The organism is Candidatus Allofournierella merdipullorum (assembly GCF_048426865.1).
GTDB classification, from domain to species: Bacteria; Bacillota; Clostridia; order Oscillospirales; family Ruminococcaceae; genus Allofournierella_A; species Allofournierella_A merdipullorum.
Map to the genome: position 1 here is coordinate 1 of NZ_DBFNWJ010000012.1, position 44,630 is coordinate 44,630.

At 58.5% G+C, this 44,630-nt stretch carries 43 protein-coding genes, 2 tRNA genes and 1 pseudogene; 35 read left to right on the plus strand and 11 right to left on the minus strand.

Annotation, left to right across the window (positions count from 1 at the left end; genetic code table 11):
• Window positions 1-147 precede the first annotated feature (147 nt).
• Together ACMNAY_RS02325 and ACMNAY_RS02330 are read right to left on the minus strand one after the other, a co-directional pair.
• On the minus strand, window positions 148-1,176 hold the full coding sequence (locus ACMNAY_RS02325) for an aldose epimerase family protein (RefSeq protein ID WP_418718237.1): 1,029 nt from the start codon (window positions 1,174-1,176) through the stop codon (window positions 148-150).
• Window positions 1,177-1,197: 21 nt separating this feature from the next.
• Window positions 1,198-2,499 carry a galactokinase gene (locus ACMNAY_RS02330; RefSeq protein ID WP_418718238.1) on the minus strand — a complete coding sequence of 434 codons (1,302 nt, stop codon included), beginning with the start codon at window positions 2,497-2,499 and terminating at the stop codon, window positions 1,198-1,200.
• 143 nt (window positions 2,500-2,642) lie between these two features.
• On the opposite strand from ACMNAY_RS02330, the gene ACMNAY_RS02335 reads away from it, so the two are divergent.
• From ACMNAY_RS02335 to ACMNAY_RS02370, 8 genes are all read left to right on the plus strand, one after another.
• Complete coding sequence (locus ACMNAY_RS02335) at window positions 2,643-3,020, plus strand: PH domain-containing protein (protein WP_418718239.1); 378 nt, start codon at window positions 2,643-2,645, stop codon at window positions 3,018-3,020.
• 178 nt (window positions 3,021-3,198) lie between these two features.
• Entirely contained in the window at window positions 3,199-3,948 is a 750-nt protein-coding gene (gene larE, locus ACMNAY_RS02340; protein WP_418718240.1) for an ATP-dependent sacrificial sulfur transferase LarE, read from the plus strand.
• A gap of 3 nt (window positions 3,949-3,951) precedes the next feature.
• A complete protein-coding gene (gene larB, locus ACMNAY_RS02345; RefSeq protein ID WP_418718241.1) occupies window positions 3,952-4,713 on the plus strand; it encodes a nickel pincer cofactor biosynthesis protein LarB in 762 nt (253 codons plus the stop codon).
• 4 nt (window positions 4,714-4,717) lie between these two features.
• On the plus strand, window positions 4,718-6,037 hold the full coding sequence (larC, locus tag ACMNAY_RS02350) for a nickel pincer cofactor biosynthesis protein LarC (RefSeq protein ID WP_418718242.1): 1,320 nt from the start codon (window positions 4,718-4,720) through the stop codon (window positions 6,035-6,037).
• A gap of 351 nt (window positions 6,038-6,388) precedes the next feature.
• On the plus strand, window positions 6,389-7,429 hold the full coding sequence (potA, locus tag ACMNAY_RS02355; RefSeq protein WP_394968069.1) for a spermidine/putrescine ABC transporter ATP-binding protein: 1,041 nt from the start codon (window positions 6,389-6,391) through the stop codon (window positions 7,427-7,429).
• A gap of 3 nt (window positions 7,430-7,432) precedes the next feature.
• Window positions 7,433-8,248, plus strand: coding sequence for an ABC transporter permease (locus ACMNAY_RS02360; protein ID WP_177521610.1), 816 nt, complete (start codon window positions 7,433-7,435; stop codon window positions 8,246-8,248).
• Window positions 8,248-9,084, plus strand: coding sequence for an ABC transporter permease (locus tag ACMNAY_RS02365; RefSeq protein WP_394975111.1), 837 nt, complete (start codon window positions 8,248-8,250; stop codon window positions 9,082-9,084). Before ACMNAY_RS02360 ends, ACMNAY_RS02365 begins: the two co-directional genes overlap by 1 nt.
• 87 nt (window positions 9,085-9,171) lie before the next feature.
• Window positions 9,172-10,413, plus strand: coding sequence for an ABC transporter substrate-binding protein (locus ACMNAY_RS02370; protein WP_394975113.1), 1,242 nt, complete (start codon window positions 9,172-9,174; stop codon window positions 10,411-10,413).
• Window positions 10,414-10,492: 79 nt separating this feature from the next.
• On the opposite strand, the gene ACMNAY_RS02375 is transcribed toward ACMNAY_RS02370, so the two are convergent.
• Together ACMNAY_RS02375 and ACMNAY_RS02380 are read right to left on the minus strand one after the other, a co-directional pair.
• Window positions 10,493-10,882 (minus strand): BlaI/MecI/CopY family transcriptional regulator, encoded by a 390-nt coding sequence (locus ACMNAY_RS02375; RefSeq protein ID WP_418718243.1) that lies wholly within the window; start codon window positions 10,880-10,882, stop codon window positions 10,493-10,495.
• Complete coding sequence (locus tag ACMNAY_RS02380) at window positions 10,879-13,944, minus strand: M56 family metallopeptidase (protein WP_418718244.1); 3,066 nt, start codon at window positions 13,942-13,944, stop codon at window positions 10,879-10,881. Before ACMNAY_RS02380 ends, ACMNAY_RS02375 begins: the two co-directional genes overlap by 4 nt.
• Before the next feature lie 183 nt (window positions 13,945-14,127).
• Between ACMNAY_RS02380 and ACMNAY_RS02385 the strand changes: the two genes are divergently transcribed.
• Both ACMNAY_RS02385 and ACMNAY_RS02390 read left to right on the plus strand, forming a co-directional pair.
• Window positions 14,128-14,862: an acyl-[acyl-carrier-protein] thioesterase gene (locus ACMNAY_RS02385; RefSeq protein WP_418718245.1), complete on the plus strand. Its 735-nt coding sequence runs from the start codon at window positions 14,128-14,130 to the stop codon at window positions 14,860-14,862.
• 441 nt (window positions 14,863-15,303) lie between these two features.
• On the plus strand, window positions 15,304-16,806 hold the full coding sequence (locus ACMNAY_RS02390; RefSeq protein WP_418718246.1) for an IMP dehydrogenase: 1,503 nt from the start codon (window positions 15,304-15,306) through the stop codon (window positions 16,804-16,806).
• 94 nt (window positions 16,807-16,900) lie between these two features.
• On the opposite strand, the gene ACMNAY_RS02395 is transcribed toward ACMNAY_RS02390, so the two are convergent.
• Genes ACMNAY_RS02395 through ACMNAY_RS02405 form a run of 3 tightly spaced genes read right to left on the minus strand, consistent with a single transcriptional unit; the run spans window position 16,901 to window position 18,353 of the window.
• A complete protein-coding gene (locus ACMNAY_RS02395; RefSeq protein ID WP_418718247.1) occupies window positions 16,901-17,545 on the minus strand; it encodes a phosphatidic acid phosphatase in 645 nt (214 codons plus the stop codon).
• Window positions 17,542-17,988 carry an ImmA/IrrE family metallo-endopeptidase gene (locus ACMNAY_RS02400; protein ID WP_418718248.1) on the minus strand — a complete coding sequence of 149 codons (447 nt, stop codon included), beginning with the start codon at window positions 17,986-17,988 and terminating at the stop codon, window positions 17,542-17,544. The genes ACMNAY_RS02395 and ACMNAY_RS02400 overlap by 4 nt, the downstream gene beginning before the upstream one ends.
• A 29-nt stretch (window positions 17,989-18,017) precedes the next feature.
• Window positions 18,018-18,353, minus strand: coding sequence for a helix-turn-helix domain-containing protein (locus ACMNAY_RS02405; protein WP_418718249.1), 336 nt, complete (start codon window positions 18,351-18,353; stop codon window positions 18,018-18,020).
• A 591-nt stretch (window positions 18,354-18,944) separates the two neighbouring features.
• Here ACMNAY_RS02405 and ACMNAY_RS02410 point away from each other — a divergent pair.
• The 14 genes from ACMNAY_RS02410 (at window position 18,945) to ACMNAY_RS02475 (ending at window position 31,417) form a co-directional block, all read left to right on the plus strand.
• Window positions 18,945-19,322 (plus strand): hypothetical protein, encoded by a 378-nt coding sequence (locus ACMNAY_RS02410; RefSeq protein ID WP_394975126.1) that lies wholly within the window; start codon window positions 18,945-18,947, stop codon window positions 19,320-19,322.
• The gene (locus ACMNAY_RS02415) at window positions 19,303-20,808 is read left to right on the plus strand and encodes a hypothetical protein (protein WP_418718250.1); all 1,506 of its coding nucleotides are present in this window, start codon (window positions 19,303-19,305) and stop codon (window positions 20,806-20,808) included. Before ACMNAY_RS02410 ends, ACMNAY_RS02415 begins: the two co-directional genes overlap by 20 nt.
• 29 nt (window positions 20,809-20,837) lie before the next feature.
• Entirely contained in the window at window positions 20,838-21,002 is a 165-nt protein-coding gene (locus ACMNAY_RS02420) for a hypothetical protein (RefSeq protein ID WP_394968092.1), read from the plus strand.
• Complete coding sequence (locus ACMNAY_RS02425; RefSeq protein ID WP_394968094.1) at window positions 21,003-21,125, plus strand: hypothetical protein; 123 nt, start codon at window positions 21,003-21,005, stop codon at window positions 21,123-21,125.
• Between the two features lie 30 nt (window positions 21,126-21,155).
• A complete protein-coding gene (locus ACMNAY_RS02430; protein ID WP_418718251.1) occupies window positions 21,156-21,689 on the plus strand; it encodes a hypothetical protein in 534 nt (177 codons plus the stop codon).
• Between the two features lie 4 nt (window positions 21,690-21,693).
• Window positions 21,694-22,077: a hypothetical protein gene (locus ACMNAY_RS02435; RefSeq protein ID WP_418718252.1), complete on the plus strand. Its 384-nt coding sequence runs from the start codon at window positions 21,694-21,696 to the stop codon at window positions 22,075-22,077.
• 18 nt (window positions 22,078-22,095) lie between these two features.
• Entirely contained in the window at window positions 22,096-23,097 is a 1,002-nt protein-coding gene (locus ACMNAY_RS02440) for a Mu-like prophage major head subunit gpT family protein (protein WP_418718253.1), read from the plus strand.
• Between the two features lie 73 nt (window positions 23,098-23,170).
• Window positions 23,171-25,063 (plus strand): hypothetical protein, encoded by a 1,893-nt coding sequence (locus ACMNAY_RS02445; protein WP_418718254.1) that lies wholly within the window; start codon window positions 23,171-23,173, stop codon window positions 25,061-25,063.
• On the plus strand, window positions 25,060-25,668 hold the full coding sequence (locus ACMNAY_RS02450) for a hypothetical protein (RefSeq protein WP_418718255.1): 609 nt from the start codon (window positions 25,060-25,062) through the stop codon (window positions 25,666-25,668). The genes ACMNAY_RS02445 and ACMNAY_RS02450 overlap by 4 nt, the downstream gene beginning before the upstream one ends.
• 1 nt (window position 25,669) lies before the next feature.
• Complete coding sequence (locus ACMNAY_RS02455) at window positions 25,670-27,538, plus strand: hypothetical protein (RefSeq protein ID WP_418718256.1); 1,869 nt, start codon at window positions 25,670-25,672, stop codon at window positions 27,536-27,538.
• Between the two features lie 13 nt (window positions 27,539-27,551).
• Window positions 27,552-28,847, plus strand: coding sequence for a hypothetical protein (locus tag ACMNAY_RS02460; protein ID WP_418718257.1), 1,296 nt, complete (start codon window positions 27,552-27,554; stop codon window positions 28,845-28,847).
• Window positions 28,848-28,890: 43 nt separating this feature from the next.
• Window positions 28,891-29,934 carry a GH25 family lysozyme gene (locus ACMNAY_RS02465; RefSeq protein ID WP_418718258.1) on the plus strand — a complete coding sequence of 348 codons (1,044 nt, stop codon included), beginning with the start codon at window positions 28,891-28,893 and terminating at the stop codon, window positions 29,932-29,934.
• 14 nt (window positions 29,935-29,948) lie between these two features.
• Complete coding sequence (locus ACMNAY_RS02470; protein ID WP_418718259.1) at window positions 29,949-30,407, plus strand: phage holin family protein; 459 nt, start codon at window positions 29,949-29,951, stop codon at window positions 30,405-30,407.
• 20 nt (window positions 30,408-30,427) lie between these two features.
• Window positions 30,428-31,417 carry a hypothetical protein gene (locus tag ACMNAY_RS02475; protein ID WP_418718260.1) on the plus strand — a complete coding sequence of 330 codons (990 nt, stop codon included), beginning with the start codon at window positions 30,428-30,430 and terminating at the stop codon, window positions 31,415-31,417.
• An 88-nt stretch (window positions 31,418-31,505) separates the two neighbouring features.
• Here the strand turns inward: ACMNAY_RS02475 and ACMNAY_RS02480 are convergent.
• Window positions 31,506-31,581, minus strand: a tRNA-Thr gene (locus tag ACMNAY_RS02480).
• A gap of 3 nt (window positions 31,582-31,584) precedes the next feature.
• Window positions 31,585-31,661, minus strand: a tRNA-Asp gene (locus tag ACMNAY_RS02485).
• A gap of 1,167 nt (window positions 31,662-32,828) precedes the next feature.
• On the opposite strand from ACMNAY_RS02485, the gene ACMNAY_RS02490 reads away from it, so the two are divergent.
• From ACMNAY_RS02490 to ACMNAY_RS02535, 10 genes are all read left to right on the plus strand, one after another.
• Complete coding sequence (locus ACMNAY_RS02490) at window positions 32,829-33,026, plus strand: hypothetical protein (protein ID WP_418718261.1); 198 nt, start codon at window positions 32,829-32,831, stop codon at window positions 33,024-33,026.
• Window positions 33,007-33,225, plus strand: coding sequence for a hypothetical protein (locus ACMNAY_RS02495; RefSeq protein WP_418718262.1), 219 nt, complete (start codon window positions 33,007-33,009; stop codon window positions 33,223-33,225). The genes ACMNAY_RS02490 and ACMNAY_RS02495 overlap by 20 nt, the downstream gene beginning before the upstream one ends.
• Before the next feature lie 16 nt (window positions 33,226-33,241).
• Window positions 33,242-35,005, plus strand: coding sequence for a hypothetical protein (locus tag ACMNAY_RS02500; RefSeq protein ID WP_418718263.1), 1,764 nt, complete (start codon window positions 33,242-33,244; stop codon window positions 35,003-35,005).
• Window positions 35,006-35,007: 2 nt separating this feature from the next.
• Entirely contained in the window at window positions 35,008-35,511 is a 504-nt protein-coding gene (locus ACMNAY_RS02505; RefSeq protein ID WP_418718264.1) for a hypothetical protein, read from the plus strand.
• Window positions 35,495-36,070, plus strand: coding sequence for a hypothetical protein (locus ACMNAY_RS02510; protein ID WP_418718265.1), 576 nt, complete (start codon window positions 35,495-35,497; stop codon window positions 36,068-36,070). Before ACMNAY_RS02505 ends, ACMNAY_RS02510 begins: the two co-directional genes overlap by 17 nt.
• A 13-nt stretch (window positions 36,071-36,083) precedes the next feature.
• On the plus strand, window positions 36,084-36,413 hold the full coding sequence (locus tag ACMNAY_RS02515; RefSeq protein WP_418718266.1) for a hypothetical protein: 330 nt from the start codon (window positions 36,084-36,086) through the stop codon (window positions 36,411-36,413).
• A 26-nt stretch (window positions 36,414-36,439) separates the two neighbouring features.
• A complete protein-coding gene (locus ACMNAY_RS02520) occupies window positions 36,440-37,375 on the plus strand; it encodes a hypothetical protein (RefSeq protein WP_418718267.1) in 936 nt (311 codons plus the stop codon).
• Between the two features lie 104 nt (window positions 37,376-37,479).
• The gene (locus ACMNAY_RS02525) at window positions 37,480-37,806 is read left to right on the plus strand and encodes a DUF5055 domain-containing protein (protein WP_418718268.1); all 327 of its coding nucleotides are present in this window, start codon (window positions 37,480-37,482) and stop codon (window positions 37,804-37,806) included.
• 106 nt (window positions 37,807-37,912) lie between these two features.
• Entirely contained in the window at window positions 37,913-41,884 is a 3,972-nt protein-coding gene (locus tag ACMNAY_RS02530) for a hypothetical protein (protein ID WP_418718269.1), read from the plus strand.
• Between the two features lie 68 nt (window positions 41,885-41,952).
• Window positions 41,953-43,374 carry a phage portal protein gene (locus ACMNAY_RS02535; protein WP_418718270.1) on the plus strand — a complete coding sequence of 474 codons (1,422 nt, stop codon included), beginning with the start codon at window positions 41,953-41,955 and terminating at the stop codon, window positions 43,372-43,374.
• Window positions 43,375-43,444: 70 nt separating this feature from the next.
• On the opposite strand, the gene ACMNAY_RS02540 is transcribed toward ACMNAY_RS02535, so the two are convergent.
• On the minus strand, window positions 43,445-43,927 hold the full coding sequence (locus ACMNAY_RS02540; RefSeq protein ID WP_418718271.1) for a lipoprotein: 483 nt from the start codon (window positions 43,925-43,927) through the stop codon (window positions 43,445-43,447).
• Window positions 43,928-43,973: 46 nt separating this feature from the next.
• Window positions 43,974-44,189, minus strand: coding sequence for an LLM class flavin-dependent oxidoreductase (locus ACMNAY_RS02545; RefSeq protein ID WP_418718272.1), 216 nt, complete (start codon window positions 44,187-44,189; stop codon window positions 43,974-43,976).
• A 192-nt stretch (window positions 44,190-44,381) separates the two neighbouring features.
• On the opposite strand from ACMNAY_RS02545, the pseudogene ACMNAY_RS02550 reads away from it, so the two are divergent.
• Window positions 44,382-44,630 (plus strand): annotated as a pseudogene (locus ACMNAY_RS02550) (hypothetical protein); the annotation flags it as partial.

Genomic DNA, 44,630 nt, shown 5'->3' on the forward strand with positions numbered 1-44,630 from the left:
TAAAGCGCCCGTTTACGGGCGGCAAGTAACAGAACTTTCGCGGCTGGCAGACCGTACTTGCGCGACGTGACGCGCATGCTAGTATTCTAGGGCTATGCCCGCATGTGAAAAACCCCCGGCTTGGCCGGGGGTTATTTATTGCATTCTTTACAGGCTGAAACGCCAGCGGATGGCGTCGCGGCGGACCTGGCCGGGGCGCAGGATGACGTCCTGGCCGAAGGCGGGCTGGTTCACCGCGTCGGGGAAGGTCTGGGGCTCCAGACAGAAGCCGCTGCGCTTTGCGTGGCCCTGCATGAAGTTGCCCGAGTAGAACTGCACGCCGGGCAGGGTGGTCTCCACCGTCATGGTGATGCCGGTGGCGGGGCTCGTCACCTCGGCCAGCGGACGCAGACCGTCGGGGCCGGGGGCGGCGTCCAGCGCGAAGTTGTGGTCGTAGCCGCCGGCGATGGAAAGCTGGGGGCAATCCTGCCCGATGCGCTCGCCGATGGCGTGGGGCGCGGTGAAGTCGAAGGGGGTACCTTCCACCGCCGCCAGCTCGCCGGTGGGAATGAGAGTCTCGCCCACCGGAGTGTAGTGACCGGCAAAGAGGTGCAGACGGTGGCCTTCCATGGCTTCGGGGCCCGCGTCCTTGCCTGCCAGGTTCCAGTAGGCGTGGCAGGTGAAGGCGGCGGGAGTGGCCTTGTCCGACGAGGCTTCCCACTCCAGGGAGAAGCCGTCTTCCAGCAGCTTCCAGCGCACCGTAAGCTCCAGTTTGCCGGGATAGCCCTGGTCGCCGTCGGGACTGGTGAGGGCCAGTTCCAGCAGGTCGTCCTCCGCCCGGACAAGGCGGAACACCCGGCTGTTGAAGCCGTCCACGCCGCCGTGCAGATGGTTCTCACCGTTGTTGCAGGCCAGCTGATACTCCTTGCCGTCCAGGGTAAAATGCCCTTTGGCGATGCGGTTGGCCACCCGCCCCACAAAGGCGCCCAGATAGTCCGGGCAGGAGAGATAGGCGGCGGGGTCAGTGTAGTTCAGCAGCACTTCCACAGGCTCGCCTTCCGGGCCGGGCACAGCCACCCGCTGCAGGGTGGAACCCCGATCCAGCACCGAGAGGGAGACGCCGTCTTTTTCCAGGGTATAGCGGTGGACGGGGGTGCCGTCCGGCAGGGTGAGGAACAGTTCTTTCGTCACAGACATGGGTGCAGCCCTCCCGTTCGTTCAGTCGTTTTCGGTCAGGTGGACGCCGCCCACCGGGCGGATGGACACCACATGGCACATCCCCTCGTCCAGCAGTGCCTCCATGCCGGCTTTGAAGGCGGGCACGAAGTCCAGCGGCACGTAGGCCTGGATGGTGCCGGCGAAGCCGCCGCCGTGCACGCGGTGGGCGCCGCGGCCGGCCAGCAGGGTGCCCGCCAGCGCCAGCGCCACGGCCACCGGCTGTTCCTCGGCGGGCTTGGAACGGCAGAACACGTTCTGCAGGTAGTTGAAGCTGGAAACGCCGCTTTCGCTCACCAGACGCAGGTAGCGGTCGAACTCGCCCGCGGCCAGCGCGTCCGCCTGCAGGGCGGCCCGCTCGTCGTCGGCGTAGAAGTGGAAGGCACGCAGCACCGCCCGGTCGCCCAGTTCCTTGCGCAGGGCGGGCAGGGCGTTGTAGAAGGATTCCTTGGGCACGTCCCGCAGCACCTGGCCGCCCAGGGCGGCGGCCACCGCTTTCATCTCGGCGGGAATGGCGGCGTACTCGCCGGTGAGGTCGGCGTGGTCGGCGCCGGTGTCCACGATGCACAGGGCATAGCCCTGGCCCGCCAGGTCCAGCGAGAGGGGACGCACCACCGGCGCGGCGGGGTCGGCAAAGTCCATGGCCACCACGCCGCCCACGGAGCTGGCCATCTGGTCCAAAAGGCCGGAAGGCTTGCCGAAGAAGACGTTCTCGGCGTACTGGCCGATCTGGGCGATGGTGACGGGGTTCTCGGCGCCGCCGGCGAACAGATGGTTGGCGATGTTGCCGATGAGCACCTCAAAGGCGGCGGAGCTGGAAAGGCCGCTGCCCTTCAGCACTGCGGAGGTGGTGTAGGCATCGAAGCCCTGCACCGGCCAGCCTTTTTCGGCAAAGGCGGCGCACACGCCCCGCACCAGAGAGGCGGAGTGGTTGGCCTCCTCCTCCACGGGGGTCAGACGGTCCAGATCCACCACGTCCATCTCAAAGCCTTCGCTGAGCACACGCACCGTGTTGGTGCCGTTGGGCGCGGCCAGCGCGATGACGTCCAGATCCACGCTGGCGGCCAGCACGCGGCCGTGCTGGTGGTCGGTGTGGTTGCCGCCCAGCTCGGTGCGGCCGGGGGCGGAGTAGAAGGCAAACTCCCGCTCGCCGTCGCCAAAGGCGGCGGCAAAGCCCTCGGTCAGGCGGGCGTAGCGGGCGCGGCATTCGGCGGCGGAGCGGCCGGCGCAGCCGTACAGGCTGGCAAAAGCGGCGTCCCACCGGCCGGCGGAAAGATCTGCGCGGAGCTGTTGGATGTTTCTCATTGGATAAGACCCCTTTCACGGGCGTTTTTTGTCCCGTTCATTATACCATGAAAGCCCCGCCGCGTACAGGGCCGGGAGGGGTTCTTGTCAAGAAAAGACAGGAATTGTATAATATAATGAAGAACAGAAAAGGAGGGACCGCCATGGAGCGACCCGGCGTTGTCTGGCAGGACCGCAAGCGCATCATCTTCGGTCTGCCCTGGACCTTTACGAAATACGTCCTCACCAAGGAGAAGCTGCTCATTCAGACCGGTATTCTGAATACCAAGGAAGAGGAAGTGCGCCTCTACCGCATCATGGACGTGACCCTGCGCCGCTCGCTGGGCCAGCGCCTGTTCGGGCTGGGCACCATCCACTGCTGCTCGGCGGACAAATCCACCCCCGAGTTCGACATCAAGTGGATCCCCGACTCCGACGCCGTGAAGGAGAAGCTCTCCGACCTGGTGGAGGCCGAACGGATGGCCAAACGGGTGAGCAGCCGGGAGTTCATGAGCGACGAGGACGACGGCGAGCTGCTGTGAGCCTCGCTTTACACCCGGCGGCCATTGTGCTACAATAAGACCCGATAAGTCCGCGTCAGGAAGGCGCGGCGGCGCGTTTTTTTAAACAACGAAGAGAATGCCACGAAGGCAAGGCTGCCCCGCCATGCGGCGAAGGGCGGCGCTTTCGCGGCATTTTTTAGTGATTTGAGGTGTGGGGATGAAGCTGGAAGAATTTTTGCGGGGCAAAGCCGCGGCGCTGGCCTTTTCCGGAGGCACCGATTCCGCCCTGTTGCTGGCGGCGGCGGTGAAGGCGGGATGCCGGGTGCAGCCCTATTTCGTGCACAGTGCGTTTCAGCCCGCCTTTGAGCTGGAGGACGCAAAGCGTCTCTGTGAGCAGCTGGGGGTGGAGCTTCGGGTGCTGGAAGCCCGCCCGCTGGAGGACGAACAGGTGCGGGCCAACGGGCCGCAGCGCTGTTATTATTGTAAGAGGATGATTTTCTCGGCGCTGGTGAGCGCCGCCGCGGCGGACGGCTTTTCGGAAGTGTGGGACGGCACCAACGCCAGCGACGACGCCTCCGACCGGCCCGGTATGCGGGCTCTGGCGGAGCTGAAGGTGGTGAGCCCACTGCGACTGTGCGGGCTGACCAAGGCGGACGTGCGGCGCATGAGCCGGGAACTGGGCCTGTTCACCGCCGCAAAACCGGCCTATGCCTGCCTTGCCACCCGGGTGCCCACCGGCACTCCGCTGGAAGCTGAGACCCTTCGGCGTGTGGAGCGGGCGGAAGGCGCACTGATGGCGATGGGATTTTCCGACCTGAGAGTGCGGGTGCTGGGGCGGCTGGGCCGTTTGCAGCTGCCCGCCGGCCAGTTTGAGGAGGCGGTGCGCCGCCATGGGGAGATCACCGGGGCGCTGGCGCCCTGGTTTGATGGGGTGCTGTTGGACCTTGCGCCCCGGAAGGAGGAGTGAAACATGGAACAGCAGGAAATGCTGGAACTTCTGGAGCGGGTGAAAGCGGGCGAGACCAGCCCCCGGGACGCGCTTTTGCAGATGAAGATGCAGCCCTTTGAGGATCTGGGCTACGCCAAGGTGGATCACCACCGGGGCCTGCGCCAGGGGGCCCAGGAGGTCATTTACGGAGCGGGCAAGACCCCGGAGCAGATCGCGGGCATTTTGCGGGCCATGGCCGGGCGGGGCGCGAAGAACATCATCGTCACCCGCATGAGCGCCGAGGCCGCCGAAAAGGTGAAGGGGGAGGGCGTTCCGCTGGACTATGACCCTCTCTCCCGCTTCGGCCTTGCCAATCCGGCTCCCATTGAGGACCCCAAGGGCCTCATCGCCGTGGTCAGCGGCGGAACCAGCGACATGGCTGTCTGCGAAGAAGCCGCCCGCACCGCCGAGGCCATGGGCAACCGGGTGGAGCGGGTCTACGACGTGGGCGTGGCCGGGCTGCACCGGCTGCTGGCGAGGCTGGACGTGCTGATGCAGGCCAAGGTGGTCATCGCCGTGGCGGGCATGGAAGGGGCGCTGGCCAGCGTGGTGGGCGGCCTTGTGGACTGCCCGGTGATCGCCGTGCCCACCAGCGTGGGCTACGGGGCCAACTTTGGCGGGCTGTCGGCGCTGCTCTCGATGCTCAACTCCTGCGCCAGCGGGGTGAGCGTGGTGAACATCGACAACGGCTTCGGCGCGGGGTATCTGGCCAGCATGATCAACCACATGGCGAAGGAGGATTGACGGCATGAAAACGCTGTTTCTGGAATGCAACATGGGCGCGGCGGGGGATATGCTCACCGCGGCGTTACTGGACCTTTTGCCCGAAGAGCGGCGGCAGGAGTTTTTGCAGGTGATGAATGCCATCCCCGGCGTCCAGGTGCGGGTGGACCCCGCCGAGAAATGCGGCGTGCGGGGCCTGCATGTGACCGTGCTGGCCCACGGCGAGGAGGAGCACAGCCACGACGTGCCCTGCGGCGGGGCGGAAGAGGCCCATATTCATGACCATGGGCATCCGCACGAGCATGAGCATACCCATGAGCATACCCATGAGCACGAACACGAGCATGAACATGACCACGAGCACGGCCATGAACATGAGCATCATCACGGCCACCATCACGCCAGTCTGGCGGATGTGCGGGCCATCGTGGAGGGGCTGCCCGTACCGGAGTCTGTGAAGAAAAAGACCATGGAGGTCTACGGACTCATCGCCGAGGCCGAGGCCCATGCCCACGGCCAGCCGGTGGAGTTGGTGCACTTCCACGAGGTGGGTGCGCTGGACGCTGTGGCGGACGTGACGGCGGTGTGCCTGCTGATGGAGTGGCTGGCTCCCGACCGGGTGGTGGCCAGCCCGGTGAATCTGGGCAGCGGCCAGGTGAAGTGCGCCCACGGCGTGCTGCCGGTGCCCGCCCCCGCCACCGCGTGGCTGGTGCGGGGCATCCCCTGTTACAGCGGCGATGTGAAGGCGGAACTGTGCACCCCCACCGGCGCGGCGCTGCTGCGCACCTTTGCCTCCTCCTTCGGGCCGATGCCCGCCATGACGGTCGGGGCTGTGGGCGTTGGCGCCGGCAACAAGGACTTCGCCGCCGCCAACGTGGTGCGGGCCTTCTGGGGCGAGAGCGCAAACGGCGGACGTGAGCGCGTTGAGGAACTGGCCTGCAACCTGGACGATATGACCGGCGAGGCCATTGCCTACGCCGCCGGTGTGCTGCTGGCCGCCGGTGCGCTGGACGTTTACACCGAGGCCATTCAGATGAAGAAAAACCGCCCGGCGGTGAAGCTGTGCTGCCTGTGCCGCCCCGCCGACGCGGACCGGCTGACCGATCTTATGCTGGCCCACACCACCAGCTGGGGCGTGCGTCGCTGCGAGATGGAGCGGGTGGCCCAGCCCCGGAAATGCCGCCGGGTGGACACCCCTTACGGCCCGGTGGACGTGAAGTTTTCGCCCGCCGCGCCGGCCAAGGCCAAGGCGGAATTTGACCAGGCGGCGGCGGCCGCAGCGGCTGCCGGAGTGCCTCTGGAAACTGTGCTGGAGGCGGCGCGCCGCGCTTTTGAAAAACGGTGAAAGACAGCGTTTTTTTAAGCATTTTCAAGGTTTATCTTAAATAATTCGAAAAAATGCCGGAATATAACGCCCTATTGGGATATATTCCGGCATTTTTCAAAAGAATTTGCACAAACCTATTGACATAGGGGGGCGGGCCTGTATAATAACAATCGTGTGTTGCATCTAAGGCGGGAAACCCCCGTCAAACACATTGGCGTTGTATGTATCGCTGTAGCTGCCGTGGCAAGGAGGCTCTAACATTTTGTAAGGCCCACAGGCAGTGTAACAAACCTTTTGCGGGGCGATATAATTGGCGCTGACCCGCGGGCTGTCCACCCCGGGAGAGTTCCGCAAAGGGGGATGCATGAAATGAATGAGATCGTATCGCTGAAAAACATTGTTGTCGACTTTGACGGCGAGCCGGTGCTGACCGGCCTGTCGCTGGACATCCACGACAAGGAGTTTGTGACCTTCCTTGGGCCTTCGGGCTGCGGCAAGACCACCACGCTCCGGGTCATCGGAGGATTCGTTCAGCCGAAGTCGGGCAATGTTTTTTTTAATGGCAAGGACATCACCGGCCTGCCGCCCTATAAGCGCCAGGTGAATACGGTGTTCCAGAAGTATGCCTTGTTCCCGCACCTGAACGTGTTCGAGAACGTGGCCTTCGGCCTGCGGCTGCAGAAGCTACCGGAGAAGGAGATCCGCTCCCGCGTGCTGGAGATGCTGGAAGTGGTGGGCCTCAAGGGCTTTGAGCGCCGCCACACCGACCGCCTTTCCGGCGGCCAGCAGCAGCGCGTGGCCATTGCCCGGGGCCTGGTGAACCACCCGAAGGTCCTTCTGCTGGACGAGCCTCTGGGCGCGCTGGACCTGAAGCTGCGCAAGGAGATGCAGCTGGAGCTGAAACGTCTGCAGCAGGCCATGGACATCACCTTCATCTACGTCACCCACGATCAGGAGGAAGCCCTGACCATGAGCGACACCGTGGTGGTGATGAACGACGGCGACATCCAGCAGATCGGCAGCCCCGAGGACATCTACAACGAGCCGCAGAACGCCTTTGTGGCGGATTTCATCGGCGAGAGCAATATTCTGGACGGCATCATGCTGAAGGACTTCCAGGTGGAGTTCGCCGGCAGCCAGTTCACCTGTGTGGACAAGGGCTTCGAGCGCAACCAGCCGGTGCAGGTGGTGGTGCGCCCCGAGGACGTGCAGGTGGTGCCTGCCATCCAGGGCCAGCTCACCGGCATCGTGAAGGACGTCATCTTCAAGGGGGTGCACTTTGAGATGCACGTGGAGCAGGCCGGCTACGAGTGGATGATCCACTCCACCCAGGCCAGCGCCCCCGGCGAGTTGATCGGCATGCGCATCGGGCCGGATGAGATCCACATCATGGCCCGCATGGAGGAATGAGCCATGCTGAAAAATAAGAGCCTCGCCTTTCCGTACCTCATCTGGATGACGGTGTTCATCGCTGTGCCGCTTTTGATCGTGGTGTACTTTGCGTTCACCACCAAAAGCGGCGCCTTTACGCTGGAGAACATCACCGCGCTGGGCGACTACACCACCGTGTTCGTGCGCAGCCTGCTCCTGGCCGCCATCGCCACGGTGATCTGCCTTGTGCTGGCGTTCCCGGTGGGCTACTGGCTCAGCCGTCTGCCCGTTTCCAGCCAGCGGATGATGCAGATGCTGGTCATCCTGCCCATGTGGATGAACTTCCTTCTGCGCACCTACGCCTGGATGAGCCTGTTGGAAAACAACGGCCTCATCAACCGTTTCCTGGGCCTGTTCGGCATCGGGCCCTTTGAGATGATCAACACCCAGGGCGCCGTTGTTCTGGGCATGGTCTACAACTATCTGCCCTACATGATCCTGCCGCTCTACACCGCCATGGTGAAGATCGACAACAGCATCATTGAGGCCGCCCAGGACCTGGGCGCCGACATCTTCCGGGTGCTGGGCCGGGTGCTCATCCCTCTGGCGATGCCCGGCATCGCCACCGGCATCACCATGGTGTTCGTGCCCAGCGTTTCCACCTTCATCATCAGCCGCATGCTGGGCGGCGGTGACACCATGCTGGTGGGCGATCTGATCGAGCTGCAGTTTTTGGGCAACAGCTATAACTACAATCTGGGCAGCGCCATGAGCCTGGTGCTGATGGTCATCGTGCTTTTGTGCATGAGCCTGACCAACACCAGCGGCAACAAAGACGGTGTGGAGGGGGTCATGTAATGAAACAGTCTCATCTTCGCGCTTTGCAGCGGGTGTATCTCGTTCTGCTGTTCTCCTTCATGTATGTGCCCATCGCCGTAATGGCGGTGTTCAGTTTCAACGAGAGCAAGAGCCGCACCGTTTTCACCGGGTTCACCTTTAAATGGTACAAGAGCCTGTTCCACAATGAGATGATCCTGAGCGCTCTGGGCCTGAGCCTTGTGGTTGCGCTCATCGCCGCGGTGGTGGCCACCGTGGTCGGCACCGCTGCGGCCATCGGCATCAACGCCATGGGCAAGCGCAGCCAGGCGGTCATCAACAACATCAGCTATATGCCTGTCGTTAACCCCGAGATCATCACCGGCGTTTCGCTGATGCTGCTTTTCGTGGTGGTCAAGGACGGCTTTGCCTGGGCCAACCAGAATCTGGGCTGGGCCCTGCCGGAGAACGTCTTCGGCCTGCCCACCCTGCTGGTGGCGCACATCTCTTTCTGCCTGCCCTACGTCATCTTCAACGTTTCGCCCAAGCTCCGCCAGCTGGACGTGCGGGTCTACGAGGCGGCGCTGGACCTGGGGTGCAACCCCAAGCAGGCGTTCTTCAAGGTGGTGCTGCCGGAGCTGGCCCCGGCCATTCTCTCCGCCTTCCTCATCTGCCTGACCTATTCCATCGACGATTTTCTGATCTCCTACTTCACCAGCGGCACCACTCAGACGCTGCCCATCGTGATCTACAGCATGACCCGCAAGAAGGTCAGCCCGGAGATCAACGCCCTTTCCACGGTGATGTTCCTGGTGATCCTGAGCATCATCCTTGTCTACAATTATCTGGACGGACGGCGTGAAGCCCGGAAGTCCTGATAATATAAAAAATGCCCGAGGGGCGGCTTTGTGGGGCCGCGGGGCAAATCATAAGTGGCCCAAAGAGGCCGCGAACGGAGGAAATCAATGAAAAAACTGTTCTGCACCCTGCTCGCTGCACTGCTGTGCGCGGGCGCAATGGCCATGCCCGCTGCGGCGGCCGACGAGGAAATGATCGTGGTCAACGATGACATCCAGGTCAGCGCCGACTATGACTGGACCCGCCTTGCCGACCAGGGCATCACCCTGAACGTCTACAACTGGGGCCTGTACATCTCCGACGGAAGTGACGAGAGCGTGGACGTTCTGTCCGCTTTCACCGAGCTCACCGGCATCGAAGTGAACTACACCACCTACGACACCAACGAGAGCCTGTACGCCAAGCTCAAGAGCGGCGGTGCGGACTATGACGTGATCATCCCCAGCGATTACATGATCGGCAAGATGATCAACGAGGGCATGCTGGAGAAGCTGAACTTCGACAACATCCCCAACATGGCCAAGATCGGCGAGCAGTACAAGGGTCTGGACTACGACCCGAACGATGAGTACAGCGTGCCCTACACCTGGGGCGTTGTGGGCCTTGTCTACAACACCACCATGGTGGACGAAGCGCCCACCAGCTGGGACGCCATGTGGGATGAGAAGTATGAGAACTCCATCCTGATGTTCAACAACAGCCGCGACGCCTTCGCCATTGCCGCCAAGCGTCTGGGCATGAGCCTGAACCCCACCACCGTGGAGGAGGTGGAGACCATCGCCGAGGAACTGAAGGCCCAGAAGAGCCTGGTGCAGGCCTACGTGATGGACGAGATCTTCGACAAGATGGAGGGCGGCGAGGCTGCTCTGGCTCCCTACTACGCCGGCGACGCTCTGGTGATGATGGACGAGAACCCGGATCTGGGCTTCGTTATCCCCGAAGAGGGCACCAACTACTTCGTGGACGCCATGTGCATCCCCGCCGGCAGCAAGAACAAGGAAGCCGCTGAGATGTTCATCAACTATATGTGTGAGACCAGCGTGGGCGTGGCCAACTGTGACTACATCGGCTACTCCACCCCCATCACCGAGGTGTGGGAGCAGCTGCCTGATGATCTGAAGTACAGCGAGGTGGCTTACCCCAGCGAGGAAGTGCTGGCCAACACCGAGGTGTTCACCGTTCTGCCTGACGACATCAACGCCGCCATGGACAAGGCCTGGAGCGACATGAAGAGCTACAGCGAGGGTGGCAGCAGCTGGCTGATCCCTGTGGCCCTTGTGGTGGCTGTGGCTGTGATCGTGCTTCTGTTCTGGAGCCGCAACCGCAAAAAGCAGCGCGAGGATTACTAAATCCCGGTTCTGAATAAAAAGAGTGCCCCGCGGTCTAACGACCGCGGGGCGCTTTTTGATTTGAGGCGGGCAAGGAGGTTCAGCGCCCGCCCGCTTTCAGCTCTTCAAGATAGGCTGCCAGTTCATCGATGTCCTCTTTGGAAAGGTCTTTCGTCTGGGCCATGGCGGCGATAAGGTTCTTGGCGCTGCCGCCGAACATCCGCTCCAGCGCCGAGCGGCTTTCCACCGGCAAGTAGTCCTCCCGGGCAAGGGCCGCAGCGTAGAGGTAGCCTTTGCCCTGTTTTTCGCGGGCGACGTATCCCTTGGCCTCCAGCCGGCCCAGCAGCGCCAGCAGAGTGGTGCTGGCCCAGCGCCGACGGGCAAGGCGTTCTTCCAGCTGTGCCCGGGTCAGGGGGGCGGGAGCGGCCCACAGTTCCTTCATGATCTCCAGTTCCGCGTCGGGCAGGCGTTTGATCTCTAATTCACTCATGGTTCGTTTCCCTCCTGCGATGTGATGTCTGCCGGGGTGCGTGTGGTCCACTGCCAGCTCTCGCCGTAGTCCCGGGTGTAGAACTGCAACTGCTCGCCGCTGTCGCCCCAGCCGGTAAAGGCTGCAAAGCCCGGCTGGGCGTCGCTGAACAGGTCCGGCTCGTATTTCGTCCCGCCCAGGCCCAGTGTGCCGCAGATGTGGCACATGTCCCAAGGAGCGCCCGGAAGGGTGGAGACCACCTCGCTCAAGTCCAGCAGCTGCCAGGTCTGGCCGCCATCCACCGTGCGCAGCAGGTTGAATTTGCCGTTTGTGCCGTAACCGCCGCCGTGGGCGCACAAGAAGCCCACTTTTTCGTTGAGGAACAGGAAGGGCTGGGAGGTGGACAGAGAGATCCCCTCACCGGTGCCGCCCACAAAGTCGCTGCAATCGCCGCTGTACATCTCCTGCCAGGTTTCGCCTCCGTCGGTGGTGCGCAGCAGAACGAAGCCGGGAGAATATACGGTGTGACGGTTGTGGGTGGGACCATACTCCCAGCCGCCGTAATAGGCAAGAAAGCCGGTGCTGGGATTCACGAACTGGTATGCGCTGGGCATCACCCGGGCGGAGCCGTTCCCCACGCCGTCCGCCTCCAGCGAGGCCCAGTCATTCGCTTCGGTCATCTCTTTCAGCCAGGCGGAACAGTCTATGGTGGTTGTGGTCCAGGTCTCGCCGCCGTCTGAAGTGTTCCAGAGGGTCAGGCTGGTGGGGTCGTTTCGCTCGTAGTACACAGGGACCATGCCCGCATACATGCCGTCGGGGGAGGTGTAGCCTGCTTTCACGGCTCCAGTGCCCTCGAATCCGTCGGGCCACTTTTCCACAGCCACACAGTTGCAGTAGCTCACCGGCCAGACTTCGTCTTTCGAAGCGTAGGATTCGATGAGGGAAGCGGTGTACTGGGCGCGGGTCTCCTCATCATAGCGGTACATCCATTGCCAGGAAGCTCCGTAGTCGCGGGTGTAGAGTATCACGGTGTCGCCGATGGTGCCGCCTTTGTCGCCCCAGGCTGAAAAGGCCGCGAAGCCGGGCTCGGCGCCGGTGATGAGATCCGACTGTGGCAGATGACTGGTGGAACAGCCCAGAGCGCCGCAGACATGACTTCGCTTCCAAGGCGCGCCGGGAAGAGTGGCGGATACTTCGCCAAGATCCAGCTGCTGCCAGGTCTGCCCGCCGTCGATGGTGCGCAGCAGATTGAATTTACCGTTCTCGCTGTAACCTTCCCCGTGGGCGCACAAAAAGCCCACGTTTTCGTTCAAAAAGGCGAAGGGAGTGCTGGTGGAGATGTTGAAGGGGGTGCCGTTGCCGATGTCACGCCCATTGCCGTAGTACATTTCCTGCAAGTTTTCGCCGCCGTCCAGGGTGCGCAGCAGCACAAAGGCATCGCTGGTGGCGGTGACGCGCTTGTCTGTGGGGCCGGATTCATACATGCCATAGAAGGCCAGGAAGCCAACCTCCGGGCTGACAAACTGATAATGCTTGGGAATGGCCCAGGCGATGCTCTTGTTAAAGACCGACTGCTTGCGCTGGTCCCAGTGCTCCTCTTCGCCCATCCGTTCCAGCCAGGCCGAGCAGTCCAGGGCGGTGGTGGTCCAGTTCTCGCCGCCGTCATTGGAGACCCAAAGAGCCAGCTGGCCCGGGTGTTCCGCGTTGGCATCGGGCCGGGCGAGGCCGAAATACTTCTGGTCGGGGGAGACGTAGCCCGCGGCCCGGTTATAACTCAAGTCTTCCGTGTCAGATGAGAATACTTCCAGGGGCCAAAGACCCGCACCTGTGGTGAAAACGCCGTTGTGGGCGTAATAGACCGAGGGCCAGACGTCGGTGCTTGTGGCAAGTTCAGACACAGGCTCCGTGGAGGCCGGCGGCGCAGATGCGACGGGCTCCGAGTGTTCCTCTGCCGGCACGGTATTACAGGCCACCAGAGTTCCCGCCAGGGCAGCGGCGAGGCAGAACACCGCCAGCGCCGCTGCGCCCCGCCGCTTGGGGGTAGTGTCCCACAAGCGGGCAAAGCGGGCCTTTACATCTTCCTTTGTGAGGGAAAAACAGGTGGTCAGCGCCGGGGCACGGCGACGGTTCACCGCGTGGAGCAGCGCGTCGCAGTAGGCGGCCCGGTGCTCCGTTCCCAATGCGGCAAGGACTGCCTCGTCGCAGGCGGTCTCCATGTCCCGCCCGGCCCGTTTTGCCAGCAGCCAGGCAGCGGGATTGTACCAGTGCAGCGCCAAGACAAGGCTGAACAATGCCTTGCGGGCCAGGTCATTCCGGTGCAGGTGGGTCAATTCATGGGCCAGCAGATAGGCGCCGTCCGGGCCGGGCTGTGTGCCCTCCGGCACCAGCAGCACCGGGCGGAAAAGGCCTGCCGCCATTGCGCCGGTCGCGTCGGGACTGGCCAGCAGCCGGGGCCGCTTTGCCAGCGGCTGGCGGGCGAGGGCTTCGCTCAGCGCGGCCTGCCAGCTCTCATTTGCGGGCAGGGCGCGGCGAAACGCCATACGACGCCAGACGAAATAGCCGAACCACTGCCATCCGGCTACGGCCGCCACGCCGCCCAGCCAGAGCAGGGACAGCCAGTCCAGCGGCGCTAAGGCGGTCAGAGGGGAAGAGGATACGGTCACGGTGACCTCGCCTTCGGAAGGGGCGGCGGGAGCTTCCGGCACGGGAGAGTCCGTTTCGGGCGAGACGACCGCCTGACCGATGTTCTGCTCCGGCACAGTGATTTGACCGGAAGGTGCGCTCGGGGCGGTCAGGTGCTCTGTGTCCGGGCCGGGGACTGCCGTCAGGGGCGCTGGAGCCTCGCTGGGCTCCTCAGCCGCCAGCAGCGCCGCGGGAGGGGTCAGCGTTATTGTTGCGGGGGCGTTTTCGGGAAGAACAGCCCGCAGGGGCAGCACCAGCAGCACTGCCAGCGCCAGCCACGCCCGGCAGAACCAGCGGCCACTGTAACGCTTTTGAAGCAGCGGAGCGGCTGCCAGCAGCGCCAGAATTGCCAGACCCAGCACAAGGCTCTGGGCGAAATAGTCCAGGAACAGGGTGCGCATGGGAACACCTCCAGACGTTTGACAAGTGTAGTAGGACTGATTACATTCTACATCTGTCAAAGAAAACTGTCAACCCCGTTTGTGCCTTTTCCAAAAGTATGATATAATAACGTCCAAAGCACTGTGTTCCGCCGCCCGGCTCTGGCCCGGGCGGCTTTGACTTGAAAGAGAGGCGTTGGCTCCATGGCGGAGATCGAATTTTACACCGAGCAGTTCCGGGTGATGGACTGCGATTGTGACATGAACCACCGGCTCACGCCGGGGGCGTTTTTGCGCATGGCCCAGCAGATCTCCATGGATCAATGTGATCAAATCGGAATGAACGACGAGTTTTACCGTCAGAATCATGCGGTATTCCTGCTGGCAAAGCTGGCGCTGAAGATGGAGCGGACGCCCCGGGGCGGCGAGGTACTGACCCTCGTCACCATGCCGGAGCAGTGCAAACGGGCGGTGTACAAGCGCGTGACCGAGGCCCGGGACGAAAAGGGCGAGCGGGTGGCGCTGCTGGACAGCCGCTGGGTACTGGTGGACACCGATACCCGCCGCATCCTGCGCCGCCCGCCCGAGGCCTTTGAGATCGGGCGCTTTGCGGAAGAGGTGCCCTTCACCCTGGATGTGACCATTCCGAAGCCCGCCGAAACAGAGCCCTCCGGCGAGGTGACCGCCACCTACAGCCGGTGCGACACCAACGGCCACATGAACAATACCCGCTACGCCGACGCGGCCGCCGATGCGCTGCCTCTGGATGTGCTGACGGACGGCGAAGTGAAAAGCATGGTCATCAGTTACCACAACGAGCTGCCTGCGGGCCAGAGCGCGGAACTTGTGCGCGGGCGCACCGAGGACGGCGGCTGGTACGTTGCGGGCCAGCGGGCGGACGGCCGCCCCTGCTTTGAGGCTGTGCTGACGGTGGAGTGAACGCCCGAAGGGGAGGCGAAAGGCGACAGACTGAAATTGTAATTATTTTGAAATTTTTTCACGGGAAAGGGTTGACAAAAGGTTTCAAAAAAGTTACAATGAAGTTGCAAGAAAGCAACAGCCTTTTTCATGTGTTGCGGAGCGTTCACCGTTTTTCTCCTCCTGCCGGGCCGTGCGGTCCGGTTCTCAAAAACGGGCGCAACGAGCGTTCCGAAAGTCCTGTGACAAAACCCTCGCCGTCCCTCCGGCGGGGGTTTTGTTTATCAATTCGCGCCGGGTAGTCGTACTTCTCTGCGGGATTTTGTCGTTATGACCAGATTGCGGCAAAGAGCGGCCCAAAGTTTGTGGCAGCCGCATTTTGCATTTTGTGCGCGAATGTGGTACACTTTTAAAAATTAACCCCGCGACAGGGGAAATGAACGTTATAAAAGGAGATGCGTTATGGCCTACTATTTCGATCAGCCCAGCCGTACCTTTGGCGAATATCTTCTGGTGCCCGGGTATTCCTCGTCCGAGTGTGTGCCCGACGCGGTGAGCCTTAAGACCCCGCTGGTGAAGTTCCGCAAGGGCCAGGAGGATTGCCCCCTGACCATGAACATTCCCATGATCAGCGCCATCATGCAGTCGGTCTCCGGGCCGGATCTGGCCATCGCCCTGGCCAAACAGGGCGGCGTGTCCTTCATCTACGGCTCCCAGAGCATCGAGAGCGAGGCGGAGATGGTGCGCAAGGTGAAGAGCTACAAAAAGGGCTTTGTCACCAGCGATTCCAACCTGAAGCCCACCGCCACCCTGGCGGATGTGCTGGCGCTGAAGGAGAAGACCGGTCACTCCACCGTGGCCGTCACCGAGGACGGCACCGCCCATGGCAAGCTGGTTGGCATCGTTGCCAGCCGCGACTACCGCATCAGCCGCATGGCCCTCACCGAGAAGGTGGCGGACTTCATGACCCCGCTGGACAAGCTGGTCATCGCCCCCGACACCACCACCCTGAAGGAAGCCAACGACATCATCTGGGACAACAAGATCAACTCTCTGCCCCTGGTGGACGAGAACGGCTGCCTGAAGTACATGGTGTTCCGCAAGGACTACGACAGCCACAAGGAGAACGTGAACGAGCTGCTGGACGCCGGCAAAAGCTACGTTGTGGGCGCGGGCATCAACACCCGTGACTACGCCGAGCGCGTGCCCGCTCTGGTGGACGCCGGCGTGGATGTGCTGTGCATCGACTCCTCCGAGGGCTTCACCGAGTGGCAGAGCCGCACCATCGCCTGGATCCGTGAGCGCTACGGCGACAAGGTGAAGGTGGGCGCCGGCAACGTGGTGGATAAGGACGGGTTCCGCTTCCTGGCGGAGGCCGGCGCGGACTTTGTAAAGATCGGCATCGGCGGCGGTTCCATCTGCATCACCCGTGAGACCAAGGGCATCGGCCGCGGCCAGGCTACCGCTGTGATCGAGGTGGCCAAGGCCCGGGACGAGTACTACAAGGAGACCGGCATCTATGTGCCCATCTGCTCCGACGGCGGCATCGTGCACGACTATCACATCACTCTGGCGCTGGCCATGGGCGCTGACTTCGTGATGCTGGGCCGCTACTTCGCCCGCTTTGACGAGAGCCCCACCAACAAGGTGCGCATCAACGGCCAGTACATGAAGGAGTACTGGGGCGAGGGCTCCAACCGCGCCCGCAACTGGCAGCGTTACGACCTGGGCGGCGCCACCAAACTGAACTTCGAAGAGGGCGTGGACAGCTACGTCCCCTACGCCGGCAGCCTGGCCGACGGCGTGACCAGCACCCTCTACAAGGTGCGCAGCACCATGTGCAACTGCGGCGCTCTGAGCATTGAGGAGCTGCAGGAAAAGGCGCGGCTCACCGTTGTTTCCTCCACCAGCATCGTGGAGGGCGGCAGCCACGACGTTGTGCTGAAGAACAACACCAACGCCTGATAAAAACAGACAGGGCCCCGGCCGTTTGGCCGGGGCCTTTTTCTTTGCGAAAACGCCCGCGTGTTCCCCAAAAGGAACGCGCGGGCGTTTTTTGTTATTTTGTCTGGGGCCACAGTTTCCAGGCGATGGGCATGAGGGCAAAGCTCAGCGCTGCGCCGGCGGCCACGTCCCACACCGAGTGCTGCTGCAGAGCCAGCGTGCTCCAGCACACCGCCAGGCACTCGATCACCATCAGGATCTTGAACCAGGCATGGCGGTCGAACAGCCGGCTGCGCACCGTCACGATGCCCACTGCCACCGTGCTGGACACATGGATGGAGGGGCAGACGTTGGTGGGGGTGTCGATGCTGCGCAGCAGCTCCACCGCTTTGCAGAGAAGATTGTCCCGGGGAATGGGCTGGCGCAGGTCGAGACCGGTGGGCAGCACCACATAAAGGGCAAGGCAGATGGTCATGCCCACGAACATGATGAAGCACAGCCGCAGATAATCGCCTTTGTCCTTCAAAAGGAAGAACACCGGCCCGCCCACCAGCAGCAGGTACCAGCTGGCATAGGGGATGATGCCCCACTCGCAGAAGGGAATGAGGTCGTCCAGGGCGCTGTGGATGATGAAGCGGGGCTCTGTGATGCGCTCCAGCAGAAAAAAGGACGCCAGATAGAACGCAAAATAGCCTACGGCGATCCAGGTCTCGGGCCGGCGGAGCACAAAAGCCGCCAGCCCGGTTTTTATTTGATTCATTGGTCTTCCTCCGAGGGGGCGGCGGGGGCGAAACGAAGCCCCCGCACCCGCAGATAATAGGTGAGCGCCTGACGCACCGCGTCCTCCGGCAGCTGGAAATATTCCGCCAGCTGCCAGGGCTCGGTATAACCTGCATTCATGGCCCGCTGAAGGGCCTCAAAGGGCAGATACCGCTGGATGGCCCATCGGTTTGCTTTGTACTCGTGGCGGCAGACAAGGTCGTAAGGGCTGCTCACCCGATGGGTGCAGCCGGTGGCGCAATGGCCCAGCTCGTGGGCAAGGGCGGCCTTGAATTCCCGCAGGTCGCCCAGCTGGTCAAAATCCACGAAAATGCCGTAGCGGCCGCCCACTTCGATGGTGGCCGCACTGGCAAAACCGATGTTGTAAGGATAAATACGCGCGTCCAGCTCCTGGGCGTCGTTGTAGAGTGCGGAAAGTTCCATGGTTTGTTTCACGCTCCGTGACGCTGCGGTCACTGGCTTTCCTTTTCCTGTTGCTGGCGGAAAAAGCGGGCCATTTCCAACAGTTTTTGTTTGTTCTCCTGGGAGAGGGTCTGGGCCTCCTTGTACAGCGCAAAGGTGAAGTCGTCCATCCCCATCTGCTCCGCCGCGGGCGGCTCCACGCCCAGCAGCAGATCCACGCTCACACCAAAGTAATTGGCCACCTTGGTGAGCGTGTCGCCGCCGGGGGCGGCGCCTGTCTTTTTCCATTTGGTCACCGTGGCGTTGCTCAGGCCGATGTCGGCAGCGGCGCGGCTCAGGCTGACGCCCCGCTGTTCACACAAGGTTTTGTAGATGTCATAAAACACAAGAAACACACCCCTCTGTTTGTGCGAATCGCCGAAATCTAAATTTAGTTAGAAAATATGCTTGACATTCTAACTCTAGTGAGATAATATAAGGGCGAAGCCTAACCAAGGTTAGTAAATCGGCGGATATAAACCATAGAACAGTTTTATATTACCGCAAATGCTAACCAAAGTCAATTAAAAGGAAAGGAGGGAGGATGGCTCTGTCACATGCATCATACCAGAACAGCAGTCCCATAAAAAGGATTGCAAGCCCGGAGGGGCCGCCCTGGGGCGTCTGCCCCGCGTGCGGGCGCACGCTTGGGAGTTTTGATCGGGTGTTCTGGGAACAGCGGGGCTGGCGGCGAGGGGAGTGCCTCGGCTGCGAGGAATGCTTTGTGCCCCGACCCGGGGAGGAAGCTCTGGCGTATGAGGTGTGGGAGGAGCCGCAAGTGTGGGGATTGGAAGATTGATCCGGGCGGTGCTGGCGTTTTTCCGCCGCGCCGCACCCGGGCAGACGCCGGCCGCGGACCCCTGCCGGGGCTGCCGCTGGCGGCGGGCGGGGGAGAGCTGTGTGCTGCCCAGCTGTTTCAGGCAAAAGGAGGAGAGCGAATGGAAGAGACCAAAAAGCGGACGGTGAAGCGCCGGAGCAAAAAAGGGGAGGAGCACACCGCCCGCACCATCTGCCGGGCGCTGCTGGCCCGCACCCTGCCCGCCGACGCGGCGGATTTCGGGGTGCTGCAGGCGGTGGCCGACGGGCTGGAGAAAGAGCAGGGGAGCCAGCCGGATCTGTATCAGTTGATGATGCTGGTGCAGCTGCAGAAGGCGATGAACGGCGACACCCGGGCGGCTACCTTCGTGCGGGACTGCGCGGGGGACAAGCCGGAGGCCGACGGGCCGGGCGCGGCGGGCCTGACCGAGGGGGACCGGGCGCTGCTGCGCAAGCTGATGCGCCGGCTGGAGCAGACCGATGGGCCGCAGGAAGGCTGACAGCGCCGCCCAGCTGGCGGCGCTGCGGCAGGCGGAGGCGGAGTTCTGCCGGAAGGACCCGGTGTATTTTGTGGAGAACTATTGCCACATCGAGGACAAGGACGCCCCCGAATTGGTGGTGCCTTTCATCCTCTGGCCGGGGCAGAAAAAGGCGCTGCGGGCCTTTGCGGCCCACCGCCTCTGCGTGGTGCTGAAGGCGCGGCAGCTGGGGTTCACCTGGCTGGCGCTGGCGGAGGCGGCGCGGCTGCTGGTGCTCTGGCCGGGGCGCACGGTGGTGGGGCTCTCCCGCTCGGAGGAGGAGGCGAAGGAACTGGTGCGCCGGCTGGGAGTGATGCTGAACCACATGCCGGAATTCGCCCAGCCCGCCGCCGCCGCGCCCCCCGGCTGGAAGGGCGCGGTGTTCGAAACAACGGCCCTGCGCATCACCCTGCGCTTTGCCGACGGCCCGCCGGGGGTGTTTCAGGCCTTCCCCTCGGGGCCCAGCGTGGGTCGGAGCTTCACCGCGGACCTCATCGTTATCGACGAGTGGGCTTTTCAGCAATTCGCCCGGGAAATATGGGCCTCGGCTTTCCCGGTGGTGAACCGGCCGGAGGGCGGGCGGGTCATCGGCCTGTCCAGCATCAAGCGGGGCACGCTGTTCGAAGAGATTTTCACCGGGCGGGGCAATGGCTTCCACAAGCTGTTCCTGCCCTGGTCGGCGGACCCGAGGCGGGACAAAGCCTGGTACCGCCGCACCCTGGCGGCGCTGGGGCGAGACCGCACCCTGCAGGAGTACCCCGCCAGCGTGGAGGAGGCTCTCACTGTGCCGGGCGGCGCGTTCTTCCCCGAGGTGAGCGAGGCCACCCACACCGCCGGCCCGCCGGCGGAGCGGGCGAGGCGGTATGTGGCCATCGACTACGGCCTGGATATGCTCAGCGCCCACTGGATCGCGGTGGACGAAGGGGGCAGGGCGGTGGTCTACCGGGAGTTCGACGCGCCGGACCTAACCATCGGCCGGGCGGCCCAGGAGGTGTTGAAGCGCAGCGAAGGGGAGGACATCGAGCTGGTGCTGGCGCCGCCGGATCTGTGGAACCGCAGCCAGGAGAGCGGGCGCAGCCGCGCCCAGCTCTTTGCCGAGGCGGGCCTTACGCTCACCCGCAGCAGCCGGGACTTTGCCGCCGGATGCGCCGCCATGAAAGAGTGGCTGGCCCCGGGGCCGGAGGGAGCGCCCGCCATGACGCTGGGGAATGTGCCGAGGTTGTGGGAGTGCCTGAAGCGCATCCAGAAGGACGAGCACAACCCCAATGTTTACGCCAAAACGCCCCACGAGCTGACCCACGATGTGGATAGCCTGCGCTATTTCTGCGTGTGGTGGAAGGACCCCGCCGCCCCCGATAAGCGAGCGCCCCGGGCAGTGTGGGAGCCGGACCTCTACGAGGACTACGAGAACGCCGACGAAGAGGGCAAGGCCTATCTTCTGCGGCGCTACGGAGACCCGTGGGGCTGAAGGGAAAAACAGGAAAGGAGGTGATGAATATGCGCTGCCCGCAGTGCGGCATCGAGATGACGGTGCACAGCCGCACCGCCGGCCCGCAGGGCGTTCTGCTGCGGTTTGCCTGCCGCAACCGCCGCTGCCCCGCCGCCGGCCGGGTGATGGCGGAGAGACAGACGACCGACCCCAAACGAAAGGAGGTGAAGTGAATGAAGCTGGACATCAACAACAAGAGCGGCCAGATGGTGAAAGCCCCCAAGACCACCCCGTCGGTGAAGCCCACCGTGGCCAAAGGCGGCGACCTGCGCACCGGCGGCAAGGACAAGCGGTGAAGAGGACTGTGAGAGAAAGGAGGGAAGGGTTTGGAGAATGAAGAGCGCCCCGTGGAGGAACTGGCCCCGGCGCAGGAGCAGCCGGCAGCCCAGGAACCGGCGCAGGAAAGCCCGGCCGTCCGGGAGCTGCCCCAGCCGGAGCAGCAGGCGGTGCCGCCGGTGCTGGACTATGCGCTGGAGGAGCAGCTGGCCCGGGGCCGGCGGGTGCTGAACGAGGAGATGCGCATCATCGGCGCGCTGGACCCGGGAGTGAAGAGCCTGGTGGACCTGAAGGCCCAGCCGGAGTTCGGCCGGTTCGATCGGCTGGTAAAAAGCGGCCTTGCCATCAGCGACGCCTACAAGCTGGCCTGCTTTGAGCGGCTGGGCCGTCAGCAGGCGGCAGCGGCCCGCCAGGCGGCCATCAACGCCCTGCGCGGCAAGGAGCATCTGGCGCCGGTGGGCGGCGGCCCCGACGCGGAGGATGGCCTCACCGACGAGATCATCCAGAACTACCGCCAGTACAATCCCCGGTGGACCCGCGCCCAGATCGCGGCCTTCCACCGCAGCTACAAGCAAGGAGTGTGAAAGTATGTTTCGTATTTACAAACGGGCTCTGGGCGACGTGGAGCCCTTTGAGTACCTGCCCGGCGCCGAGGGCCTGGCCCTGGGCAGCGCGGTGAAGGTGGCCTCCGGCCAGCTGGCCAAGTGTGCCGCCACCGACAAGCCCGCCTACATCATTGCCGGCGTCAAGCGCGCGGACGGCAACTACCCCGTCATTCGCGTGCTGAACACCACCATTTTTGAGGCGGACGCCTCCGGGGCGGTGGAAGCCGACAAGCTGGCCACCACCCTGCAGATGAACGCCGAAGCCGACGGCCTCACCACCACCGCGGGCGGCGCGTTCACCGTGACCTGGGCGGACGGCGGCACCGTGGTGCGGGGCTACTTTGAGCCTGCGGCAGCTTCTGTGTAAAGAAAGGAGAGGGAGAGTATGAGCATTCTTTACAGTCAGGGGTCGGGCGTTGCCGACTCGGTTTTCGGCAAGAGCCAGGCCCCCATCAAGGCCATGATCGAGAGCGGCGTGGAGGCCTTCCAGCAGTTCAGCGCCGTGGACAAGGTGTTCAGCATGGACACCACCAAGAACTACGCCGAGAAGTACACCAGCGAGACCAGCCTGGGCGATTTCGCCGACGTGGGCGAGAACGGCGCTTACCCCAAGATCAGCATGCAGGAGGGCTACTCCAAGGTCATCGAGCCCACCACCTGGAAGTCCAGCTTTGAGATCACCCAGGAGATGGTGGAGGACGCCAAGATCGGCAAGGTGCGCCGCCGCGCCAACATCTTCACCACCAGCTACAACCGCACTCGTGAGAAGTTCGCCGCCAGCCTGGTGTTCGGCGGACTGGAAAACTCGGTGAAGTTCGGCGGTAAGACTTACTCCACCACCAGCGCCGACGGTGTGTCCCTGTTCAACACCGCCCACCCCAGCATCACCAAGAAGGGCAAGACCCAGTCCAACCGCTTCAAGGGCGCCTTTTCCACCGAGATGCTGGACGCCGTGCAGGAGAAGATGCAGGCCTTTACCGACGACGACGGCAACCTGCTGAACGTTGCCCCGGACACCATCATCATCCCCAACGTGGGCAGCCTCAAGCGCGCGGTGCTGGCTGTGGTGGGCAGCGACCTTGACCCCAACAGCTCCAGCAACGCCCTCAACTTCCAGTGCGGCCTGTGGAACGTCATCGTCTGGCCCTACCTGCCCACTGCCATCGGCGGCAAGCCCTACTTCCTGCTGATGGATAGCCAGTTCAAGGACAACTACGAATGCCTGCCCTGGCTGGACCGCGTGCCCCTGAGCGTGCGCAGCGACATCGACATGAACACCGACGCCAACGTCATCAAGGGCCGTGCCCGCTTCGGCGCCGGCTTCAACAACTGGCGCTGCATCGCCATCTGCGGCGAGGGCGTGGACGGCACTGCGCTTTCGGAGTGACCTTCGCGGAACAGCCGGCTCAGAGCCTGAGCGGCGGGGCGCTTTGCGCCCCGCCGCCTTACGGAGGTGAATCATGAAAGAAAAGAGACAAGACCGGGAGCGCCGGGCCTATTGGCAGGCGCGGCTGGACGAGGCGAGGCGGCGCTACAGCGAGCAGCGGGAGCGGATGGACCGGCGGGAGGACTGCTACAAAGGCACCCGTCAGCTGCCCGCGGCAAACGGCGGCAGCGCCAAACCGGCGGCAAATGTGCGCAACATCGTCTATGAGCTCATCGAGAGCCAGGTGGACGCCAGCGTGCCCCAGCCCAAGGTGACCGCCATCCACCCGGAGGACCGGCCCCTGGCGAAAAAGATCGAGGCCATGCTGCTGGAGCAGATCCGCATGCTGAACTTCAAGGAGATGAACGACCAGCAGGAGCGCACCGTGCCCATCCAGGGCGGCGACTTCTGGCACGTGGAGTGGGACCCGGAGGGCGGCTTCCACTGCACGCTGGGCAATCTGGCGGTGACCCAGCGCCATCCCAAGCAGGTCATTCCCCAGCCGGGAGTGTACGAACTGGACAAGATGGACTACGTTTTTGTGCTGGTAAGCCAGAGCCGCCGCTACCTGGAGCGGCGCTACGGCGTGCGTCTGCCCGACGAGGGCGAGAGCGACGTGGCCGCCCGCACCGATGCGTCCGCCCCCACAGTGGAAGGGCTCGTGACCCAGAACATCGTCTACTACCGCAACGCCGAGGGCGGCGTGGGCCGCTTCAGCTGGGTGGGAGACGTGACGCTGGAGGACCTGGAGGACTACCAGGCCCGCCGCCGCTGGGTCTGCGCGGGCTGCGGCGCGCCGCTGCCCGCTCCCGAGGCGGGGGAGAAGAACGCCGTGTGCCCGGTGTGCGGCTGGCTTGAGCCGGAGTGCCTGCCCCAGCAGGGAGAGATCCTTACCCGGGATGTGCGCCTGCCCGGCGGCGAGCGGCTGGCGGCGATGACCGAAGGCCCGCCCCAGGCCATCGTCAACCCGGACGGCACCCTGCAGCGGGACGACGTCACCGGCGAGGTGATTTTGATGCCCGGCGAGGTGCGGCCCACGGTGCTGCCCGCCTACAGGCCGGGGAGCTTCCCGCTGGTGCTGCGGCGCAACGTGCGTCTGTTCGGCCAGCTGCTGGGCGCCAGCGACGTGGACGTGATCGAGGACCAGCAGGTGGCCATCAACAAGTACGGCACCAAAATTCAGGAAAAGCTGCTCAAGGGCGGCAGCTACGTGACGCTGCCCCAGGGGGTGAACATCGAGACCACCGACCGGGAGCTGAAAATCATCCGGCTGAAAAACCCGGCGGACAAGGCCCTCATCAGCGTGCTGAACATCCAGCCGGACACCAGCCGCGACCAGCAGATGCTGGAGGTCAACTACAGCTGGGCCAAGAGCACTTTGGGCATCACCGACGCTTTCCAGGGCAAATACGACTCTTCGGCCACCAGCGGCGTGGCAAAGCAGTTCTCGGCCAACCAGTCGGCGGGACGGCTGCAGTCCAAGCGGGAGATGAAGAACCAGGCCTACGCCCGGCTCTACCGGCTGATGTTCCAGTTCATGCTGGCCTATGCCGACGAGCCCTTCCCCATGAGCAGCCGCGGACCGGACGGCACAGTGCACTACGCCCATTTCGACCGCTATGAGTTCCTCAAGCGGGACGCGGCGGGGATGCTCTACTGGAACGATGAGTTCCTCTTTGATGTGGACCCGGCCTCGAACCTTGCGTCCAACCGGGAGAATCTGTGGACCATGATCGATCAGAAGTATCAGGCGGGGGCTTTCGGGCCGCTGGGCGAGTCTGCCAGCCTCTACCGCCTGTGGACCCTGCTTGCCGAGACGGGCTATCCCCACGCGGAGACCATGAAGGCCAGCATCGGCCAGCAGATGGAGCGGGAGGCGGCCCGGCAGACCGCCGCGCCCGTGCAGGAAGGAGGGACGCCGCTGTGACCTGGAAGGAAGTGAAGCTGGCGACGCTTCAGAAGATGTTCAGCGCCGAGGGCCTGGTCATCAACGAGGCGGACGACAGCGTGAGCGAATACCTCAACGCCATGCCCCAGGCAGCCAATGAGGGGCTGCAGCTGCTGTGCACCGCGGGCAAGTACCTGCGCCGCTGCCACGAGTTTGAGGCGGGGGCCGAGGGCGAGACGCGCACAGTGGACCTGGCGGTGGCCGTGCCCGACCTCTACCGCATCGAGCAGCTGGAGCTGTACTCCTTCGACGAAGAGGGCGTGCCGGTGCCGGTGCGGGGGGCAAAGCTGGTGGCGGGGCGGTATCTGGTGCTGCCCCGGCAACCGGGCGGAAAGCTGGCGCTTTACTACAACGCCTGGCCGCAGCCGGTGACCGCGGCCACGCCGGACGAAGAGGAGCTTCCGCTGGACCCGGAGGTGGCGGTGCTGCTGCCGCTGTACATGGCCAGTCAGCTCTATAAGGACGACGACGTGACCCTGGCCACCATGTACCGCAACGAGTTCGAAGTGGCCTTCAGCCTGCTGCAGCGGGCGGATTCCGGCGAGGTGGGCGGCGAGTTCACCAGCGCCACGGGGTGGTGGTGAGATGGCCCGGTTTGCGGTGCCCGCCCAGCCGGCGCGCAGTGTTTTGTGCGTGGACCGGCTGCTGGGCGTGGATATGACCAACGACCCCGGCAACGTGGCCAAAGAGCAGAGCCCCTGCGGCGACAACATGATCCGGGACGTGCCCGGCAAGGTGCGCAAGTGCATGGGCTATGAGCGGCTGGCCACCCTGACCGGCGCGGTGCACGGCTGCCACTTCTTCAAGGAGGAAGCGCTGGTGCACGCGGGGCAGGCCCTTTACCGCGTGGGACGGGACTGGAAGGGCGAGCCGGAACTGCTCTGTGAGGGGCTGGCCGATTCCGCCAGCCGCAGCTGGCTTTTGAACGGGCAGCTGTTCATCGCCGACGGAACGAAACTGCGGGTCTACGACGGAGAGACGGTGCAGCCCGCCGCCGACGTGGCCAAGGTGCCGCTGTTCACCATCGCCCGTCCCCCGGCGGGGGGCGGCGTGCAGTACGAGCCGCTGAACCTGTTGCAACCGAAATTCTCCGAGCGCTTCGCCGGCACCGAGACCGACACCGTCTATTGCATGAGCTTTTCCGGCCTGGATGATATGCCGGTGAGCGTTCGTTTGCTTGAAAAGACCGGCGAGTGGCGGGAAGTGGCGGAGGGCGAGGGCTTCACGGTGGACCGGGAGACGGGCCAGGTGACCTTTGAGACGGCGCCGGGCAAGAGCCCCGTCACCGGCGAGGACAACGTGGAGATCACCGCCGCCCGCACAGTGAAGGGATATGCCGACCGCATCAACAAGTGCGATGTGGGGGCGCTGTTCGGCGTGGGCGGCGCGGCGGACCGGCTGTTTCTGTCCGGCAACGGGGACTATCCCAACTACGACTGGTTCAGCGGCCAGAACGACGCCACCTACTGGCCGGATACCGGCTATTCGGTGCTGGGCAGCGGCGCGGGAGCGGTGATGGGCTATTCGGTCATCGACAACTATCTGGCGGCCCACAAGGACGCAGGCGAGACCGAGCGGAACGTCATCCTGCGCAGGGGCGACCTTGTGGACGACGAACCGGCCTTTCCCATCGTGAATACTCTGCAGGGCCCCGGCGCGGCGGCCAAGGGCAGTTTTGCCTATCTGGCAACGGAGCCGGTGTTCCTCACGGCGCTGGGCATCTACGCCGTTACCCCCAGCGACATCAGCGGCGAGCGCTACAGCCAGAACCGCAGCTATTACCTTAACGGGGCGCTGACCAAAGAGCCGGGTATGGCGGCGGCGGTGGCGGCTGTGCACCGGGACCTGTACTGGCTCTGCCTGAACGGCAAGGCCTACATCCTGGACGGGATGCAGGATCTGGGCACCCGCAGCGGCGAGCCCTACAGCACCCGCCAGTACGCGGCCTTTTACCGCACGGGCCTGCCCGCCGTGTCCGTCTGGACCGACGGGGACCGGCTGTATTTCGGCGACGCAAAGGGTGGCGTGTTCCGCTTCTACCAGGACCCTGCCCAGCCGGAGAGCTACAACGACGACGGCGTGCCCATCCGGGCCGTGTGGGAAACGCCGGACCTGGGCGGCAAGCTGTTCTATAAGAACAAGAATTTCTGCCGTTTCGCCCTGCAGCTCACTCCCGCTGTGGCCACCAGCGTGGCGGTGTGGGTACAGAAGCGGGGCAGCTGGCGGCTGGCTCGCAGGGAGGAGCGCAAGGCCCGCTATCTGAGTTATCAGCGCTGGTGCTATTCCAAGTTCACCTACTCCAACGACAGCACCACCAAGACCCTGCACGGCAAGCTGCGCATCAAGCGGGTGGACAAGGCCCGGTTCCGCTTTGAGAACGACGAGCTCAACGAGCCCTTCGGCCTGATGGCCTGGGCGCTGGAGTTCACCGAGAACGGAAATTACAAAGGATGAAAGGAGCAATGCTATGGCTTTTGATCGCATCACCGACGGCGATCTTCTGGGCAAGGGCAACCTTGGCCGCCCGGATACGCCCGGTGTGGATACCGCAGAGATGCAGCGCATCCTGGATGAACTGCCCCGGGAGGTGATCGTTCCGGCCTTCAATCGGCTGGTCGGCCAGTTGGAAGCCCAGAGTGCCGCGGCAAGCCTGGGGGCCGCACCGCCCGAAAGTGTGCCGGAGGATACGCCCGCTACGGTGCAGGGAGTGTTGGAGGCTGTTCTGAATAAGAACGACGAACACACCAAGCGCACCGATAACCCCCACGCCGTCACCGCCGCCCAGACGGGCGCTTACACGAAGGAGGAGACCGACGCGGCCATCAGTCAGCGGGTGGCGGAGATCGGCGCGGGCGACATGACCCGGGCGGTCTACGACCCCACCGGCCAGAAAAGGGACGTGTTTGCCGCCATCGGCGAGGCGGTGGCCGGCGCGGGGCATATGGAAAAAAGCGTGTATGCCGCCTCGGGCGAGCCGGGCGCGGTGGACCGGGCCCTCCGCGCGGATAACGCCCTTGCCGCCGACGACGGCGTGAAGGTCTACACCCACACGAAAAGCGGCACGGTACACAACTTTGCCGGCACAGGCGCCAACGGCCGCGCGAAGATGACCGCCGATGTGCAGGCGGGCGACACCTTCACGGTGAACGGTGCCCCGGTCACGGCCTACGTTGGGGCGGACGCCGCCGCTGACGCCATGGCGGGCAGCGCCTGGAACGGCAGATGGGTGAGTTTTGTTGTGGAAGGCGGAACCCTAAATTTTAGGGGAGGCGGCGGCAAGGTGACAGTCACCGGGCTGGCCGCCGCAGCGATAAAACAGGGGAACACCGTGACGGTGAAGCAGGGGACAAAGGTAGTCGCCAGTGTGGCGGGTACGCTGACCCCGCTGGCTCTGTTTGCCTATGGCGGGGCATATGCCGAGACCTGGGGTGCCTGGACCGACATGAAGAACGCGACCTACGTATCGCCCAACGGCATCCTCACGGGCAGCGCGAACAGCGCGCAGATAACGGTGCACGAAAGCGGCCGGTACCGCTTTTACGTTGCCTGTTCCTGTGTGCAGGGTAATGGAGGGGACGCAGTGAACTCCTTCCAACTTTTGAGGAACGGGATGGCGATCGCGACCAACAGTTCGCTGCCGGACAACGGAGTGACGCCCTTTGAGGTGGATTTGAACGCGAACGACGTTCTGACCTGGCAGAACTATGTGCACCATCCCAATGTGACGTACTACAACTTTGTGACGGCGTTCAAGATCGCATGATCCGGTTTTTCGCACAGGAAACACAAAGGAGAGGGGCTGTGAAATGCAAAAAGCACTGGATATTTCCAAACACCAGAACACGTTTTCTCCGGAGGCAGCACTGGCGGCGGGGGTCTCCACCATCATTCTGCGGGCGGCGTACGGCACGTCGCGGGACGTGCGCTTTGAGCGATTCGCCGCCGACTGCAAAGCGGCGGGGCTGTGTACCGGAGCGTACATCTTTCTGACTCACCACTACTACAATAAAAACGGGGGCAGCGTGCAGGCTGCACGGGACATCCTGCGCCAGCAGGTGAGTGTGCTGCTGGAGACTCTGGCGGGTCGGGGCATCACCAGCTGGGTGGCGCTGGATCAGGAGCTGGAGGCGGGCCAGACCATGGCGCTGACCCCGGCGGAGAACACTGCTCTGCTGAACGAGGCGGCACAGCGGCTGCGGGACGCAGGCTATGCCCCCTGCGTCTACTGCTCCGCCAGCTGGGCAAAAAGCAGGCTGGCTGCGGAACAGCTGGACTGCCCGCTGTGGCTGGCGTATTACTATGCCGACCCCCATGACCCGGACTTCGACAGCTGCACGGCCATCGAGAATGTGAACACCGCCTGGGGCGAGTACACCCGCAGCCTGGGCCGCAAGCTCTGCGGCTGGCAGTTCGGGCGCATTGGCTACGGCGCGAAGTACGGCGTGGGCAGCGCCAATGTGGACCGGGACTGGATCTATTTCCAACCCAATGAAGAAGAGGAGGAGAAGCCTGTGTTTGCATCTGACACACTGAAGATAGGACCTGTCTCCGCCGGCGACCGCGCAGCCATTCGCACACTGGCCGAGAGCCTGTGCGTTCCGGCTGCGGATGCCGGGGACTGCATCATCGTAGGCCCCATGAACAGCAGCCAGCGGGCCACTGTGAGCAACAGGGCGCTGGATCTGGGTCTGGGCTGCGAGGACTATATCACGCCGGAAGAAGGCGGCGGCAGGGATGCGGAGGTGCTGGCGGCACTGGAACGCATCGAGGCGGAACAACAGCGGCAGGCGGGCCGGATGGACGCCGTGCTGGAAAAACTGAGCGCCGCCGGCGGCGCGCTGGCGGGATGAGGGGAGGAACATCCATGGACAACAGCAATATCTTTCTGGCGGTGAAAGCCGCCATCGTGGGAGTGTTCGGCGCTTTTGGCGCGGCTTTCGGCTGGCTGGGCTGGCTGGTGCTGGCCTGGGTGGTGTGCATGGCGGTGGACTACGTCTCCGGCAGCTCGGCGGCGATGCAGACGGGCCGGTGGTCCAGCGCCAAAGCCCGCAGCGGCATCTGGCACAAAGCGGGCATGATCGTGGTAGTGCTGGTGGCGGCACTGGCCGACGCGGTGCTGGGCACGGTGGCCGCCAAGGTGCCGGGAATTCCCGTTGAGTACACGGTGCTGCTGCTGCCGATGGTGCTGGTGTGGTACATTCTCACCGAGTTGGGCAGCATTCTGGAAAACGCCGCCGCCATGGGCGCGCCGGTGCCGGCGTTCCTCATCCGCATTCTGGCGAACGCAAAGGATACGGTGGAGGACGCCGCCGGCGAAGGCTGAAGAAAAGGAGGACGTGACAGATGGCATTTGTGGAAGGAACCGGAGGGCCGGTCAACGGCTCCGGCTGGAAGAACACAGGAAAAACACAGGGCAGCTCCACCGCCACTACCGGCGGCGGTTCGCTGGATCTGAGCTGGCTGCAAAACCTTTACGCCCAGCAGCAGGCCGCCGCGGCAGAGGCGGAGCGGCAGCGCCGGGAGGCGGCCCAGCAGGCCTATGAGCGCAGTATGGCGGCGCTGAACGCCGCCTACAACGGCCAGATCGAGGCGCTGAAAAACAACTACAACGCCACCCTCGGCCAGCTCCAGAGCGATTATGATATGGGCGCCGCGGGCGTGAACCGCAATGCGGACAGCGCCCTGCAGCAGGCGTATATCAACCAGATGATGACTCTCAAGAGCCTGCCGCAGCAGCTGGCGGCACAGGGCATCGGCGGCGGCGCGGCCGAGAGCACGCTGGCCGGCGTTTACAACAACTACGGCAACAGCCGCAACGAGATCGACGTTGCCCGGGGCGAGAGCCTGGGAGAACTGTTGGCTCAGCTGAACGCGGGCAGGAACCAGGCTCAGCAGGCCTACAACAACCAGCTGTCCGACGCGCAGGCCGCCCGCCTTGCCTACGAGATGCAGCTGGAGCAGAATCTGGCCAATGCCGTGGCCGACGCGGCTTCGGTGAATTACGACCGCCAGTTTGAGATCAGCAGCGAGTATCTCTCACAGATGGCGAAGCTCCAGAGCCAGATGGCCAATGCCGCGCAGAAGGCAAGTCAGACCAAAGTCAGCGCCTCCAACGCACAGCAGACCAAGAGCATGCAGCAGAGCCAACTGCTGGAGCAGGTGTGGCGCAGCGCCTGGCAGAACGCAAAGAACACCGGCGGCAGCGACGCCGACGCCCTACAGGCGGCGAATGCGGCAGCAGCTCAATACGTGGTGGAGGGCGTGGGCAACAAGCTGTTCACCAAGTCTGAGGCCAACGGCTGGCTGAAAGACATTCTGCTCAACCGCACCTGACGGCTGCGAATAAAACGATGTGCCGGACCCGCAGGCCCGGCACGCAAAGCGAAAGCCCCTTGGACCAGTTGGTCCAAGGGGCTTTCTTTGGAGCTGTTAATGCGATTCGAACGCACGACCTCATCCTTACCAAGGATGTGCTCTGCCGACTGAGCTATAACAGCAGGTGGCGACCCGGATGAGGCTCGAACTCACGACCTCTAGCGTGACAGGCTAGCGTTCTAACCGACTGAACTACCGGGCCACATCGCGATCAGCGACGTGTTTTATTATATCCAACGAAGGGCCGAATGTCAACACTTTTTTTCAAATTATCAACGATATTTTTTGTAATGTCGTGTAGTTTGCTCTTTCGTTGTATATCATATCGGGGAAACCGTTGATTTACAGGGATTTTTGCTCAGTCGGTCAAAAATCCCCTTTGTGTATCGTCTTGTAATGTGTTGTAGTGGCTTGTGTTGCTTTTTTCTATAGCGAGTTGATTTTCTGTTGATTTCTCAGCACACACCAACACAGGGAGCGCAAGCCGTTTTTATATGCCGGGAGTAGCTTTCCCAATCTCGTACACGTCCACCGCTGGCGGTGTTTTTCTTTGGCTGGGTGTGCTGTGGCTGGGTCTCCCATTGTGAGCGGTGTCGTTCTTTTTACAATGTTTTTCGGTTGGCTCTCATGATCGGCGGCTTGCCTTTGATCGCTTCCGGGATTTTCTGTTTGTGGTTTGTTCGTGTGTTCTTTGGATTGGTTCGGCTGTGTCCGGCTGTCGGCGGACGCTCAGAGGGACACCCCCGGAGGGGGATAGACACCGCCGCTATAAAGCCGAGGGAGTGCTTCGAGTAGCCGAAAAATATAAAAGGCTTTCAATATTCACACGTTATAGTGCAATCGTAGTACCATTAGTACCATTTAATAAATCTTTATAATTTCAATACAATACACTACGATACTACCGCATTTCGCCAAATTACAAAAAGCATTTTGCTCCGAAAAGTGGTACACGGAATTAGTACCACCTCAGTACCATTAGTACCAAACGCAGTACCACCCGATGTGACTACCGCTGGTGTGGTGTATTGGCGGAACGTGTCTGAATATCAAAAATAATAGAAAAAGCTGTTTTTCTATAGATAAATCTATTTCCTACCGTCCTTCGTTCTTGTATTCCGGGAGCTTGCGAACGCTATATATTGTTCTTATTATTCTTATAAAACACAATATCTTGAGAAAAAACAAGAAACTTACTTGACTTCTCGGAAAACTGTGGTATAATGGTAGTGTAAAAAGTATATACTTTCTGAAAAGTGTTTCGGACACTCTTTGATTTACAAAGTTATAGTAAGGCGCATGATTGCGAGAGCTTTTGGCTCAACCAGTCATGCGCCTTTTTTATTTTTGCGGAAACGGAGGATTAGCTATGGACGAAACTGAAAAGCTCGCTCTTGAGAACGAGATTCGAGAAAAGATCGCCGCAGAAAGACGTGCGAAGCAAAGAGCTTACAAAGCCAAGTGGCGAGAGAAAAACAGAGAGCATTTGCGTCAGTATGATCGGACGTACAGGATAAGAAAAAAGCTATGTAGGGAGGTAAGTGCAAATGAAGACCAATGTGATTGATACGAACCGCCCTATCTTTCAGCCAATTAAAGAAGCTGTGAAGATCACAGGTTTGTCGGAGTATTTCTTACGTCAGAACCTTAAAGCCGGGAACATTCCCTATATCAAGTGCGGTAAGAAAATTCTAATCAATATGCCCCGACTGGAAGCAGAGCTGGAACGCTTGACTGATTGCAGTGTTGCGGCGAGTAAGCAGTAAGGGGGTCAAAAAGTGAATGGAGAAGAATGAGAAGCGTGTGAGAATTGGCGATAACTACGAGTATAGCCCGGACGGTACTCTTTATTACATTGAAGGTAAAGAGGATAAGAACGGCAACACATACACGGAGACTACCGCCATTGCGAACCACACGCCACTATTAAAAGAACAGCGAATAATCGACAACGGCATTGAAACTACCGAGGAGCTTGTATTCACTGCCTTGCGTGATTTTCGCAAAGGGGCGGACACCGCTATTTCTTTGAAGGACGTGTTGAGTCAGACACCTAACATCAAATTTGGTGCGGCTTGCCGTATCTTCTTGGGACGTGGGGCAAAGTCCCGATACAGTGAAGCAATGCAGATTCAGTGTGAGAATGCGCCGCTTACAATGCTGTATCAGCACACAGGATATACCACTATCGAGGGCGAGAGAGTTTTCCTCAACGGCGGACACAGCGTAACGAAAGACGGTTTGACTGACAAATACAATGTCATGCTGTCCGGGCAGATGGAGAATTACGTCTTCACCGACAAGAAGGACTCGGAACGGTACAAGACCCTTCTGAGCTTGCTACCTTCTGTTGCTCCTACTTCACTGGTGTATGCCGGACTCGGACTATCCTTTCTGACTCCGCTCAATGCTCTGTTGCGTGACTGTGGAATTGAACCTTGCTTCATTCTGTATTTCACTGGCAAAACAGGTGCGAGAAAAACCACAATGGCAAAGCTGTTTCTGAATTTCTTTGGAGCTTTCAATAATGGTACTGCTCCTACTGCGAGTTTCAGAGATACAACGAATGCTGTTGAGAAAAAGTTCGCACTGGCGGACTCCACTCTCGTTCTGTTGGACGATAGAATCCCAAGCACTACACCGAAGATCAAAGCACAGATGGAAGCTATGGAACAGGCTGTTGCACGGCAGATCGGAGACCGTTCCGGGCGAGCGAGAATGAACGCAGACGGAACGCTCAAGGCAACCTACCGCCCTAAGTGCAATCTGATTATCACTGCGGAGGAGTCCTTTTCCAACGTAGGTGAGAGCGCAATCGCTCGTTCCATATCTGTTGAGTTGAAGCCGGGAGATATTAACCTGTCTGCACTCACAAAGGTACAGCAGAATGCAGATCACCTTAACCAGTGCATGAGCGATTATATTCAGTTTGTCATTCGGAATTGGGACTCTATCAGCGAACAGGCAAAACCGCTGTTTTTGGAGTATCGAGATAAAGCCCAAAACGGCGGTCACGGTAGACTGGCAGAATGCGTGGCTCATTTGCAGATTGGAATTTATTTCATGTGCGAATGGTTACTTGCTGAAAACACTGTCGATGAAGCGCAAGCCGAACGTCTGCGGACTGCGGCATGGAAAGTTTTCATTGAACTTGCTGATAAGCAAAATCGCCGTATTGTCGAGGAAAAGCCTGTGAAGCTGTTCCTTGACGCTGTTCGTGAAATGCGAGATCGAGGAACAATCCGCATTATAGACATTGATTGCACGAACGATTATAACAGTTCAAGTGTTGTCGGCTACCGGGATAAAGATTTCTACTATTTTTATCCCGATGGTGTCTATACGGAGGTCAAGAAGTTCTACAGCGCACAGGATAAGAATTATCCGCTGGGAAAAGCCGCATTATTTCAGCAGTTGGCTATTGATGGGCTGATAGAAACAGACAAAGATCAGACCACCAAAGCTAAGAGAATTAAGAATGGAAAACGTTCTCGATTTCTTTGGTTGAAAGCAGAAGCATTAGACGAAGAAAAGGAGGACAGTTGACAATGGGAAACCGTAAAGGTCATAACGAAGCACAAAGTGTTTATGAAATGCTTGCAGATATGAACGAAGCGAAAGCTCAGAATATCAGCAGACAACCGTCCGGTGATTGCTTTGAAGCTCATTTGCGAGAGCTACTTGACGGAACTCTCACCGATGTTGTGGACTTCGCTACAAAGGAACGAGTTGCCCTTGAGAATTTGGAAATGGTACAGGAACGCACAGTTATTTATTTGATGGCTTGCAAAGAAACCCTCACTTTTCCCTCCTCTTTGGGACTGGCTCGCTCGCTGGGGTATTCAGATCGAGCATTGCGACATTGGAGAAGCAAACAGTCTGATACCCCGACAGCACAATGGCTGGAAATGTTCAACGACACCTGTTCGGACATTATCAGTCAAATAGCATTGAAGGACTACACTTTTGACAAACTAAAGGCTCATCTTGATGAAATCCAGTTCAACAAGATCAGCTCACTATTAGGAAAGGCTGGTGAAAAGAATGAGTAATCCTGTTACAGCAAGCTCAATGGCGGAAGTTTTGGAAGCGGACAAGCATGAGAACGGACGTAAGGGCAGAGTGTACAAGGAAATATCGGACGAACACAAAAGCGAGCAGATCAGCTTGTCAATCAAAAGCACAGCTAATGCTTTGAGGGACGCTATCAATGCTCCAAAGGTTAATCTGTCCGACACCCTACAGGTACAGGAGCGCACTTTCATGTATCTCGAAGCGTGTTCCCTCTCCTCTTGTTTTCCGTCCGTCATGGGATTGTCCGGGGCATTAGGGTGTTCTCGACAGAACCTTCATCGTTGGTTGCTCTCGCACCCCGAACACCCTACGACAGATTTTATCAGTATGGTGAAAGATAGCATGGCAGATGTGTTGACGAATGCAAGTCTTTACAATAATGCAAATGCCGTACAGGTGATTTTCCAGTTGAAGAATCACTTCGATCATGCTGATAGGGTTGAAATTGCCCCTGTTGTACCAAATACACAGATAGATAGCGATTATAATGCCGAAGAAATTCGCAGACGCTATTTGCTCGATGATACTGAGGAATAAGGAGGAAACGATTATGGGTCAGATTAAATTCAAGTGGTTCTACACAGAGCTGGTAGAAGCATTCATGAGAGCGGTTGTCCGAAACCGGAAAAAGTATCTCACAACAGAATGGTGGGAGTTTACTGTAAACTGGATCGAGAATCTATCGGAAGAAGACCGAGATTTTATTCAGTTTGTATTCAGCGAGGAGTATTACTACAGCTCCGATGGAGTAGCGTGTTATTCCTCTGATAAGAAAACCTATTTTTCAAAGCGAGAGTGGTTGTTCTCACTTGAGAAGAAATTCGCTATTGACGCTGGTCTGATTGCAGATCAGACCAACGATGATAAGGCTCACAAATAACCACACAATGAAGGAGGAAAAAGAGAATGGCAAATTTCAACAATTACAGAGATTTTGATGAAATCGCACGAGGTATTAAGAGCGGACGGTCTGAGTGGGAAAAAGGCACTCACAAGAGAACTGGTAACAGTTATGCTCACATTTGGCAGATCATGAACAATGACCGTCAGTTCTTTAATAACGAGCGAAATGATTACAAGCAGAAAATCTCTGACCTCAAACACACCTATCACCCGGATTTGATCGCAAAACAGACAGAACGCATTGACATGGAGTTCGATAAGATGGTTGCCGTAGTGGTTGCCGCTCACCGTTCCATGATCAAAGAATTTACTCGTAGCAGACATGAACAGGTGACTAAAATGATGCGCACTGCGCCTACTCAGTCTATGCTCAATCTGCTCGAAACGCTGAAAATGCGTGACGATTTGGATTCTGTGGAACTGCACGACCTGTTACCTGTCTTCTTTGACAACTACCACGCAATGAGGGCTTTACAGACGATCAGCAGAGAACACGGTATTACCCTTCATGCGCCTATTCAGTTAGATTGTGCTTCCATGCACAAAATGATTGATGAAGCGGAAGCATATCTGCTCGGTGCGTGTGCGGAAATGTGCAAGCCAAAGGGTAAGGGTGATATTCGCTACAATGATTTCTTTACTGTGAATAGCGAGGAGAAAGATAAGGTATATGCTCCGGCTTATCAGAGCTTCATTGAAGTGCTGGACTATGTACCTCAGTTACAGGATTGCTCTGTAGAGAAAAACAAGCTCTCTGCGGCAGAAAAGGCAAAAATCGACTGGTATTACCGTGATGTTGCTGAATCTGCCACAAAGACGGATATTGCCGAACATACAAAGTCCGTCATGGAAGCTCACCCGGAAATGGTCGATCTCTTGAAGTTGTCTGATTACGCTGAGTATGTCGAAATCGTTGAAGCGGCTAAAGAGACAGCATAAATCTACCCACGGCAGTAATCACACAGGATAATTAACTATCTGTTTCAGATAAGTATTTATCCTGTGTGAGACTTCAATAAACATAATTAAGGAGGAATCACACAATGGTAAGACAGATCAGTTTTGTTTATAAGAACAAGAAATATGTCCTTGAGTACACACGCAGTTCCGTTAAAGAAATGGAACGTAAAGGATTCGTTGTAGCGGAGGTGCTGGATAAGCCTATGTCTCTGCTCCCGGATATGTTCGCTGGTGCGTTTATCGCAAACCATCGTTTCACCCGAAGAAAAGAAATTGATGAAATCTATGAGCAGTTCGACAACAAGGGTGAATTGCTGAACACGCTGGCGGAAATGTACAGCCTTGTTCTTGAGGAATTTGTAAATGAACTCGAAACGGCTGGCAACGGTTTGAAGTGGGAACGCAGTTAAATAACTGCTTACCGTAAGTGGCGCATGATTGCGATTGTGGGGAAACCCCTTTTTGCAGTCATGCGCCATTTTTAATTCAAAATCTTCTGAAAGGAGGAAAATTTTTATGAGTGATATTACACTTGAGCGTTTACAAGTCGAAGTCGAAGCTCCTACTACACAAGCCGAAAAGAGTATTAGCAGTCTTGCCGATACTTTGGGGAAACTGAAAAATGCCACTAAGAATTTAGGGCTGAACGGTGTAGCGAAACAGGTATCTACGCTTAACACGTCTCTGAATGGTGTCAGTTCCGACAATGCGGAAAAGCTGAATAAGCTCGCTCAGAGCTTACAGACGCTATCCCAATGCGGAAAGCTCAAGCTCTCTCCGTCTGTGGCAACGCAGATCGCAAGTATTGGTAATGCGGCTCAGAGTCTTAACGGTATGGATTTTAGTGCGCTGAACGCTCTCTCAAGTGCGCTCACACCGCTGTCGAATGTCGGCAAGGCTAATCTGAACAGCTTCATTTCTCAGCTCACAAGGCTACCACAGGCGGTTCAAGCCCTAAACTCTGTAGACATTGGCGGTATGAGTAGCAAAATTTCTCAGCTCGTATCGGCACTGACACCGCTCACGCAGATGGGTAAGAACAACCTCACGTCCTTTGTGACCCAACTTCAAAAGCTACCACAAGTCATGTCTGCCCTACAGTCGGTGAACATGACTACTCTTGCTTCTCAGATTCAGCAGTTGGCGAATGCCCTTGCTCCTCTCGCAACTCAAATGCAGTCTATCGCAAATGGTTTCTCCGCTTTCCCGGCGAGAATCCAGCGGTTGATCGCAAGCACAAACAGTCTTTCCTATGCCAACAACAAAGCAAGTCTCAGCTATGTGAATCTTGCGGCGAAGATCGGAATTGCTGTCATGGCAATGAAGCGTATCGGTAGTGCTATTGCTGGCTGGATTACGAAATCCAATGAGTACGTTGAGAGCTTGAACCTGTTCACGGTCTCCCTCGGCGAGTATGCGGCAGAAGCTCAGAAGTATGCTGAGAATGTTGCAGAAATCATGGGTATCGACCCTGCCGAATGGCTGAGAAATCAAGGTGTCTTCATGACGCTTGCAACTGGTTTTGGTGTTGTGAACGATAGAGCGTACACCATGAGTAAGAATCTTACTCAGCTCGGTTACGACCTGTCTTCCTTCTTCAATATCAGCTATGAGGACGCTTTTCAGAAGTTGCAGTCGGGTATCTCCGGCGAACTCGAACCTCTCCGTAGACTCGGTTACGACCTGTCTGTGGCGAGATTACAGCAGGAAGCGTTGAACCTTGGTATCACCAAGAGTGTCAATGCCATGACACAGGCTGAAAAGGCAGAATTGCGCTACTACGCAATCATGACACAGGTCACTACCGCTCAAGGCGATATGGCTCGTACCTTGGAAGCTCCTGCAAACCAGCTTCGTATTCTGCAAGCACAGGTGAACCAAGCGGCTCGTGCGCTCGGTAACATCTTTATTCCTATGCTGAACGCAGTCCTTCCTTACGCAATCGCATTGGCAAAGGCTATCAGACTTGTGGCTGACGCTATCGCAAGCCTTTTTGGTTTTGCACTGCCGGAGATTGATTACAGCGGACTCAGCACTGCCGCTGGTGGTGCTGGTGATTTGGCTGACAATCTCGGTGACGCTGGAAAAAAGGCGAAGGAAGTCAAAAACGCTCTGCTTGGTATTGACGAACTGAACATTATCTCCCCTCAAGACGATTCCAGCAGTGGAAGTGGCAGTGGTATCGGAGGTGGAGGAGGTCTCGGCTTCGAGCTTCCTACTTATGACTTCATCGGTAACGCTGTGAGTGACAAGGTTGAGGAAATCCTTGGAAAAATGAAGGAATGGCTCGGTCTCACTGAGGAAATCAATTCTTGGAGCGATTTCTTCCATACGAGACTCGGAAGGATTTTGACCACTGTCGGCGCAATCTCTCTCGGTTTGGCGGCATGGAAAATCTCTCGTGGAGTTATTTCTGCTCTTGAGACAATCAGAACCTTGCAGAAAGCAGGACTTGGAAACGCATTGACGTTATCCATAGGTATCAGTCTGACTATCGGAGGTATCGCACTCGAAGCGGCTGGTATCATTGACGCTATTCAGAATGAACTCAATGGCATGAACTTCGCTCAGATTGTGGGCGGAGGTCTCCTTGGCACGAGCGGATTGGCTTTCCTTGGTTCTTCTATTGCGACTTGGATTGACACTGCTTTTGGAAGTAGTGCTGTAAGTCTTGCTATCACACAAGCTGGTATCAACTTGGGTGTAGGAACTGCTGGTGCGGCTGGTGCGGCTCTTGCCGCTGGTGTCGGTGGTATCATACTCGGTATTCCTGCAATGATTACAGGAATTTATGATTCCATCAAAAACGGTATCGACTGGCTGAGTGCCGCTCTCACCGCAATAGGAAGTACGGCGGCTGGTGCTGGTATTGGTGTTATCTGTGCGGCGGCTGGAACTGCTATCACTCCGGGTATTGGTACGCTTATAGGTCTTGCCGTAGGTCTTGTTGCAGATGGCATTATCCTTGTCGTTCAGAAGTGGGACGAAATCACAGCTTTTGTGAAAAAGTTCTTTACTCAGACGATTCCGGGGATTTGGAACAAATTTACTGGCTGGTTCAGTAAGCAGTGGGAGTCTTTCAAGAACTTCGACTGGTATGGACTCGGCTACGAGCTTGGACAGTCTCTCGGTAACGCTTGGAAGTCCGCAGTTGACTTTGTTACGGTGAGGATTCCGAACTGGTTCTCGAAAATGTGGAACAGCATTAAGAGTGCCTTTACAAAATTCTTCACTGTTACTTTGCCGAACTTCTTCACTCAAACGATTCCGAATGTCGTAACGAAAATCGGTGAGTTCTTCAAAGCTCTGCCGGGAAAAATCGAAGCGGCTGTCAAGAGCGGTTGGAAGAAGTTTACCGAAATCGGCTCGTCTATCATTGACGGTATTTGGGAAGGTTTGCAGACCATTTGGACGAAGATTACAGACTTCGTTGACGGTTTCGTGCAGGGCTTTAAGGACGCACTTGGTATTCACAGTCCTTCTACAGTCTTTGCCACTATCGGTGAAGACATTGTTGCTGGTCTGTTGAAGGGTATTGAGGGATTCACAAATATGCTCAGTACGGTCTCCGAATGGGCTTCCAAGGTTGTAGAGTTCTTCACCAAGGGTGCAGATGGCAGAGGTATCGTTGAGAATTTCAAGGAAATCGGTGGAAACATTGTTTCCGGGTTCAAGGATAAAATAGGCAATACCTACACAACCGTCAAGACAAACGTCACCACATGGGCTTCCGGGGTAAAGGAATGGTTCTCCAACACTTCCTTCGGAGGTATCAACAGCACCACTTTCCAGTCCTATGCGACAAACATCGTAGATGGATTCAAGAACCGTGTTGCAAACTACTACACTGCGGCTAAGAGTGCAATGACTACGTTCGGTTCGAATGTCAAGAGCTGGTTTACGGATTATGTTTCCTACGACAAGTTCTACAGCATTGCTTCTGACGTAGTGCAGGGATTCAAGAACGGTATCGGTGCTTTGTACAACACCTGTAAAAACACTATCAGTAGTTGGGGTGCTTCGATTATCAGTTGGTTCAAGGAAAAGCTGGATTCCAACTCTCCTTCCAAGGTATTCGAGCGAATTGGTGAGGACACGATTCTCGGCTACAACATCGGTATTACCTCTCTCGGTAAGACCACAAAGGGTGTTGTAAGCAGTTGGGCGGATTCCTTCACCAGCGTAAGCCCTGTAATGAGCTTTGCAGTTGATACCTCTGCGCTCAAGTATTACAACGGTAATTCTTTTGCCAAAGCGGTGACTGCAAACGTATCTGCAAACAGTAACTTCTCCATTGATACTTCTCACGTTCGTGAGGAGTTCCGAGAAGCAGTGCTGGAAGCTCTGAACGAGTCAAGACTTGCGGAGGATATGCGCCGACAGGCTGATAAGAAGGAACAAACCATTGTACAGGTTGGCAACCGTACCATTACGGACGTTGTAACAACTCAGCAGAGAGCTAACGGCTATAGGTTTGCAACTACCTAAGAGGGGAAATCCCCCTCTTAGGCTGTACCGTTGGTGTTCGTGCAAAATAATTACAGGAGGAAATCAATATGGGAAATACCGTTGACACTTCAAAAGGTCTGTCTCAGACAAGGCAAATGAACGGCAGACGTGTTATCAAGACCAGCGTCCGTGAGATCACCAAAGATAACGTGGTCGATGTGTTGCAGAAAGCTCTTGGCACACACGAACTGAACCGCAGTGAGATTGATTACCTGTGGAACTACTACCGTGGTAAACAGCCTATTCTCCACAGAACCAAAGAAGTGCGCCCCGAAATCTGCAACAAGATTGTAGAAAACCGAGCGAACGAGATTGTCTCCTTCAAGGTCGGCTATTTGTGTGGTGAACCCATTCAGTATGTCGGCAGAAACGGTGAGGAAGCTACCGCAAAGGCTATCACCGCTTTGAATGAGCTTATGTTCGCAGAGGATAAAGCCACTAAAGACCAAGAGATTGTCGAGTGGCAAATGATTTGCGGCACTGCATATCGTTTGGTTCTGCCGGACGAGAAGAATGAGGAAGACGAAGCTCCCTTCGAGCTTCACACTCTCGACCCTCGTGATACCTTCGTTGTTTATTCCAGTGAGATCGGCAACAAGCCGCTCATGGGTGTGAAGTATTACAAGGACGATGAAGAAGTGCTTCGCTTCTCTGTCTACACCGAGAACCGCTACTACCTTATCGAAGGTGACATTCTGAAAGAGGAAAAAGCTCATGCCCTTGACATGATTCCTATTTTTGAGTACCCGGCGAATAATGCCCGACTCGGCTCTTTCGAGATTGTCCTTCCTCTGCTCGATACGATCAACAACATCGAGTCGAACCGTATGGACGGTATGGAGCAGACTATACAGGCTTTCATTAAGTTTGTGAACTGCGACATTACCGCTGATGATTTCAAGGAGCTGAAAGAGCTTGGCGCAATCAAGGTCAAGTCCGTGGACGGTGCAAACGCTGACGTGGACGTTGTTACCAACGATCTGAACCAAGACCAGTCTCAGACTCTTAAAGAGGATTGCTACTCCGCTATCCTCACTATCTGCGGCATTCCGAACCGTAATGGTGGTTCTTCCACTTCTGACACAGGAGCGGCGGTACTGCTTCGTGACGGTTGGTCTCTTGCAGAAGCGAGGGCAAAGGACAGTGAGCATATGTTCAAGAAGTCCGAGAAGAAAATGCTCAAGCTGGTGCTTCGTATCTGCCGTGACCTCGGTGACATTAACCTACGTTTGAAGGATATTGATCTACAGTTCACTCGTAGGAACTACGAAAATATTCAGACTAAATCCCAAGTGCTGGTGTCTATGTTGCAACAGACAAAGATTCACCCTCTGCTTGCGTTCCAGCATTCCGGCTTGTTTGTTGACCCGGAAACCGCATACGCAATGAGTATGCAGTATTACGAGGAACAGCAAACGAAATTGGAGGAACAGTCAAAGAGTAACCCGGTGGAAACGACTGTGGAATAATCACGACTATGACGCAGAAAAGCCCTCTACCCAATTAAGGGCGAGGGCTTTATATGCGATTGGGGTACAGTTACCCTTTATATTGTTCTGATACTTCCCCCATTATTTCGTCCATAGCCGCTTTGTATTCTTCGGCTTGGGTTGGGGTTAAATCGAAGCTGACTCTAAACACAGCGAGATCGTACTTGTAAATATACTGGTTCACTCCGAACACACCCAGCTCCGGGTCTGAGAGCTTGCAAAGATACTCGTACCTATCATTGCAGTCAGACTTGGAGGAGAAGAACTCGATTGTTCCAGCGTTATCTTCCGTATCTTCCATACGATCATCGAAGAAATCAGCCTTACCGATATATTGTCCCGGTCTGCCGAGATTTTCATTCGGGTCTGTTTCTTCATCATACACAACAATGCTGATAACATTGGAAATTTTCTCTTGGAGTGAAGTCAGCGAACTTTCCGCCGTGACTTCTACTTTGGGTTCAGAAGAACCACAGGCAGAAAGCGAAAACACCATCACAACCAATAGAATGAGACTTGCGACTTTCCTCATGACTATTCCTCCTTTCGCTCGAAATCTATGGAACAGACAGCAACCATCATTCTTTCACCCAAACAATCTTGAAACCGATAATTTCAGCGATTTCCTTAACCTCACTGTATTTGATCGTACCTCTCGTGAGCTTATTGGAAATGTTCTGAGGAGTAGTCTGCTCGCTTTCTGAACGACTTTCGTTCATTTTTGCGACTATATCAACCAACGACCAGCCGGAAGCGGCGATATAAGATTTAATTTCGTTGCGAATGTTGTCCATAGTGGTTCACCTCCCATTTGTGTTTTCCTTTATTATAGCACTATCTACATCAAAACGCAACACTCTACACTATAATAAATAAAATTTTTCGCAACAGTGTTGACAAGAATCTTGTTGTAGTGTAGAATAACACTATAGAGAAACAAACAACACTTTCTCGCAACGAATATACATTAAGAAGGAGGTATTCTTATGGCTTCTGTTACAGCAAGGAAAAATAAAGCTGGGGAGATAATCAGCTATCAGATAAAAGTCACTCGTGGACGTGATAAGCTGACAGGAAAACAGCTCACTCCCTATACAATGACGTACACTCCCCCGGAGGGGTGGAGCAAAAAAGCCATTGAGAGAGACTTACAAAAGAAAATGGGCGAGTTTGAAGCCGCCTGTAAGCGTGGAGAGGTTTTAACCAAAGAGGAGCAGAAAGCACAGGCAACGGAA

Coding starts and splice junctions, on each gene's coding strand:
- ACMNAY_RS02325 (WP_418718237.1), bottom strand. CDS start 1,176: ATGTCTGTGACGAAAGAACTGTTCCTCACCCTGCCGGACGGCACCCCC.
- ACMNAY_RS02330 (WP_418718238.1), bottom strand. CDS start 2,499: ATGAGAAACATCCAACAGCTCCGCGCAGATCTTTCCGCCGGCCGGTGG.
- ACMNAY_RS02335 (WP_418718239.1), top strand. CDS start 2,643: ATGGAGCGACCCGGCGTTGTCTGGCAGGACCGCAAGCGCATCATCTTC.
- larE (WP_418718240.1), top strand. CDS start 3,199: ATGAAGCTGGAAGAATTTTTGCGGGGCAAAGCCGCGGCGCTGGCCTTT.
- larB (WP_418718241.1), top strand. CDS start 3,952: ATGGAACAGCAGGAAATGCTGGAACTTCTGGAGCGGGTGAAAGCGGGC.
- larC (WP_418718242.1), top strand. CDS start 4,718: ATGAAAACGCTGTTTCTGGAATGCAACATGGGCGCGGCGGGGGATATG.
- potA (WP_394968069.1), top strand. CDS start 6,389: ATGAATGAGATCGTATCGCTGAAAAACATTGTTGTCGACTTTGACGGC.
- ACMNAY_RS02360 (WP_177521610.1), top strand. CDS start 7,433: ATGCTGAAAAATAAGAGCCTCGCCTTTCCGTACCTCATCTGGATGACG.
- ACMNAY_RS02365 (WP_394975111.1), top strand. CDS start 8,248: ATGAAACAGTCTCATCTTCGCGCTTTGCAGCGGGTGTATCTCGTTCTG.
- ACMNAY_RS02370 (WP_394975113.1), top strand. CDS start 9,172: ATGAAAAAACTGTTCTGCACCCTGCTCGCTGCACTGCTGTGCGCGGGC.
- ACMNAY_RS02375 (WP_418718243.1), bottom strand. CDS start 10,882: ATGAGTGAATTAGAGATCAAACGCCTGCCCGACGCGGAACTGGAGATC.
- ACMNAY_RS02380 (WP_418718244.1), bottom strand. CDS start 13,944: ATGCGCACCCTGTTCCTGGACTATTTCGCCCAGAGCCTTGTGCTGGGT.
- ACMNAY_RS02385 (WP_418718245.1), top strand. CDS start 14,128: ATGGCGGAGATCGAATTTTACACCGAGCAGTTCCGGGTGATGGACTGC.
- ACMNAY_RS02390 (WP_418718246.1), top strand. CDS start 15,304: ATGGCCTACTATTTCGATCAGCCCAGCCGTACCTTTGGCGAATATCTT.
- ACMNAY_RS02395 (WP_418718247.1), bottom strand. CDS start 17,545: ATGAATCAAATAAAAACCGGGCTGGCGGCTTTTGTGCTCCGCCGGCCC.
- ACMNAY_RS02400 (WP_418718248.1), bottom strand. CDS start 17,988: ATGGAACTTTCCGCACTCTACAACGACGCCCAGGAGCTGGACGCGCGT.
- ACMNAY_RS02410 (WP_394975126.1), top strand. CDS start 18,945: ATGGAAGAGACCAAAAAGCGGACGGTGAAGCGCCGGAGCAAAAAAGGG.
- ACMNAY_RS02415 (WP_418718250.1), top strand. CDS start 19,303: ATGGGCCGCAGGAAGGCTGACAGCGCCGCCCAGCTGGCGGCGCTGCGG.
- ACMNAY_RS02420 (WP_394968092.1), top strand. CDS start 20,838: ATGCGCTGCCCGCAGTGCGGCATCGAGATGACGGTGCACAGCCGCACC.
- ACMNAY_RS02425 (WP_394968094.1), top strand. CDS start 21,003: ATGAAGCTGGACATCAACAACAAGAGCGGCCAGATGGTGAAAGCCCCC.
- ACMNAY_RS02435 (WP_418718252.1), top strand. CDS start 21,694: ATGTTTCGTATTTACAAACGGGCTCTGGGCGACGTGGAGCCCTTTGAG.
- ACMNAY_RS02440 (WP_418718253.1), top strand. CDS start 22,096: ATGAGCATTCTTTACAGTCAGGGGTCGGGCGTTGCCGACTCGGTTTTC.
- ACMNAY_RS02445 (WP_418718254.1), top strand. CDS start 23,171: ATGAAAGAAAAGAGACAAGACCGGGAGCGCCGGGCCTATTGGCAGGCG.
- ACMNAY_RS02455 (WP_418718256.1), top strand. CDS start 25,670: ATGGCCCGGTTTGCGGTGCCCGCCCAGCCGGCGCGCAGTGTTTTGTGC.
- ACMNAY_RS02460 (WP_418718257.1), top strand. CDS start 27,552: ATGGCTTTTGATCGCATCACCGACGGCGATCTTCTGGGCAAGGGCAAC.
- ACMNAY_RS02465 (WP_418718258.1), top strand. CDS start 28,891: ATGCAAAAAGCACTGGATATTTCCAAACACCAGAACACGTTTTCTCCG.
- ACMNAY_RS02470 (WP_418718259.1), top strand. CDS start 29,949: ATGGACAACAGCAATATCTTTCTGGCGGTGAAAGCCGCCATCGTGGGA.
- ACMNAY_RS02475 (WP_418718260.1), top strand. CDS start 30,428: ATGGCATTTGTGGAAGGAACCGGAGGGCCGGTCAACGGCTCCGGCTGG.
- ACMNAY_RS02490 (WP_418718261.1), top strand. CDS start 32,829: ATGGACGAAACTGAAAAGCTCGCTCTTGAGAACGAGATTCGAGAAAAG.
- ACMNAY_RS02495 (WP_418718262.1), top strand. CDS start 33,007: ATGAAGACCAATGTGATTGATACGAACCGCCCTATCTTTCAGCCAATT.
- ACMNAY_RS02500 (WP_418718263.1), top strand. CDS start 33,242: ATGGAGAAGAATGAGAAGCGTGTGAGAATTGGCGATAACTACGAGTAT.
- ACMNAY_RS02505 (WP_418718264.1), top strand. CDS start 35,008: ATGGGAAACCGTAAAGGTCATAACGAAGCACAAAGTGTTTATGAAATG.
- ACMNAY_RS02515 (WP_418718266.1), top strand. CDS start 36,084: ATGGGTCAGATTAAATTCAAGTGGTTCTACACAGAGCTGGTAGAAGCA.
- ACMNAY_RS02520 (WP_418718267.1), top strand. CDS start 36,440: ATGGCAAATTTCAACAATTACAGAGATTTTGATGAAATCGCACGAGGT.
- ACMNAY_RS02525 (WP_418718268.1), top strand. CDS start 37,480: ATGGTAAGACAGATCAGTTTTGTTTATAAGAACAAGAAATATGTCCTT.
- ACMNAY_RS02530 (WP_418718269.1), top strand. CDS start 37,913: ATGAGTGATATTACACTTGAGCGTTTACAAGTCGAAGTCGAAGCTCCT.
- ACMNAY_RS02535 (WP_418718270.1), top strand. CDS start 41,953: ATGGGAAATACCGTTGACACTTCAAAAGGTCTGTCTCAGACAAGGCAA.
- ACMNAY_RS02540 (WP_418718271.1), bottom strand. CDS start 43,927: ATGAGGAAAGTCGCAAGTCTCATTCTATTGGTTGTGATGGTGTTTTCG.
- ACMNAY_RS02545 (WP_418718272.1), bottom strand. CDS start 44,189: ATGGACAACATTCGCAACGAAATTAAATCTTATATCGCCGCTTCCGGC.